Below are 57,671 nucleotides of genomic sequence, written 5' to 3' on the forward strand. Positions count from 1 at the left end.
GCCCCAGAGCGGCACCAGACTGCGTTATCACCTGTACCGCCAGCCCCAGAGCGGCACCAGACTGCGTTATCACCTGTACCGCCAGCCCCAGAGCGGCACCAGACTGCGTTATCACCTGTACCGCCAGCCCCAGAGCGGCACCAGACTGCGTTATCACCTGTACCGCCAGCCCCAGAGCGGCACCAGACTGCGTTATCACCTGTACCGCCAGCCCCAGAGCGGCACCAGACTGCGTTATCACCTGTACCGCCAGCCCCAGAGCGGCACCAGACTGCGTTATCACCTGTACCGCCAGCCCCAGAGCGGCACCAGACTGCGTTATCACCTGTACCGCCAGACCCTGAGCGGCACCAGGCTGAGTTATCATCAGATGCTTAACTAACAAGCATTGCGACTATATTTTTTTGCAGGTCATTCAACATTACGACGCAGTTCATTGCGCGTCAGTGAGCGATACAGCTGCTTTAGCTAAACACGATGAATCACGCAGCCAACCCTGTTAACGGAACATCACCTCGGCCCAACGCGCCAGACCGGCGGTTACTGAGCCGAAGTCATCACCACCTGCAATTGGGGTATCGGGCAGCGCCTGCTGCAACGCCGCGCGCAGCACAGGTGAGCGCGCACTACCACCGGTCAGGTAAATCACCTCAGGTTTGGTCTCGCACGTTGCAAGCGCCAGATGGACCTGTTCGAGAATACGTTCCAGCGGCTGGTTGATGGCTTCTTCCAACTGCGTGGCGCTGATGTCGGCTTGCAATGACTGGGCGATAAATGCCAGCGAAGCGTCGGTCTGGTTCAGCTCGGACAGCGCGATTTTGCTCTCTTCCGCTGCGCGAACCAGGCGGTAGCTGAGCTTCTGCTGCCACACTTTCAGCAAATGCGCGACTTTATCTCCTTCCTCGGCATCGCGAATCAAATCGCGCAGCAGTTTGCCGCTTGCCGCTGAGTAGAAGTCGCTTTGTGCAGGAACATCGTTGATGGCGACCGCATTCCACCATGGCAGTGCTGGCAGGGCGGTGCCTTTCTGCGTGTTGCCGCCAAGGCCGAGCAGTGGCATCAAGGTTTTGAACGCCAGAATAATATCCAGATCGTTGCCGCCTACGCGGCAGCCGCTGTGGCCTAGCAGGCTCTCACGGCGATCGGTTTTGTTGCGCCATTCCGGTCCCATCAGCAGCATCGAACAGTCGGTTGTACCACCGCCGATATCGACCACCAGCACGCGCGTCTCTTTATCCAGCGTGGCTTCGAAGTCCAGTCCTGCGGCTACGGGCTCGAACTGGAACTCAACGTCACGAAAACCCGCGCGCTTGGCTGCACGCAGCAGGATACCCTGCGCCTGCTGGTTAGCATCCTCACCACCCAATCCCTGGAAGTTAATCGGGCGTCCAATCACGGCTTGATCAATCGGGCGGTCAAGTTGGGTTTCACCCTGCTGACGGATATGCAGCATCATGGCGCACACCAGATCTTCAAAGAAAGCAATTTGCTGTGGCTTCAGGCCGTTGGCGCCAAGAAAGGATTTCGGTGATTTCACGAACCACACGTCTTCCGGATCAACCATGTATTGTTGCAGCGCGGTAAGACCGAATTGTACGCTGCCAGGCGTGACTTCAATGTCTTCTTCACGGTTATAGCGTAGGGCACGCTGCAGCAGCGCAGTACCTTCACTGTCCGGCGTTGGAACCTGATGATGACGATGCAGCCATTCGCTGATCGCTTCGCGCGTTGGCGCGCAGATCATGGAGGGAAGCAGGCGCTGACCTTTCTCCAGTGTCAGCAGGCGCGGTGTGCCGTTCTCACTCACTGCGATAGAACAGTTGGCCGTGCCATAATCAAACCCGATAAACATAATGATCCCCCATGCCAGAAAAAAGGGGGCGACTTTAGCGCAGCCAGCGCGGGCTGGCAATAAGCAGTCGGTGATTACATTTGGACTTCCTGGTAAACGTGATATTGACCACGCCCCGCGTGTTTCGCGCTGTAGCAGGCAACATCTGCCTGAGACATCACGACGTTACTGATGCAGTTGTGCCGATCAATCTGGGTGATACCGGCGCTGGCGCCGACGTGATAAGGCTGATCCTGCCAAACAAAGGTATAGTCATTAACTGCCATCACAATGCGTTGCACCACGTCGCGCACCTGATCGACATCGCTATTCGGTAGCAGGACGCCAAATTCATCTCCGCCGAGGCGTGCCAGCAAATCGCTGCTGCGCAGATGTTTTTGCATCAGATCCGCCAGTTCACGCAGTAACGCATCGCCTGCAGCGTGGCCTGCGGAGTCATTAACCGCTTTGAACTTGTCCAGATCGATAAACACCAACACGTGCTGGGTTCTATTGGCTGCGGCATCATTCACGAGCCGTTTTAGCTGCTGCTCGAAGCTGTGGCGATTGGGCAGACGCGTCAGCATATCGTGTGAGGCACTGTAGCTCAGGCGCTTGATCATTTTACGTGACTCACTGACATCCTGAATGACCATTACTGCACCAATACTGGCACCCATCAACGTTTTCAACGGCGTAATGCTGTAATGAATTTCAACTTGGGTGCCTTCCGGTGTGTGCAGCACCAGCTCGGCTTCCAGATCGGGAGAGGTTTTTTCATCAGGCAATGTACAGAGCAACAGATTCTCAACGCGCGGCCCCTTAGCACCACGGGTAATATTCAACAGCTCGGTGATCGGGACGCCTGCCGCTTTACTCTGTGTCCAGCCGCTCAGCGTTTCAGCCACCGGGTTCATAAAAGTCACGCGCATTTCATCATCGGTACTGATTACCGCTTCCCCGATGGAATCGAGGGTGATCGCCATACGCTCTTTTTCCTGGAACAAGGCTTCGTTCAGCGCACGTAGCGGGGTAATGTCCTGACAAATCCCGAGCATGCGCTCGATCTGCCCATCCTGGCTGAGAATGCGGTTGGCTTCCGTACGCACAAAGCGCGCACCCGTCGGCAGGTTAATACGGTATTCCAAATGGAAAGCGCTGCGACGTTCAATCGCTTGTTGGATGGTCAGTGCGGCAGGTTCACGTTCTGCGGGATCCAACAGATGCAGCCACACATCATAGGTGGGTTCCTGATGTGGGGCGAGGGCGAACAGCTCGTACATGCGTTTATCCCACAGCATCTCACCGGTCAGCAGGTTCCATTCCCACACGCCGATTCCGCCCGCCTCGTTCGCCAGCGTGATGCGCTCCATCAGACGGCGGTTAACCTGCTCGCTCTGCTTCAGTTCCGAAATGTCGACAATCTGGGCGATGAAATAGAGCGGCTGAAGTTGAGCATCACGCACCATGGAAACCGTCAGACGCGCCCACACAATTTCACCATCCTTGCGGAAATAACGTTTTTCCATGGTGTAAGTCATGATTTCACCCGCCACCAGTCGTTCCAGTTGCTGTAGATCGCTGTTGAGATCGTCAGGATGGGTGATCTGTTGGAATGTCATTTTTTTCAGTTCATCTGCCGGATAGCCAAGTGTATGGCAGAGCGACTGATTTACCTGCTGCCAGCCGCCATTCGGAGAGACCAAGGCCATACCAATAGCGGAGTACTCCATGGCGTTACGAAAGCGGGTTTCACTCTCGCTGATATGGTGTTTCTCGCGTTGAAACGCATCCATCACCAGCGCCATTATATGGCTGGGAATTAACACCAACAGAAAAGGCAACCAGGTGGTGACCTGACCCAGCAGTGAACTGGTTTGTGGCAGCTTAATCCAGTTAAAGGCCAGCAAAATGGAGATGAAACTGGCGTTCAGGAAGAACAGCAGGAAGGCTTCGAATTTTGGCAGCCATACCGCACACCAGAACAGGATGACCACGATAAAGGTAAAGGGCCAAGGCAGAAAACGGAGTGATAAATAGCTGGCGAGCAGCGTGGCGACCAGCGTCAGTAACGTTTCCAGTTGACGGCCGGGGGCAATCAGCTGGCGCAGCGGCTTGTTAGGCCACAGTAATAACACCGGGCCAAAGGCCAGCACGCCAATGACTTCAGAGATAACCCAAGTAGAGAAGAAGGGCAGGGACGCACGGTGACCAACATGCAACATCCACACGGCCACCACGCCACCCAGCAGCGGAGCTATCAAGCCTGCGCAGACGGCAAAACGTACCCAGTCGAGCAGTGAGTTCAGAGGAGCATGGCGACGCAGAAGGGCGCGCAACATCAAACCGCCAAGAATGGCTTGCACCATATTTAAGATGGCGAATTTGACATTACTCAATGCCGGGCCAATGACAATCAGATTGGCTAATGCGGTGCCCACAACACAGCTAATAAGCAGTAAAGGCACGTGTTTTGAGGGCGCGCGAAATACCACCACTGTCATCAGAGCAGTGGAATACCAGAGCGGGGAAATACGCCCGCTAACGACGATCAGTTCCAGGCAAAACAACGTCAACAAAAAGGCCAGAGCCCCCAGCAACAGGGCGTTCAGCCATTTTCTTTGTGATCTATCCTGTGAGGTCAATATCTCAAGGGTCATGCACGAATCCAGCAGCGCGCATCCGTTACACGACGAAAAATGCGCCAATCATTCTCTGCTTTGCATGCTAGCACATCTCAATAAGATGTCTGCGCAGAAATCTATTGTCGACTGGAGGCAAAAGTCCTAGGGGCGAAACAGGTCTGCGCGCGTATAAGGCTTTTCCAGCCCGGCGAGATTGGCCGAAAAACGTTCCAGGAATTGCTGCGTGGTGGCAACGCGGCCGTGTCCCAGCAAGACGACCGGGACTAACAGCGCGACACACACTTGTGCCAGGCTAAAGCCTTTCAACGCGGTGCGGCGTTGCGTCACCAGGAAAGCACTGCTGAGGGTGAAGCCCAGCATCAACCCCGCGATCACTTCGCTGACGGAGTGTGCGTGAATCACCAGACGTGACAGGCCGACCATCATCGGAATGAGATAGCCGATGCCAATGGTAAGGTTACGCCAGAAAGCGGGGAAGCGGCCTGACACCAGCCACATCATCACCGGCCAGAGGGTGGCCGACATCGCACTGTGGCCGCTGAAGCCGGTGAAGTTAAATCTGGCGCTGCCAATGCCAAAGCCGAGAAACAGAATTTTGGAGATGCTGACGAACAGGCCTGCCAGGCCAAAAGCCAGCAGCCAATACCAGACGGTGTGGCGATTGTCGCTTTTCCACGGCAATACCAACGCGATGATCACTGCGGTCGGGATCAGCAACATGCTGTCACCAAAATAGGTCAGGGTTATCCAACTCATATTTTTCCTTGGGTTTTATTGAGTCAGCCCGTGTTGCACACAACAAGGGCAGATCAACAGTGTATCGATTAAGCGTCTGGCTGCAAAAGGGGATAATCTGAAAAGCCGCTGGCCCATTTCACTGGAATCAAACCGGTGAAATACCTATAATTGCCGCCAACTAACCCTCTCAATCGGCCTATTGCAGTTTTCTGCTTCAATTGGCTCCAGTTATCAGGTCTTAAAAAAGTATGACTGACAAGTCTCATCAGTGCGTGATCGTTGGCATTGCAGGTGCATCCGCATCCGGAAAAAGTCTTATTGCCAGCACGCTCTATCGTGAAATCCGTGACCAGGTCGGTGACGAGCATATCGGTGTGATCCCCGAAGATGCCTACTATAAAGATCAGAGCCACCTCACCATGGAAGAGAGGGTGAAAACCAACTATGACCATCCCAGCGCGATGGACCACGATTTGCTGTTGCAGCACCTCCGTGCGCTGAAGGCGGGCCAGGATATCGAACTGCCTGTCTATAGTTATGTCGAACACACCCGCACCACTGACTGCATTCATCTGAAGCCTAAGAAAGTCATTATTCTGGAAGGCATCCTGTTATTGACGGATGCGCGTCTTCGTCAGGAGATGAATTTCTCCATTTTCGTTGATACCCCGCTGGATATCTGCCTGATGCGCCGCATGAAGCGTGATGTAAATGAGCGCGGCCGTTCAATGGATTCTGTGATGAGCCAGTATCAGAAAACGGTACGTCCGATGTTTCTGCAATTTATCGAGCCTTCAAAGCAGTACGCCGACATCATTGTGCCGCGCGGCGGAAAAAACCGTATTGCGATTGATATCCTCAAGGCCAAAATCAACCAATATCTTTGAACAGAACGCGTCCGGATGGACGTGACGCGCTGAGGTTGTCACAACAGTGGTGACCTTTCGCTACACTTAAATCATGGAGTACCAGCGATGAGATTATGCGATCGCGATATTGAAGCTTGGCTCGACAACGGTAAGTTGGCGATTGAACCCCGTCCGCCGGTCGAACGTATCAATGGCGCCACCGTGGATGTGCGCTTGGGTAATCAGTTCCGTACCTTTAGCGGCCACACCGCACCTTTTATTGATTTAAGTGGTCCAAAACACGAAGTCAGTGCGGCATTGGATCGCGTCATGAGCGACGAAATCGTGCTGCCAGAAGGAGAAGCCTTCTTCCTCCATCCTGGTGAACTCGCACTGGCCGTGACGCTGGAGTCCGTTACCATTCCGGATGATTTAGTGGGCTGGTTAGATGGCCGCTCTTCGCTGGCACGTTTGGGTTTGATGGTGCATGTGACCGCGCACCGTATCGATCCCGGCTGGCAAGGGCGCATTGTGTTGGAGTTCTACAATTCCGGTAAGCTGCCGTTAGCGTTACGTCCGGGCATGTTGATCGGTGCGTTAAGCTTTGAGCCACTGTCTGGCCCGGCAGCTCGGCCTTACAATCGCCGTGAGGATGCCAAATATCGTGGGCAGCAGGGCGCTGACGCGAGCCGCATCGATAAAGATTGATATTCGCTTTGTTAATTCGAGATGCAGCAAGGCGGCATGAGAGTGAATCTCTGGAGCTTACACAAGTCAGTGACTGGGGTGAATGAGCGCAGCCAACGCCGCTGTAGCTTGAAGTAACAAGGTGATGAGGGATTATGAGAAGAGTGATAACAACGCTGGCCATTCTATTGGTGGTGGTCGTAGCGGGTATGACGGCACTGGTGTTGCTGGTCAATCCCAACGACTTTCGTACCTATATGGTACAGCAGGTAGAACAGCGCAGCGGTTATCAGCTTGATGTGAGTGGCGACCTGCGCTGGCACGTCTGGCCGCAGCTCAGCATCCTCGCCGGCCGTATGAGCCTGACGGCACCGGGTGCCAGTCAACCCATGGTCACCGCGGAGAACATGCGTCTTGATGTCAATCTGTGGCCACTGCTGTCCCATCAGCTGAGTGTCAGTCAGGTGATGCTCAAAAACGCAGTGATCCGTGCCACGCCGGATAGCGCTGCACAAAAAATCAGTGGCTCACCGGTTGGACCCAGTGATGCCGAACCTGTCAGCAGTACAAGTAAAGGCTGGTCATTCGATATCGGCAAACTACGCCTCGCTGATAGCTTGCTGATTTGGCAACAAGCAGGCGGTGAAGAGTACAATTTCCGTAATTTAAATCTCTCCCTCGACCAGGATGCCAGCAAAAACGCCACTATTGAGCTCGCGACACGCCTTTCGCGCAATCAGCGCAATATTAGCGTCAATCTCAAGGGCCAGATGAATGTGGCGCAATACCCGCATCGGCTGGTGGGGCAAGTGGATGAAATGGATTACACGCTGGATGGCGCCAACCTGCCCCCGCAGGGTATCAAGGGCGCATTGAGCGGACAGGGAGAATGGAACGCAGATAAGCAGCAATTCTCTCTGCAAAAGGTGCAGTTGACGGCTAACGACAGCACGCTGGATGGCAGCGCGGAAGGGCGTTTAACGCTGCCACAGCAACTCAATCTGTCATTGCATGCCACCACGCTGAATCTCGATAATCTGATGGCCAGCGCGCCTGCCAGTGATAACAGCACCGCACAACATGCGAGTGTGACGCGCACGCCGGTTATCGCCGAGCCTCGGTCACGAGAGAATGCAGACTCTCCCCTTAATCTGATGGATCTGACGCTGAACCTGAACGCTGATAACAGCGTATGGCGCGGCCTGACGCTCAGCAATCTGCAAATTGATGCCAGCAATCAGGAAGGTCTGATGACGCTGAATAAATTGCAGGGCAGAATGGGCGATGGGCATTTCTCTATCCCAGGTTCGGTGGACATCCGCCAACCGGTTACGCAGGTAGCACTCCAGCCGGAGATTGAAAACATCGCCATTGCACCTCTGCTGAAAGCGCTCGAACTCCCCGAGAGTCTGCAAGGCACGGTTTCATTAAAAGGCGAACTCAGCGGAGCGGGTTTAAGTGTGGCTGAGGCCAAGCAAAACTGGCAGGGCGAGGCTGAACTGGAAGCCACCAACTTGCAGTTGGCACAATTGAATCTGCAACAGATGGTGCGGCGCGCCGTGGCGCGCGTCAGTAACCGCGTGACCAATGATGAACCGGACGACCAAGGCATTCAGCAACTGAGCGGTCGTATCAGTCTTAACCAAGGTAAAATCAGCCTTCCCGATTTGCAGGGTGGCAGCAGTCGGTTGGCGGTGCAGACCAAGGGCAGTGTGGATATGGTCAACCAACAGCTCGACGTCACCATCAACATGATGCTGCGTGGTTGGCAAGGGGATGACAAACTGGCTGGCGTGCTCAACAACCAAACGATTCCACTGCGCATGTACGGTGGCTGGAACAATCTTCAATATTCTCTGCCCGTTGACGACGTTGTCCGCCAGCAATTGCAGAGTGAGGCTAAATCACGGCTGAACGAGTGGCTTGATCGTCAGCAGCCAGCGAAAAAGCCATAAATAGCACGCCGCTACCCGTATTGTAGCGGCGCAATTTATTGTGCGATGTCTGACGTGGGTACAATCTCTACCTTCTGTACTCGATGATGCTCAACCTGAAGCGTGCGCAATAAATAATCGCCAACCTGCAGCTCTTCACCCACTTCCGGCACGTGTTGCAGGCTATCCATCAGCAGTCCTGCCAGCGTGTGATAATTGCGCTTTTCATCCAGCGGCAAGCGTACATAGGCGGCTAAATCTTCCAGTGGAATGTGACCATTTGCCAGCCACCCCCCATGTGGCAGGGGTTGAATGTCATAGCGTGCATCAATTTCTTCCCCTTCATTCGGCAGATTGCCGGCAATGGTCTCCATGAGATCGCTCAAGGTCACCACGCCTTCAACCGACCCGAACTCATCCACCACAAAGGCGAAATGCGTGCGAGCGTGACGAAACTGCTCCAAGGCTTGTAGGAGCGTGAGTCGCTCTGGGAAAATCAGCGGCTGGCGAATCAGCGAACGTAAATCCAGTGAATGGCTGTGCAGCGACTGATGCAGCAGATCGATCACATGCACCACGCCGAGCGGGTCTTGTCCATGTTCAGTCACCAAAATGCGCGTATGTTGATTGCTATCGAGTTTTGCCATGATTGTCGCGGGATCTTCACTGAGATCAATATGCTCAATATCGTGACGTGAGGTCATGATGCTGCTGATATGGCGCTGGCCTAATCCCAGTACGCGCGCAATCATACGGCGCTCCTGACGATTAAACAGGGCACCTTCATCGTTATCACTGAGTAGAGAGGCGGTGTCGGCATCCAGTTCTGCGCGTTGGGCTTCGCCACGCAGAATGCGCAGCACGGCTTCGGAGGTACGCTGACGCAGCGGGCGCCCTGCAGAAAGAAAGCGACGGCGGTTAAATAGCGCGAGTTGATTAAACATCTCTATTAGAATTGAGAAGCCGATTGCCGCGTAGAGATAGCCTTTAGGGATGATAAAGCCTAACCCTTCTGCCACCAGGCTGAAACCAATCATCAGCAGGAAGCTCAGGCACAGAATCACAATGGTGGGGTGACTGTTCACAAATCGCGTCAAGGGTTTACTGGCGAGCAGCATCAGCAGTATGGCAATCGTGACGGCGGCCATCATCACCGGCAGTTCATTCACCATCCCGACCGCGGTAATCACCGCATCCAGCGAGAAGATGGCATCCAGCACCACGATTTGCGCCACCACTGGCCAGAATTTAGCACCGTTCTTATTTTGACCACTCTCTTCATCACCGCCTTCAAGCCGGCTGTTCAGCTCGGTCGTGGCTTTATAAAGAAGGAACAGGCCACCGCAGAACAGCAGCAGGTCGCGCGCACTGAAGTTGTGTTGCCAGAGCGTAAACAGGGGTTGTGTGAGTGTCACCAGCCAAGAGAGTGATGCCAGCAACACCAGCCGCAGAACTAACGCTAGCAGTAACCCAATCACACGGGCACGGTCGCGCACCGTCGTGGGTAATTTTTCAACCAGAATGGCAATAAAAACCAGGTTATCAATACCCAACACCAGCTCGAGAACGATTAGCGTGACTAATCCTGCCCAGAGCGACGGATCAAGGATCCACTCCATCATGCTTTCATCACCTGAATGTCTGAAAATGCGTTTTGTCTGATGATAGTTAATCGACACTCAAGGTACAAATAGACGTCAGCCCCCATCCTGCCACAGGATTTCAAGCTTTAGGCTTATTCTGAGTGGTTAGCTTTCGTCTAGCAGAAGAATGTATGGATAAACTTCCCAGTAATACGATTATCACTATTTATTCTTATCTTCACGGGTAAGCGTACGTTTTTAATGCGAACGGCTCTGAAGGTGAGTATCGAATTAATCTGAATTTGAAGCAGGAATGGGCCGAAAGGGATGGTATCAATACTTTTGACTGGTAGTCTTTTTCCTAAAATAGTGCAGGGAACACGGGGCCTACTTGTAAACAAGCCAGTAATAACTAGTATAGCAACGTGTTAGTAAATATCTGCACCAACGATGTTATTAGCGCGCTGTTTAGCTTCTTAATGTTGTGAATTGTGATCGAGCACGAGATAGGTCCGTCATGGGCTAAGAATAATCTCACTGCTTGCGATGAAATTAGATGTGTATAGCGGTATTGGCAGCGACAGCCAAGGGCGGTAGCGTTCCTGAAGTGCGTTTCTTTGTTTAAACAGGTCTGGGATGGTGGCAAGGGAAGTCAGACTAATCTGTTGGTGTTTATGACAATTCTTTGGCTTTACTAAAGAGCGAATTGGCGTAGAACCTGAAAGATCGCCGCAGATTGCCTCACCAATTGCAGTGGATATATCGCTCGTTTATTACACAGGCTTGAGGCGTTAGGGATTAAGGAAATAAAATAAAAGAGTTAAATATGCGCGATAAAGAAATTACATATAAAAGTCTTCTCACAAAAATTCTACTGGCGTGCTCGGATTTAATTTGTTTCAACGCGGCATTGTTTATTGCTCTGGCGCTGATTAATTCGTTCACAGATTCTCCACTGGCAGATATTTCTGAAAAATACCTGAATTTAAAAATCGCCACTCATGTCTGCCTTTCGATTATTTGTACAGGCTGGTTCTGGGTTCGCCTGCGTCATTATACCTATCGCAAGCCTTTCTGGTTCGAGCTGAAAGAAATCTTTCGTACCATTCTTATTTTTTCTGTCATTGATTTGTCAATTTCAGCGTTATCGCAATGGCAGATGTCGCGTTTTGTTTGGGTGATGACGTGGATTCTGGCGTTGATTCTGATTCCCGTTGCACGTGCGATTTCTAAACGCGTACTGAATCATTTCGGTATGTGGAAAAAACAAACCATCATCATCGGCAGCAACCGAAATGCCCAGGAAGCCTGGCAGGCGCTGCAGAGTGAAGAGGTCATGGGATTTGATGTCATTGCCTTTTTTGATGTGGATGGGAGCTGCCCGCAGGCCAGCATCTCTGGCGTGCCGGTGCTGCACAACGAACAAGAGCTGTGGCAGCTGACCAACAGTGAAACCCAGTTCATCGTGGCGGTGGAGTTTGAGCAAAGTCAGCACCGTGACAATTGGCTGAAAATGTTAGCCATGCATAACTGTCGTTCGGTTTCAGTCATCCCCACCTTGCGTGGAGTGCCGCTCTACGGCACCGACATGGCCTACATCTTTAGCCATGAAGTGATGATTCTACGCGTGAACAACAATCTGGCGAAACGCACCTCACGCTTCCTGAAACGTGCTTTCGATATTGTTGGCGCACTCGGCATCATTATCGCGTTGTCTCCTGCGCTGTTGGTGCTCGGCTTTATGGTCGGACGCGATGGTGGCCCGCCAATCTATGGTCACGAACGCGTGGGTATGAATGGACGTAAGTTCAAATGCCTGAAATTCCGCTCGATGGTCATCAACTCGAAAGAGGTGCTGGAAGAGGTGCTGCGAACGGATCCGGTCGCGCGCGCCGAGTGGGATAAAGACTTCAAACTGAAGAATGACCCACGTATTACCAAAGTGGGTCACTTTATCCGTAAAACCAGCCTGGACGAACTGCCGCAGCTGTGGAACGTAGTCCGAGGTGACATGAGCCTGGTGGGTCCACGTCCGGTGATTGAAGATGAACTCTGCCGTTATGCCGGTGATGTTGATTATTACCTGATGGCGAAGCCAGGTATGACGGGATTGTGGCAGGTGAGCGGTCGTAACGACGTGGATTATGAAACGCGCGTCTATTTCGATTCGTGGTATGTCAAAAACTGGTCGCTTTGGAATGACATCGCGATCTTGTTTAAGACGGTGGGTGTCGTACTGAAACGCGACGGCGCTTATTGATAGAACCTAGGGCAGGGGACGAAGTCATTATCCCCGCCTGAAAATGCCGGTGCTGGGAGTGCCTTAACTGATAACTGCCATTATCGAGCATGAATAGAGTGGGGATGGGCCGAGAGGTTATTGACTCCCCTTTTTATTGATGTCGTCCAAGGGCACGGTGACAACATAAAACCAAGGGAGCAAATGATAATGACCCACAGTTTCAGTGTTTAACCCGTCACGTTTATTTTTTTATAAGACGCTACACAGCGGCGTTTTCGCCTCTATCAATCATTAACTGATAGCGAAGAATCAGATGATAATGAAAATTAAATTGATACCTTTACTGGTATCCGCGACTTTTCTCTCCGGGTGCACCATTGAACCAGGTTCGCACCTTTCCACTAGCGGAAAAGATGTCATTGAGCAACAGGATAGCAACTTTGACATCGACAAATACGTAAACGTCTTCCCGCTGACGCCACGTCTGGTTGAACAGATGCGTGCTAAGCCACTGGTTGCACAAGCTAATCCAGCGCTGCAAACCGAAATTCAGAGCTACGAATACCGGGTAGGTATCGGCGATGTCTTGAACGTCACCGTGTGGGATCACCCCGAGCTGACCACCCCTGCGGGCCAGTATCGTAGCGCCAGTGACACCGGTAACTGGGTACAGGCCGATGGCACTATTTTCTACCCGTATATCGGTAAAGTGCGTGTTGCAGGCCGCACCGTAACAGAAATCCGCGCTGAGATTGCGCGTCGCCTCGCGCAGTTCATTGAAAGCCCGCAGGTGGATGTCAACGTTGCGGCATTCCGCTCGCAGAAAACCTACGTAACCGGTTCGGTCACCACCTCCGGTCAGCAGGCTATTACCAACGTACCGCTGACCGTGCTGGATGCGGTTAACGCCGCGGGTGGTTTAGCGGCCGATGCCGACTGGCGTAACGTAGTGCTGACGCATCAAGGTAAAGAACAACGCATTTCACTCCAGGCGCTGATGCAAAACGGCGACCTGAGCCAGAACCATCTGCTGTATCCGGGCGATATTCTTTACGTTCCGCGTAATGATGATCTGAAAGTCTTTGTCATGGGCGAAGTGAAGCAGCAGGCCACGTTGAAAATGGACCGCAGCGGCATGACACTGGCTGAAGCGCTGGGCAATGCGCAGGGTATGGATCAAACCACCTCTGACGCGACCGGTGTGTTCGTTATCCGTCCGATTCGCGGCGCCAATCGTACCAAGATTGCCAACATCTATCAGTTGAACACCAAAGATGCGGCATCCATGGTGATGGGCACCGAATTCCAACTGGAGCCGTACGACATCGTTTACGTCACCGCGACCCCAATTACCCGTTGGAACCGTGTGATTTCTGGGCTGCTGCCAACCATCGTGGGTATCGACGATGCAAGCTCCGCAGCACTGCGTTTCCGCAACTGGTCTGACTAAGGTTTCAGCATGATCAAGTCCGTGTTAGTTGTCTGCGTCGGTAATATCTGTCGTTCCCCTACTGGGGAACGTCTGTTCCAGCGCGCGCTACCTAAAACCCGGGTGGCTTCTGCAGGGCTCGGTGCCCTGAAGGGGTTCCCGGCGGATCAGACTGCCAGCGATGTTGCCGCATTACACGGCGTATCGCTGGATGGACATCAGGCACAGCAGTTAACGGCCAGTATGTGCCGTGACTATGACCTGATTCTGGTGATGGAGAAGCGTCACGTTGAGCAGGTCAATCGCATCGACCCAGCCGCTCGCGGAAAAACCATGCTGCTTGGACACTGGCTCAACCAGCAGGAAATTGCGGATCCGTACAAAAAAAGTCGCGAGGCCTTCGAAGAGGTCTACGGGTTACTGGAAAACGCTACCCAGAAATGGGTCAACGTACTAAGCCGATAGTTGGGAATACCCATGAATATTAAAAACAAGGTTATGACCGCGCCAAAAGAAGATTCGAGTGGATGGGATCTGGCGCATCTTGTGGGACAGCTAATTGATCATCGCTGGATCATTGTTGCCGTTACTGCCTTCTTTATGCTGGTGGGAACGCTCTACACACTGTTTGCAACACCGATTTACAGTGCCGATGCCATGGTGCAGGTGGAGCAGAAGAATACCGCATCGGTTCTGAATGAATTACAAGATGTGCTGCCTACCACACCGGCTTCCGATACTGAAATTCAGATCGTTGAATCGCGTATGGTGATTGGCAAAACGGTAACTGACCTGGGTCTGGATACCGTGGTACAGCAGAACTACTTCCCGGTGATTGGTAAAGGTTTATCGCGCCTGATGGGGAACAAGCCGTCAGAAATCGCCATCTCGCGCTTAGAAATTCCAAAGTCTATTGATAAGCGTACTGTTCAGCTGGAAGTTACTGGGCCGCAAACTTACACCGTCACCAGTGATGGCGATGAGTTGTTTAAAGGTCGCGTAGGTCAGTTAGAGCAGCACGGCGAAGTGACCATGCTGGTAAGCGGCATCCAGGCTGATGAAGGTACCAGCTTCAACGTCACCAAGCTGAGCGACTTGCAGGCCATTAAAAACGTACTGGGTGCGCTAACGGTTGCGGACAAAGGTAAAACCACTGGTGTGCTGGGTATGGAATTCCAGGATGAAGATCCGGTACAAGCCAGCCGCGTCCTGAATCAGATTGTTAACAACTACCTGTTGCAGAACGTCGACCGCAAATCTGAGCAAGCTGAAAAGAGCCTTGAGTTCTTACGCACTCAGTTACCGCAAGTGCGAAGCGATCTGGATGCTGCTGAAGACAAACTGAATACCTATCGTCGCCAGAACGAGTCGGTTGATATGTCGCTGGAAGCGAAGTCAGCGCTTGACTCCTCCGTCAGTGTGCAGAGCCAGCTGAACGAATTGACGTTCAAAGAAGCGGAAGTATCACAGCTTTATACCAAAGACCATCCAACGTACCGCGCGCTGCTGGAAAAACGTAAAACGCTGGAAGATGAGCAGGCAAAACTGAACAAGAAAATTGCCGGTATGCCGCAAACCCAGCAAGAGATTCTGCGTCTGACACGTGATGTCCAGTCAGGCCAGGAAATCTACATGCAGTTGCTGAACCGCCAGCAAGAACTGGGTATCAGCAAAGCCAGTACCGTGGGTGATGTGCGTATCATCGACAATGCAGAAACGGCGGGTAGCCCAGTGGCACCGAAGAAGCTGCTGATCATCGTAGCCAGCTTTATTCTGGGCTTGATGTTGTCGATTGGCTTGGTGCTGTTGAAAGCGCTGTTCCACCACGGTATCGAGAATCCAGAGCAGCTCGAAGAGTTGGGCATGAATGTCTACGCCAGTGTGCCGTTGTCTGAATGGCAGCGTAAAAAAGACACCGAAGCCTTGGCGCGTCGTGCTCACAAAGAGAAAAGCGACCCACACAATACGCTGTTGGCGCTGGGTAATCCGACTGACCTCTCCATTGAAGCGATTCGTAGCCTGCGTACCAGCCTGCACTTCGCCATGATGGAAGCGAAGAACAACATCCTGATGATTACGGGCGCAAGTCCTGGCATTGGTAAAACCTTTATCTGTGCCAACCTTGCCACCCTGGTATCAAAAGCGGGTCAGCGTGTGCTGTTTATCGATGGCGATATGCGTCGTGGTTATACCCACGAACTGCTGGCCGCGGATAATAAAACCGGTCTCTCCAACGTGCTGTCCGGTAAGAGCGAGTTTTCGCCGAGCATGATTCAGAAGGGCGTATACGGATTTGATTTCCTGCCACGTGGGCAGGTGCCGCCGAACCCTTCTGAGCTGCTGATGCATCGTCGCATGAGTGAACTGCTGGATTGGGCGAGTAAAAACTACGATCTGGTGCTGATTGATACACCACCCATTCTGGCGGTCACCGATGCTTCTATTATCGGTAAGCTGGCGGGGACGTCGTTGATGGTGGCACGTTTCGAAACCAACACCACCAAAGAACTGGATGTCAGCTACAAGCGCTTCGCGCAGAACGGCATCGAGATCAAAGGCGTCATCCTTAACGCCGTGGTACGTAAAGCGTCAAATGCCTATGGTTATGGCTACGACTATTACAACTACGAGTACGGCAAAGAAACTAAAAGTTAATTAACACTTTGGGGCGGATTATCCGCCCCTTTTTCTTCCTCTTCATAATTTGAACATACACACAGCACAGTCTTAGGAAAGTCCGTGATGGATCGCAGCAGCTCAATAAGAAAGAGAAATAAAGGCATGATTTTTCAGAACAAAGCCGATTCCTTTCTGAGGGCTGTCCGCGCTACCGTTGAACCTGGAACAGCTGTTTAAGAGGTGCTGGCAATGCAGGACATTCGCTTCTCAATTGTTATTCCCGCCTATAACGCGTCGGAATCAATTGTCACAACGCTGGATTGCGTTAAAGCGCAAACCTATCGCAATTTTGAAGTCATCATTGTTGATGACAAATCCGCTGATGCAGCCAAGCTGGCGCAAGTGGTGCGCAGTGAGCGTTATCAGGATCTGGATATCAAGCTAGAGCTGTCTGAGATCAAACTCAACGGGGCTGGCGCACGTAATAAGGGTATTGAGCTGGCTACCGGCGATTTCATTAGCTTCCTGGATGCGGATGATGAATGGCAAGCCGACAAGCTGCAGATCGTACACGACACCATCGTGAAACTGGAGGCGCAGGGCAAATCGCATTATGTGATTTTCAGCCAGGTCAATATTCATCAGGATGGTCAGTACCTTAAAGTCATGCCGATGCAGCCGCCGGGAAAAAATGAAACGGTTGCCGAATATCTATTTGGTTGCTACGGCTTTATTCAGACCAGCACCATCGTGTTGAAACGCGAAGATGCTGAAAAAATCCTTTTCGATGCGCGCTACATTCGCCACCAGGATTACGACTTCTGCATCCGCGCTGACCGTATGGGCTATGAGTTCGTGATGATTGACAAGCCTTTGGCCACTTACCATCTGGTGACCAAATTTGGTTCCAAACACAAAGGCGAATCGGTCAAATACTCCTTCTTCTGGCTGGACACCATGAAGCCACACCTGACAACGCGCGATATCCACACTTACAAAGCGTTTAAATTGCCGCTGCGCTACAAGATGGATGGCAATTCGCTGTTGGCGAGTCTCAGTTTTGCACGCTATTTCTTCCTGACGAATCGCGACAATCGCGCTTATTTCATGAATCGACTGCTTGATAAGGTGAAATCCCGTTTCTCGGGTGGACGCGCGGTTTCCTGATTCATTTTTTTAGACTTTCACTTGCTCCCAATAGGGGGCAATTTTTTGGTTCCTGAAACTCCGGGTATTCAAATGACAAATCATGTTGGCACCGTCGGTATTGTGATGCCGATGTATAACGCACGTAAAACGGTATTGCGTGCGGTTGAGTCGATCGTCAGTCAGACCTATAAAGACTGGCATCTCTATCTGATCAACGATCAGTCCACCGATGATTCGCTGGCCTTTGTCCGTGAACACTGTACCGATGCTCGTATTACGATCCTGAGTAATGAAGTCAATCTGGGCGCTGCAGAAACACGTAACGTTGGCTTACGCGCGGCGAAAGAAGAGATTATTGCGTTTCTCGACAGCGATGATGAATGGCACGCGGAGAAACTCGCCGAGCAAACCGCAGCGATAGCCGCGGGAGATGATTTCGTTATTACGCACTATCACTACAAAACCAAAAGTGCCGACCACGACATTCTGTACAGTAAACCCTACCTGCAACAGGAAAACTTCGTGAAGAAGCAGTATCGCGTCTGCTTTTCTTCGGTGTGTTTCCGCCGTCCTCCGCAGGGGATCTTCTTCCAGCGTAAAGGCCACGAAGATTTCCTGTTCCTCTATGAGTTGTTCCTCCGCTATAAGCAAGCCCGGGTGATCCAGAAAACGCTGGTCAACTATTACGAGCTGGGTGATTCGCTGTCACGTAACAAGAATAAAGCCGCAAAATGGCACCTCGAATTATTAAGAATTATCTATAAAAACAATCCGTTAAAAATCTATTACTATTACACGTGGTACATGGTGAACGGCGTACTTTTCGCCCTTAAACACCGCTAAGACCCGACGTCCTTCACGCTGCCGCTGCGTTGGCTGCGCACGTTTATCCCGGTCACTTATCTGAGGATTGAACGCACTTGCTGCCTGGCCGCAACGCAAATGACTTGGGTCTGGAATTGGGAATATTGAGGTGAAAAGAATCAGATGAAAAAGATCGTCTTAGTGATTAAAGATGCCTACTCGTATGCGGGGACCGAGAACATCTGCAATTTCATGTCGGAGTGTCTCGGTGAGCAGCACGCCGTCACCATTTATTCGCTGGAAGGGCACGGCAAAACCTTTTACCCGTTCGAACGCGTCAAAGAGATTGTCAGTTTTGAAGGTCACAGCAACCCGATTAAAAGTGCGGTCGCGCGTATTCATCAGGAAGGTTTCGACAGCGTATTTCTGATCAGCATGGGCCGCCTGAGCGTGATGTTCGCATTCTGGAATTTGATGGCGCTGAAGAAAAAGCGCTTTAAGGCTTATGCCTGTGAGCACATCGCGATTAACTCGTTCAGTAAGCCTATCAAGCTGCTGAAGTGGATGTTGCTGCGTTATTACGACCAAGTGATTGTTCTGACAGATAAAGACCATCAGGTGTTCAGCCGCTGGAATATTGCCAGCAAGCAGATTCCTAACCCAGTGGTGTACAAAGCCTTCCAGCGCCAGACGCGCAGCCGCCAGGCACTGGCCGTGGGCCGTCTCGATAATCAAAAAGGTTTCGATCTGCTGTTGGATATCTGGGCTGACTTCAGCAAAACCCATCCTGAATGGAAGCTGGTGATTGCGGGTGACGGTGAACTGCGCCAGCAGCTACACGATCAGGCTGCGGCACTGGGCATCACTGACAGCGTTAATTTCGTCGGCAAAGTCAGCAACATCAATGATTACTATCGCGACAGCGATATGGCGCTGATGACCTCACGCTATGAAGGTCTGCCGCTGGTGTTGCTGGAAGCCAAATCATGGTCATTGCCGGTCGTGGCATACGACTGCCCAACCGGGCCACAGGAGATCATTAATCATGGCGAAGACGGTTTCCTGGTACCAATGAACGACAAAACCACCTTCCTGGCGCGCATGGATCAGTTGGCCAGCGACGATGGCCTGTTCTATGCCATGAGCGAAAAAACCAAAGAAACGGCACTGAAGTTTGACGGAAACCAGATCAAACAAAGCTGGCTCGCATTGGTTTAACCCCATCATTGATGCCGCAGGAAGGCGGCAAGTGCTGAAGTCCCCAGTGCGCTTACATCGGTGAGTCACCGGGGCGAAGGCAAGCAGGCAACGCCCCAGTGGCGTGAAGTATGACGGCGAGATGCCTCCGGGATCACACTTATGGCCTGTAAGGCCCAATATGACCACGGGATTTAAAGCATGAAAAGAAGAGAAGTCTTGCAGACTGCAGCCTCCTCCATTGTCGCCGCGCTCTCGGTGAGTGCGTTTTCCAGCTATGCCGCAAAAAGTGGTCAGCCTGCGTTGAAAGCTGTCGATCCGTCGAGCGTTCCGCAGGGTGATGTCCCGATTTTGACGCCAGAAAATGTCTACACCATGCCACCCCAGTTCTGGCAGAACTTTGAGGGCAAACTATGGATTGGTCAGGCGGGCCAGGATGCCAGTAAAGCGGGTCAACAAATCCCCGTTTTCCTGCGTGACGCCAGCGGCAAAGTGTCGCAAATCAGCCAGCCTATTGCGCTGAATAAAGGTAATTTTGCACAGTTCATCCACGATAATGCGGCATTAATTGCGAATCCTGCACACTCTATGGTGGTGGAGGACAATCAGGGAAACACGCTGTTTTCCATCGCGGATGTGTCACGTCCTAACCAAAGCAACTTTAGCCAGCGTCTGGCGCAGCCTAATGGCTATCAGTTGATTGGTGAAATTCCTTCGGTGGATGATCTGCGCAAAACGCGTCCTCTGTTTGCGGGGGCGAAGATCAAGCTGAAAAGCTGGCACGAAGGCTTGGAAGTGGGCGGCGGTGAGTTCGTTGGTGCTTTCGGTGAAGGCAAAGATGACGGTGGGGTGATCTTTTCGGGCAACGGTTTTTACTGGCGTCGCGTGGTGGAAGATTTCAACCGCCTGTCGCTGTTTGACTTTGGCGCGATTGCCGATGGGAAAACCGATGCTGCGCCGGCTATCAAAGCGATGTATCAATGGTCAAAAGACGCCGACCAGCCGATTTGCGTGCAGTTCCCAGCGGGCACCTTCTTTGTTTCGGGCTGCGATTTTGGCGATGAACAACAGCGCTTCTTCCGTATCTCAGGCGCGATGGTGAACTTCGGCTATTTCCCGGCGACCACGCTGGTATCCGATGGCCGTTCCGAATTCCTTTTTTCGGTGAATGCACGCTGGACCGAAATTTCCAATCTCAATTTCAACGGCAACAACGACAAGCGCCCGAACAAACAAGGTCTGTTTCACAACACCTGCCCGGGCGGCCAGTTCTTCCGTGGGGCCAGCCTGCGTTTTAATCGTGTAGGTGGTGTCTGCCTCAGCCTGATGGATACGCTGGATTGCAAAATTGACCAGTGGTATGCCCAATCCTGCACCGGCGATGTGATTAAAGCCACCTGGTCAGGACAGAAAATCGGCGTATGGGATCATAGTACGGCGATTGAGCTTTCCAACTTCAACGCACAGCACTGCTCGGGCGGCATGGTACTGAATCTGCCACGCTGCGGGCAGTCGCTGATTCACAACGGCTGGATTGAACATACCGAACATCCGGGTGATATCTCTGACGGTCAGTGGATTATCGATGCACTGAGCCTGGAAGATTGTAAGAACCCACTGATCGCACACAACTCGCGTCTCAATATGCGCCAAACCAACCTGCAGTCCGGCAGTTGGATCGACAACTCGCTGCAGGGTAAACCTTGGTTAAGCATGTGGGAGATGGGTTCGACGCGTGTTGAATCCTACGGTGTCGCGATTGATGGCAGCCTGAAATACAACTACATCACTTCACGTTTTCGCCTCAGCAATAACACCAATCAGGAAACCTGGTTTGAGTTAGCGAACTTCTACTCACCGACCGTGGGTGACAGTTGGGAGATTGAGGTGTTTGGTCAGTCGCAGTTCAACAACGGCACGATGAACCAGCCGTTGATGGATGTCATCGACGGTAAAACCACGGGCGGACGCGCGGTTATTCAACTGCAACGCAAAACCAATAATGCTGAGGCGAGCTGGTCAGCAGAGGGCAGTTCTCCGGTGCTTGAGGTGCGCTTTGAAACGCGCAGCAAAGCGGACACCCGAGTTTTCGTCAAACTGGCGGGCTGGACGCCGACTGCGGTAGTACTGATTAAAAGTACTGCGAAGGACCGATTCCTGACCGGACAGTGTGCGCGCGTTGACGCAAAAATGGATAAGGGTAATCCCCCGAGCGGCAGCCAGCAGGCACCGCAGCGCTTCAGCCTACATAATGGCAAAGCGGGGATTGGCGGGAATGAGCAGGGCGACTTGCTGCTTGCCTCTCGCGCATTGAAGCCAGAACAGGTGGATACACATGCACCAAAAGGTTTTGTATCGGTGGTGATCAACGGTGAGCAGGTTGCTCTGCCGTATTTCGCTTTGAAGTCCTGATAACAGCAGTAAGCCGTAGCGGCGCAATTGAGTTTTACGCGATAAATCGCGTCGCTACGGGGATAAGACAGGTAGTTATGGTGCGGCCTTTAGGCCACCCAAAATGTTTGAAGTCATTAATTTAGGGCATTGTTCCCATTAGCAGTTTTTTACACAGAGTTCACTTTGCCAGTTCAGGAAATGGCGCGGCTTGTAAAAATTAAAAAAATTTATCTGGAGTGTTTATGAAGATTTTATTGGTGGGAAACCATACCTGTGGAAATCGTGGGGATGGCGCGATTTTGCGTGGACTGATCGATTCATTGCAGTCTGCCCGTGAGGACATCGATATTGATGTTATTAGCCGTTATCCAACAAGCTCCGGATACTTACTGCAGCAGGATATCCAGCAAGACTCCCTGTTTCTGCACAATAGCAAATCAGCAAAAGGGCTGGTGGGCAGCGTAAAACGTAAAGTGGCGAACCGTTTGATGCCCGACATCATGATGGCGCACCTCGGTAAAGGCGGCCTGTACAAATCGTTTTCCGTCCCACCGCATCTGGCGGCCTTTACCCAAAGTCTCGCGCAGTATGATGCGATCATTCAGGTGGGCGGCTCGTTCTTCGTCGATCTTTATGGTGTTACCCAGTTTGACCACGCGCTCTGTGCACTGATGGCGAAAAAGCCGCTGCACATGATTGGTCACTCGGTAGGACCGTTCGAGAATCCTCGCGTTAACGCACTGGCTAACTTCGTGTTTGATCGCGTTGATAGCCTGGTGTTACGTGAAGAAGTCAGCTTCGACCGTCTAAAACAAGACGGCGTCACCACCAGCCGGGTGAAGAAGGGCGTGGATACCGCCTTCCTGGTGAAAGCGCGTGATGTGGAAAACCCGAGTCACAATCTGCTGCACTGGAAAAACATCATCAGCGCACGCAAAACCATTGCCATTACCGTGCGCGAATTGGCACCGTTCGATAAACGTCTCGGAGTCACGCAGAAAGAGTACGAAGCCGCCTTCGGTAAAGTGATCAACGCGATGATTGCGGAGGGCTATCAGGTGGTGGCCTTCTCGACCTGTACCGGCATCGACAGTTACGCCAAAGATGACCGCATGGTGGCACTGACGCTACGCGATCACGTCGACCATCCTGAGCATTATCACGTCATTATGGACGAGTTCAATGACCTCGAACTCGGCATCCTGCTGAGCCATTGTCATCTGACCATCGGCACCCGTCTGCACTCCGCCATTATCTCCATGAACTTTGGTACACCGGCTGTGGCCATCAATTACGAGCACAAATCCCTCGGCGTGATGAACCAGCTTGGCTTGCCGCAAATGGCCACTGACGTGCAGAGCCTGATGGACGGTTCACTGATCGACCGGGTACAAACCGTGCTGGCCGATTACGACAACGTGAAGCGCAAAGTGGACACCGCGGTGGAGCAGGAGCGTGAAATTGGTAACCGCATTACGGCAGAAATTCTCAACGTGCTGGGGTAAGTGATGAAGCTGACCTTTTTCACCATGCGTTTTCCTGTTGCCTCTGAGACGTTTGTTCTCAATCAGGTGACGCATTTCATCGACGCAGGCTATGACGTGGAGATTATCTCCGTGTTCCCAGGCGATATGATTAATCGCCACGCCGCGTTCGATGATTACAATCTGGCAGCGAAAACACACTATCTCCTGCCGGAAGAGAAAGTCTCGAATCTCGATAAACTGACGCAGCGTATTGGTTTAATGCTGCCGAAAATCGCGAAGCCTGCGTTGATCAAATCGCTCAACGTCGGGCGCTACGGCGCGCAGGCAAAAAAACTGCTGTTGCCCGCGATTGTCGCCAATGCCAAGCAGACTTTTACCGCGGATGTCTTCCTGGTGCATTTTGGCTACGCCGGTGCGTTGGCCAATAAATTGCGGGAACTCGGCGTGTTAAAGGGCAAGCAGGCGACGGTGTTCCACGGCGCCGATATTTCGCGCCATCACATCCTGGAAGAGCACAAACTCGACTACGTCAACCTGTTCAAACAGAGTGAATTGATGCTACCGATCAGTCACTTGTGGGAGAACAAGCTGATTGAGATGGGGTGCCCACGCGAGAAGGTGCATGTGACGCGCATGGGCATCGAACCGGAGAAGTTTAACTTCACGCCGCGTGAGGCCTTTCACCAACCGTTGCGCATCGTCTCGGTGGCGCGCCTCACGGAGAAGAAAGGGCTGGATGTGGCGGTTAAAGCCAGCGAAATCCTGCGGGATAACGGTGGGCAGTTCCAGTTCACCATCATCGGCAACGGTGAGCAAGATGGCATGATGCGCGAACATATTGCCCGTGCTGGCCTGGAAGAGTTTGTCACCATGCCAGGTTTCAAGCCGCAAGATGAGATTCGCCAGGCGCTCAATGATGCCGATATCTTCCTGCTGCCGTCTAAAACGGCGGCTGACGGCGACATGGAGGGAATTCCGGTGGCGCTGATGGAAGCGATGGCGGTGGGGCTACCGGTGGTCTCGACCTATCACAGCGGTATTCCAGAGCTGATTCAGAACAATGTCAGCGGTTGGTTGGTTTCTGAAAATGACGCCGAGGAGTTGGCACAAACGCTGCTGCGTTTATCGCGTGGCGATGTGGATGTCGCGCCCGTTGTCGCCGCTGCGCGTCAAAAAGTGGAAACCGAGTTCAATCAGCACATTGCCTATGGCGAGCTGGCTAAAATTCTGGAGCAAATGGTGTGAGCGGATTAAAAAAACAGGCCGTCTGGCTGTTTGGCAGTACCTGCTTTGCAGCGTTGTTGCAGGTGTTACAGCTCAGCGTACTGGCGCGTAAGCTGGAAACGCATGAGCTGGGCTTATTGGCCATCATCAATGCTATCCTCGCCGTGGCGACGGTATTGCAGGATATGGGGATGAGCAGCTACATCGTGCATCGTCAGGACATCAATCGCCGTCAGCAAAGTACCATTTATTGGGTGAACGTTTCGCTCAGCTTATGCACCGGCCTGATTATGTTGGCGATTGCCTTCCCGGTGGCGTGGTTCTATCACCTGCCAGAACTGACCGGGCTGATTATGCTCACCAGCCTCAACTTCCTGGTGCTGGGGCACTTGTCGCAGTATCAGGCGCACTATGTGAAGTCCAAACGCATGGTGACGCTGGCGAAGATTGAGATGGGAACCAAGCTGTTCGCGTTCATTTGCACCGTAGCGATGCTGTATTTAACGTCGCTCACGGTAGCGGCGGCCATTCTTGGGCTGTTTATCAATGCCTTTACGCGCATTCTGTGCATGATCTACTTCGGAGAGAAGTCGTGGCGTCCGACGTGGGAGTTTGAAGCAAAAACCTTCTTCAGCGCGGTGCGTTACGGCATTTACCAGCTTGGCTCCCAGACCATCAACCAGTTGCGCACCCAAGCGGATGCCCTGATTGTGGGTAAAGTGATGGGCGCGGAAATGCTGGGTATCTATTCACTAGCCAAAGAACTGGTTCTGCAGCCGTTGAAACTGGTCTCCCCGGTGATTAACCGTCTGGCTCTGCCTCGTTTCGCGGAGAAACAGCACGATCCGGAGCAGCTGAAAAAGCTGTTCCTGAAAGGCACCTTCGTCATCATGTTGTTCAGTAGTCTGATGTATCTGGCGATCGGCATTCTGTCTCCGGTGATTGTCCGCGTGCTGTATGGCGCATCACATGAGCAGGTTTACCATCTGATTCCGCTGATGCTGCTGTTTGGAATGCTTCGTCCTATGGGCGGCTTAACCGGGGCGATTTCGCAGGCGAATGGCAAAACCAATGTCGAATTTTACTGGAATATCGTGGCGAGCCTGGTGGTCGTGGTGGTGCTGGCAACCACTTACATCTGGCCTAACGTCCTGTATGTCGCGCTGACGCTGTCGATTTCTCAGGTACTGATCTCGGCCTTCGCGCATCCTTTCTTTATTAAGCCGGTTATTGGTATCCGCTTTATGCCGTATGCACGCCAGTGGGTCTCCGTATCTGTGGTGTTTGTTGGCCTGATGGTGGTGGTGAATCACTTCAATCTATTTGTGATGCCGGAGTGGTTTGAGGGCTGGCTTTAAGTATCCCCTCTATCTTCGTATCAATCCGTAGCGGTGCTGTAAATGGCACCGCTACGTTTTCCCGCTCGCCATCCTGTATGCGTAATCAAAACCTCACACCCTCGTCAAAATCCTCTGCATTCATTCTGCAAATCACTGGCCTTATCGTGTGTGCTTTTTCCATCCTCCTCTCACGGTTTTTCAGCAGTTTAGCCGGTTCATTTTCGGCGTGTTAGGCGAAGCGGTGGAGGGGTTTTTTTCCGATTTTTGATGTCGTGACAGAGAGTTAGTGCCGGTTTTTCAGATTAAGATTATACTTGCTGCACCGGCCGATCCTGCATAATCGACCCCACGTATTCACTTCATGAAATGGAATAAATATGACCAAGCTTAAAGCAGTAATCCCGGTTGCGGGTCTCGGTATGCATATGCTCCCTGCAACAAAAGCTATCCCGAAAGAGATGCTGCCAATCGTCGATAAACCAATGATTCAATACATTGTTGACGAGTGCGTCGCTGCGGGCATCAAGGAGATTGTGCTGGTCACCCATGCTTCCAAAAATGCAGTGGAAAACCACTTTGATACTACTTATGAGCTGGAAGCGCTGCTTGAAGCGCGCGTTAAGCGCCAGCTGCTGAGCGAAGTGCAATCAATTTGTCCGCCGGGCGTGACCATCATGAACGTGCGCCAGGCGAACCCGCTGGGTCTGGGGCACTCTGTACTCTGTGCTCGCCCAATGATCGGCGATAACCCGTTTGTTGTCGTGTTGCCAGACGTGCTGCTGGACGATTCAACCGCTGACCACCTGCGTTATAACCTTGCCGCGATGGTTGCGCGTTTCGAAGAGACCGGTCGTTCACAGGTTCTGGCGAAGCATATGCCGGGTGAAGATCTGACCGAATATGGTGTGTTAACCACCGAAACGGCGATTGATAACCCAGGCGATATCAGCACCATCACTAACATCATCGAAAAACCGGAAGCGGGCCAGTTAGATTCTGACCTGACTGCGGTGGGCCGCTATGTCCTCTCTGCCGATATCTGGGCTGAACTGGAAAAGACCGAGCCAGGCGCATGGGGCCGTATTCAGCTGACCGATGCGATTGCTTCTCTCAGCAAGAAAAAACCGGTTGATGCACAATTGCTGACAGGTACCAGCTTCGATTGTGGTAAAAAAATGGGCTACATGCAGGCCTTCGTTTCTTACGGCCTGCGTAACAACGCTCAGGGTCGTGATTTCCGCGAAGCTATCCAGAAAATCCTGGCGAAATAATCCATTCTCATGCCGCGCCGTTTGCGCGGTTTAAAGGAGTACACATGGCTATTTTGGTAACGGGCGGAGCGGGTTACATCGGCTCCCATACGGTGCTGGCGCTGTTAGAGCGCGGCGACGACGTTGTGGTCCTGGATAACCTTTGCAATGCTTCGCGCGAAGCCATCAATCGCGTGGAAAAGCTGTCCGGCAAGAAAGCGGTGTTCGTTGAAGGCGACATCCGCGATCGCGCTTGCCTGCGTGACTTGTTTGCGGCTAACGACATTTCGGCTGTGATTCACTTCGCGGCGTTGAAAGCAGTGGGTGAATCGACCCGCATGCCGCTGGAATATTACGAGAACAACGTTGCGGGCACCGTGGTGTTGCTCGAAGAGATGCGCGCTGCAGGCGTGTGGAACTTCATTTTCAGCTCGTCAGCGACCGTATACGGCGCCGATGCCCCGGTTCCTTACGTGGAAACCACACCAATCGGTGGCACCACCAGCCCGTACGGCACTTCTAAGCTGATGATCGAATTCGTGATGCGCGATTTCGCGAAAGCGGATCCCAATTTCAAAGCCATCGCACTGCGTTACTTCAACCCAGTGGGCGCGCATGAGTCTGGCGAGATTGGCGAAGACCCAACCGGTATTCCTAACAACCTGCTGCCGTACATTGCGCAGGTGGCGATTGGGCGTCTGGAGAAACTGGGCGTGTTTGGCGATGACTATGACACGCCAGATGGCACTGCGCAGCGCGACTACATCCACGTGGTGGATTTGGCCGAAGGCCACCTGAAGGCACTGGATCATCTGCCGAAAGTGACAGGCTACAAAGCGTATAACCTCGGCGGCGGGGTAGGGTTCTCAGTGCTGGAGATGATTAAAGCCTTTGAGAAGGCATCCGGCAAGGCGATCCCGTTTGAGTTTAAACCGCGTCGTGATGGCGATTTACCGGCGTTCTGGGCTGATGCGACTCTGGCGAATAATGAGCTGGACTGGCGTGTGACGCGTGGCATCGATGCGATGATGCGCGATACCTGGAACTGGCAGTCGAAGAACCCGGATGGGTTTAAATAATCTTCACACCATCAAGCGGACGTTATGTCCGCTTTTTTTTGCCCCTCATTTGACCCACTTCTTTTTTTCGTCACTTTCTGATTGCTTCCAAATGCGTGCAGGTAGACGATCCTTCAATTAAGCAATCGCACAAACGGTTAAATAGTGAACCATCGCTAAATGGCGGAGGCCATATGGGTCGAGTTCAGTTCGCGACAATGGTAAAGTTCAAGTTGCGAAACTATTAATTCTTTCTAAACATTGCTAAAGAATTAAAATTATTTCAAGTAGATAGTGCGAGAGATTGAAAATAGGCACTATGCTTAAAGGTGATTTTTACACATCAGCAGGTTGGGAGCTGTAACCCAAGGGCGGTAGCTTTGCCTGTTGCTTATGTAGCGAATACTTTTTCCCCTCTGGCCGGGAGCTCCCGGCCGCAATGTCAGGAATAGCCCAACGTTATGAAGATTTTAATTACTGGTGGTGCAGGTTTTATCGGATCAGCTGTGGTGCGTCATGTTATCAATGACACCAGTGATGAGGTCATTAATGTTGATAAGCTGACCTATGCGGGCAATCTTGAGTCACTGAAAACGGTGAGTGACAGTCCGCGTTATGCATTTTGCCAGGTTGATATCTGCGATGGCGTCGCACTGGCTAAAGTTTTCAATGAACATCAGCCTGATGCTGTGATGCATTTAGCGGCCGAAAGTCATGTCGACCGCTCTATCACTGGGCCTGCAGAGTTTGTGCAAACCAACGTTGTGGGTACTTATGCTCTGCTTGAAGCCAGTCGCCAATACTGGATGGCCTTGCCCGATGATCGTAAAAGCGCTTTCCGTTTTCATCACATTTCAACTGATGAAGTCTATGGTGACTTGCCACATCCCGATGAAATGGAAGGCGAACTTCCTATGTTCACTGAAGAAACGCCTTATGCGCCAAGCAGTCCATATTCATCAACCAAAGCCGCCAGTGACCACCTGGTGCGTGCCTGGGGTCGTACTTATGGCTTGCCTATTGTGGTGACCAACTGTTCGAATAACTATGGCCCATTCCATTTCCCGGAAAAACTCATCCCACTCATCATCAGCAATGCATTAGAAGGCAAGCCTTTGCCAATTTATGGCAAGGGAGATCAAATCCGTGATTGGCTCTATGTAGAAGATCACGCACGCGCCTTATATACCGTCGTTACCCAGGCGAAAACCGGCACGACTTACAACATTGGCGGCCACAATGAAAAGCAAAACCTTGAGGTCGTCCACAAGGTTTGTGAGTTGTTAGATGAGTTACGCCCTAAAGAAACGCCTTACGCTCAGCAAATTACTTACGTGGGTGACCGTCCTGGCCATGACCGTCGTTATGCGATTGATGCATCGAAGATTGAGCGCGAGCTGGGATGGAAACCGCAGGAAAGCTTTGAAACCGGTTTGCGTAAAACCGTGCAGTGGTATCTGGATAATCATGAATGGGTTGAGCATGTTAAAAGCGGTGCCTATCAGAACTGGATTGAACAAAACTATGAGAAGCGCAGCTAATGAAAATCTTGCTACTGGGTAAGAACGGCCAGGTTGGCTGGGAACTTCAACGATCGCTAGCACCATTGGGTGAGGTTATCGCACTGGATCGGCATTCAAGCGAACATTGTGGTGACCTGACCAACCCAGCAGGTATAACCAAGACCGTTCGTGATACTCAACCGGATGTCATTGTTAATGCTGCTGCTTATACCGCAGTGGATAAAGCCGAAAGCGATTTGAACAATGCCGAGCTAATTAATGCCATCAGTGTTGAAGCGTTAGCTTGCGCGGCGCGTGATGTAAATGCTTTGCTGGTCCATTACTCGACAGATTACGTTTTCGACGGAAGCGGTGATCGTCCGTGGAGAGAGGATGACATGACTTCTCCTCTTAATGCCTATGGCAAAACTAAGCGTCAAGGTGAAGAAGCCATCATCGCCAATGCGCCAAACTATCTGATTTTCCGCACCAGCTGGGTCTATGCAGCGAAAGGTAATAACTTCGCCAAAACCATGATCCGTCTGGCTCAGGAACGTGAAACGCTGGCGGTTATCAATGATCAATTCGGAGCGCCAACCGGTGCAGAACTGATCGCTGACTGTACCGCGCATGCTATTAAATCAACGTTGTCCCACCCGGAAAAATCAGGCGTATATAACCTGATTGCCTCTGGCGTTACCACCTGGCACGCTTATGCAGAATTAGTGATTGGCTATGTACGTGACAAGGGGCTGCCGCTTAAGGTCACGGCAATCAATACTGTAGATACGGCAGCGTTTCCCACTCCCGCAAAGCGCCCATCTAACTCCCGGCTTAATACTGAAAAACTGACAACAACATTCGACCTCACACTGCCAGAATGGCAACGTGGAGTTATTCGTATGTTGGATGAGCTTTATAGCTGAGTCATTTTTGGTCTTGCAAAAATTCAAGGATAATCGTTGTGAAAAGTAAAAAAGGAATCATTCTGGCGGGCGGTTCAGGCACGCGTTTGTATCCGGTCACGATGGCGGTGAGCAAGCAGTTATTACCCATCTATGACAAGCCAATGATCTATTACCCGTTAAGCACTCTGATGCTCGCCGGTATCCGCGACATTTTGATCATTAGCACCCCGCAAGATACGCCACGTTTTGAAAGTCTGCTGGGTGATGGCTCGCAGTGGGGCCTGAATCTGCAGTATGTCGTCCAGGAAAGCCCAGATGGTTTGGCTCAAGCATTCATTCTGGGTGAGGAATTTATTGGCGACGACAACTGTGCGCTGATTCTCGGTGACAACATCTTCTATGGTCACGACCTGCATAAACAGCTTGAAGATGCTTCGAGTAAAGAGCAGGGCGCAACCGTCTTTGCTTATCGTGTTCATGATCCAGAGCGTTATGGCGTGGTTGAATTCGACAAAACCGGAAAAGCAATTTCACTGGTTGAGAAACCCGCTGAGCCAAAAAGCAACTATGCAGTGACCGGTCTCTATTTCTATGACAACAGCGTTGTTGAACTGGCTAAGAATCTTAAACCTTCTCCACGGGGTGAGCTGGAAATTACTGATATCAACAACCTCTACCTTGAGAAGGGCGAACTCTCTGTCTCTATCATGGGACGTGGGCATGCGTGGCTTGATACCGGAACGCATCAGAGCTTAATGGAAGCGAACAACTTTATTCAGACGATTGAAACCCGCCAAGGGCTGAAAGTTGCCTGCCCAGAAGAGATTGCTTATCGCATGGGCTTTATTGATGCGGAAAAGCTCAAGGAGCTGGCGCAACCGTTGCTAAAGAACGAGTACGGTAAGTATCTAATGGCGCTCTATAACGGAAAAATTTAATGAATATTATTGATACCAAAATTGCTGATGTAAAAATCATTGAACCGAAGGTGTTTGGCGACGAAAGGGGCTTTTTCCTCGAGACATTTCAGAAAGAACGTTACCTCGAAGCGCTGAATATCAAAGGTGATTTCGTACAGGACAACCATTCGCGTTCTGCCAAGGGCGTACTGCGTGGCCTGCATTTCCAACGTGTTAATCCGCAGGGCAAGCTTGTTCGCGTAGTAAGAGGGGAAGTCTTCGATGTTGCGGTAGATATTCGCCCTGAATCTGCCACTTTCAAACAGTGGGTTGGCGTCATCTTGTCAGAAGAAAACAAAACGCAATTTTGGATCCCACCGGGCCTGGCGCACGGTTTCGTGGTGTTATCAGACTTTGCCGATTTTGAATATAAGTGCACCAACTACTACGACCCAGGAAGTGAAGGCTGTTTATTGTGGAACGATCCTGAGGTTGGCATTGAATGGCCTGTTGAATCACCCCTGTTATCCGTTAAAGATCAGCAGGGTAAGAAACTTTCTCAGCTCGTTTAGTTGTGACTTTAACAGCCTTAAATAAATTCGCTATTCATACGCGTAGATTTAGGGCGCAAGTAGCCGAATATTAATGGATTCATTATGGACCCGCACTCAGTAAAATCTACATCGATTATCGTTTTGTTAAGAAGTATCATTGCAAACCGACATTTAATTTATCAGATGACAAAGCGCGAGATTACAGGGCGATATCGTGGCTCATTTATGGGAGTACTGTGGTCTTTTATTAATCCTGTTCTGATGTTAACGGTTTACACATTTGTTTTTTCGGTAGTATTCAAAGCACGCTGGGGAACCGGTTCAGTAAGCGAGTCGAAGTCAGATTTCGCCATAATTTTATTTGTAGGGTTGATAGTTCATACGTTGTTTGCGGAAACGCTAATGCGCGCACCAACGCTGATATTGGGGAATGTGAACTATGTTAAAAAAGTTATATTTCCGCTAGAAACACTATCGGTAACAAGCATTGCTTCAGTTTTATTTCACTCTATAATCAGTTTGATTGTGTTATTAAGTGCCTTTTTTATTTTTAATGGCTTTATTCATTGGACGGTAATTTTTATACCGCTGGTGTTCTTCCCATTAATTATAGTCTCTGTCGGTCTGTCATGGTTTCTTTCTTCACTAGGCGTGTTCATACGGGATGTGGGGCAAACCATAGCGATTCTCACTATGATCTTAATGTTTCTTTCGCCAATATTTTATCCAGTCAGTGCGCTGCCTGAAAAATTTCAGCATGTTATTATTCTAAATCCACTAACATTCATTATTGAGCAGTCAAGAAATGTAATTATCTGGGGGAAAATGCCTGATTTTACAGGATTAGCACTCTACTCAATTGCTGCTCTATGTTTAATGTGGCTATGTTTCTTTTGGTTCCAGAAAACAAGAAAGGGCTTTGCCGATGTCCTTTAAAGATAATGCAATAGAAGTTAATGGCGTCAGTAAATGTTTTAAAGTATACGAAAATCCGACGCAAAGACTTAAACAATTTCTATTCCCGCGTATCGATAATGCCCTGGGCCGAGAAGCGCGTATTTACCATAATGATTTCTGGGCATTGCGCGATATCTCCTTCGAGCTACCTCGTGGCCAAACCATGGGGATAGTGGGACGAAATGGTTCAGGTAAATCTACACTACTACAAATAATCGCGGGAACGTTAAGCCCAAGCACTGGTCAGATCAATGTCAGTGGAAGAGTCGCGGCACTGCTCGAACTGGGCGCGGGTTTTAACAATGATTTTACGGGCAGAGAAAATGTTTACCTTAATGCGTCTTTGCTGGGGCTGACAAAAGAAGAAACTGACAACAAACTTGATGATATTCTCTCATTTGCAGATATTGGCCACTTCATTGACTCCCCAGTAAGGGCTTATTCAAGCGGAATGCTGGTTCGCTTAGCATTCTCCGTGCAGGCCCAAATCGATCCAGAAATCCTAATTGTTGATGAAGCGCTTGCTGTCGGTGATGCAAAATTCCAAGCCAAATGTTTTGCTCGGCTCAAAAAGTTGAAAGAGAATGGCGCCTCAATTTTATTTGTATCTCATGCGACAGAACAAATCGTTACGCATTGCGATAGCGCTATTTTACTTAATAGCGGAGTGGCACAGGCGATTGGAAAGCCAAAAGATATTGTAAACCAGTATCTAGATATTCTATTTGGTAAAAAAAGTGGAAGCAATGCAGAAAGAACAATCGTTGACACACAAATAGAAGAAGCGTCTAAAGGCGAGTTAGAACGTCTAGATCGAGAAATCCAAAGTAAAGCTGAGACGAGCAGATACAGTAAATTACTCGGCGGAAAATTCGAGGAAAGACCAAACTATAGTCCAAATGAATATCGTTGGGGCGATGAAGCCGCATTAATCAAAGATTTTTACATCGAGCAGGGAGAGAGAGCGTATCCCTCAACGTTTGAACCCAATCAAGAATTTGATATAGCGTTTAGAATTAAGTTTATTAGTAAAGTATTTCGCCCAATTTTTGGTTTTGCAATTAAAACAAAAGATGGCGTAACAATTTACAATACAAACTCAGAATGGCAATCAGTTGAGATCATCGATGAAGGGAAAGAAGGTTCCGAGTTAATTATATCATTCAAAGTAGATAATATATTATTCGAAGGTGACTACTTTATATCAGTGGGTGTTGCTAGCAGTAATACCCTTGGTGAAATTATCCCTCACGATCGTCGTTATGACTCAATTCATATTACAACAGGACCTGTTGCAAAATTCACAGGGCTGGTTGATCTAAATGCGAGAATAAAAGTTGAATACTAACATCAAAAATGTTTTAGAAAAATCGGGCTTTTATCTTAATAGTGATATAGGGATTTGGCATCCAGAGAAAATTGAAGAATTCGCCTATAATGATGGTGATGATGCCGAAAACTATCTTCTTAATGTTCTAAAAGAAGCTTCTGATTTAAGCGTTGATTCTGATGAGCTAACGACAAAAATGGTCGACTGGCCTTCTACTTATCATCTCAGTCCACGACGCTCAAATCTCTTACGTCCTTTTGAAAATATCTTCGAAAATAAACGAATCTTGGAGATTGGATGTGGCTGCGGTGCAATAACGCGTTTTCTAGGTGAAGCGGGGGCGCACGTTGTCTCAGTTGAAGGCAGTTTCCGTCGGGCACAAATTGCACGCACCCGTTGTCGCGATCTTAAAAACGTAGAGATTATCTGTAATCCAGCAGATAAGCTTCCTGATTTAGGAAAGTTCGACTTTGTGCTATTAATCGGCGTTCTTGAGTACGCTCGCGTTTTTGTCGGCCCTAAAGGTGAAGAGACGTTACTTGCTGAGTGCCATGAACGCTTGTATGAAGATGGGAAGTTATTTGTAGCGATAGAGAACAAACTTGGCATCAAATACTTTGCTGGAGCACATGAAGACCATGTAAACCAGCCTATGTTCGGAATAAATAATTCTTACACCGACACTAGTGTGGTGACTTTTGGGCGTAATGAACTAAAGACACTACTTAATTCTCATGGATTTAATCATCTTGATGAATATCTACCGCTGCCGGACTATAAGCTTCCTACATCGGTAGTTACGCCTTTAGGATGGCGTGAACATGCGTCTGATCTCTGTCAACTTGCAGTTGAAAGTATTCATAAAGATCCACAGCTTGGATTTGAACATATTTTCTCTGCTGAACAGGGCATGCGCAACGTTTGGAATAACAATCTCGCCGCTGATTTAGCAAATTCATTTCTAATGGTTGCTGCAAAAGCACCGTTTGATTATGGTTCAGAAGATATTGCAGCTATTCACTTTTCTGATGATAGATTATCAGGTTTCCGTAAGGTCACTCAGTTTCATCATTTCAATGACGATGATTTAAAAGTTAAAGTTACGAGTAAAGCGCTTGAAAACGGTGAAAATGAAAGCCACATGGCCCACTTTAGTGAGTTTTTTAGAGGGGATTCTCTGTGGTTCGAATTACTGCATGGCCTAAATAAACCTGATTGGCATATCTCTTATATTTCAGAATGGGCAAATAAGTGGCTTTCTAAATTACTCGTAAAAGCTGGGGAAGTGAATGCGTATACTAAAGATACCATTTTTCCCGATTCGTATCAGGATGCGCTTCCATTTAATATTGTGACTGCGGCAAAAGGTGAGTCCAAAATTTTTGATCTGGAATGGGAGACGGATAAGCCTACTCTAGGGTATGTTGTATTCCGTGGTATTTATCATTCATTGTTAAGAATGACTTCTGTAAGCCATAGTGTAAATTGCCCAACGTCGAATATTGCAGAACTGACTTTTATCATTTTGAATGAAATGCATTTGCAAGTTGATAGAACTCATCTTGATTTGTATTTAAAGAAAGAAGCCAAATTCCTTGCTAAAGTGCAATTGTCAGATGAGGTGAAACTATATAATGATCTAAAATCATTACCTTTGGTTATTCGTGCCAAAAAACTTATAAATGTCAATATTTTTGAAGTCGCACAAGCAGAGCATGAAGCAGAAAAAGAAACGCTCAACAATAATTTAGTAGCATTAAAGAATAAAATAAAGAATTTAGACGATGGACAGTCTGAAAATCGTGAGTTGATGAATCAGATTCATCAACTTAATGAGAGGTTAAAGGAGCTTGAAAGAGTTAATAAATTAATTCTTAGCGAAAATATTCAACAGCAGAATAAATTAAATAACTATCATTTTGATATGCAGAATATTTTAAGTTCTGTAAGTTGGAAAGTTACATCTCCACTACGCATTATCAGTCGCCACCTTCCTGAGCGAATTAGAGTAGCACTGAGAAGATTATTTACATTAGGTTTTAAATCCCTACAAGTTGTTAAAATAAAATCCTTCTCGGTTTTAAGAAAAGTAAAACGGCATGCGGATAATAATGGCTCAGTGAACACAGCTAAAAAAACATTGCGTCACATCGCAAAAAAAACCTATCAACGCATCCCAGCTAAATATCAGCTTAAAGCGCTTACCATTGCGATGAGAATTTATCCAAAAGGATTTAGAAATCACCCCCATTTTAATGCGATCTCGACACATGCTCCAGTTGTAGGAAATACATGTGATAATGTATTTATAAATTATGATGCTCAAAGGGGTTATGCTTTTTCTGCAGTACCTGACGAATATGTTTATATTCCTCCGAATAAACCTTTTTACTTCGATGAGACAGTTTCTAAACTAGCTGTAAAGCCGAAAATTTCAATTGTTGTGCCGATATATAACACCCCAACTGAGCTTTTTGAACTTATGCTCTCATCAGTGAGTAAACAGTGGTATACGAATTGGGAGTTGTTACTGATTAACGACGCTAGCCCCCAACCAGAAATTAAACCACTGCTTCATCGTGCAGCTCAGAATGATAAAAGAATAAAGGTTGTGCATCTTCATGAAAATAAAGGTATTGCCGGAGCAACCAATGTTGGGATTGATAATACTACTGGAGAATACATTGTCTTCTTGGATCACGATGATGAGTTAACGCCAGACTGCCTTTTCGAAATAGTGAAATGTATTAACCTTGAATCGCCTGACTTTATTTATAGCGATGAAGATAAGCTCACCCCAGAAGGTAATTTCACCCAACCTCATTTCAAACCCGATTGGTCCCCTGATACGATGATGAGTACGATGTATACGTGTCACGTATCTTGTGTCAAGACTCAACTCGCTCGAGAAATAGGTGGCCTACGCTCTGAATTTGACGGATGCCAGGATTGGGATTTTGTCCTACGTGTTTCTGAGAAAACAGCTAAAATTAGTCATATTTCAAAAGTATTATATCACTGGCGCATTATACCAGCTTCAATTGCATCAGATATTACGGCTAAATCTTACGTTCTTGCAGCGTCGAAAGCAGTGCGTGAGCAAGCCTTAGAACGTCGTGGATGTGCTGGAGTTGTTGAAGAGTTGCCTAACTACCACGGCTATTTTCGTGTTAATTATAAGCCTGTAAATGATCCTCTGGTCTCAATTATCATTCCCACCAGAGATAATCAAGCTGTATTGAACAGCTGTGTGAATTCAATATTGAATCACACCCTGTACCAGAATTATGAAATCATCATCGTTGATAATGGTTCAGTTAATGAAAAAACTGTTGCGCTTCTGCAGAGTCTGAATGCGCATGATAAAATCACCGTTATTAGGCATGATATACCTTTCAACTTCTCAGAGTTAAATAATCACGGTGTAAAAAATGCAACCGGCGATGTTCTCCTCTTCCTGAATGATGATACTGAAGTAGTGCATGATGATTGGCTCGAACGTATGGTCGGTTTTGCTCAGCTACCGCATGTAGGTGCAGTGGGCGCAAAACTGCTTTATGGCGATGGAAAAACCATTCAACATTCTGGCGTGCTGAATTTACGTAATGGACCTAGCCATGCATTCCTGCGTCAACATAAAGAATATCCAGGCTATTTCTTACGTAATCAGGTCGAGTACAATTGGCTTATCGTGACGGGTGCCTGTATGATGATAGAACGTAAAAAATTCGAAGCAGTTTCCGGCTTTGATGAGACATTCCCGGTCGCTTACAATGACGTTGATATCTGTATGTCGCTCAGCAAAGAGGGGTATCACAACATCATGTGTCAAGCCGTTACACTAATTCATCATGAATCTATTTCACGTGGTATAGACCATATTGATGAAACTAAAGCGCTGCGTCTTAAAGGTGAATTGAATAGGTTGAATATTAAGCATTCTTACTACTATCAATTTGACCCATATTTTAATCGAAACTTGGCACCTAATGGATATAACTTCGAGATCATGAAATAATGGACAATTCTAGCATGCACGCTTTGATCGAAACGCTTGGGAACGAACAGGAAATTTATAAACTTGAGTTTTTAGCTGAAAGCTCTCAGGTTATCTCTTTTGATTTCTTTGATACCTTATATACTCGCCCTTTAGATGATCCTGAAGATGCTTTTGATCTAATTGGGTATAAATTCGATTTTCCTAATTTCAGACAATTACGCCGTAAAGCTCAAACTGAAGCTTTTAAAGAAATGATCAAGAATGGGCGTAAAGAAATTACATTAGATAATATATATGATAATTTTGTTGAAGCTGGTGAGCTAAGAACCGTCTTGCAGCAAGCCGAAATCGATATTGAGCTAAGTTTAGTGGAGCCTAACCCACCTATGCTCGCGTTCTTCAATGAAATGATTAATCAGGGTAAACACGTTGTTATTACCTCTGATATGTATTTTGGTGAAAATTTCTTTAAAGATGCACTTGATAAATTTAATGTTAAACAGGTGCCGCTCTACATATCTGCGGATCAAAATTCTACAAAAAGAGATTTTGGTGAAATTTTTCTGAAAATCATCTCAGATTTCAAGGTTGAGCCTCAGAATATACTTCATATTGGTGACAATCAAACCGCAGATGTTATTCGTCCTTCTGAAAAAGGCCTTTCTACATGGCATTACAATCCAGTACATCTGCAGAATAAATCAAAAGACCATTCGCTTATACACTCCATCGCGAATGGATTATATCGCTCGCGATTTGATGATCGCATTGCTATAGGGACTTTCAGTGAGTTGGGTTATAAATATCAGGCACCCGCTACATGGGGTTTTTTAAAGTGGATACAGCAGCAATGTATTCATGATAGGGTAACTAAATTGCTTTTTATCTCGCGAGATGGTTTTTCACTTGAAAAGCTTGCGAGTAAGTATCTTAAAAAAGAACTGCCTGATTTTCATTATTTTCTTGGGTCGCGAATTGCTTTTAGTTTAGCAGTTATTACTGAAGAAAATTTCATGAACCATATTCCTTTCCTGTTATCAGGTTCTGATGGCTTATCACCTGGTGAACTGTTAGAGCGAATTGGCGTAGAACCGCCAAGCGAAGAGGTTATGAATGGACTAGGTATACCTTGCGATACAATAATTTCGCACAGCAATGTCGAGTTAGTGAGAAAGTTCATCGTGGGTTATCGCACTGAAATACTTAAAGTGTGCCAACAAACGCGTCGTGGCCTCTTTATGTACTTGACTGGCATGGGTATAAAACCCGGCGATGTGCTTGCGATGGTTGATGTGGGCTGGAGCGGCACCACTCAAGAAGCATTTGTAAATGCTGTCAGTACATTTATGGATGTTGAAGTCATTGGGTATTATTTCTGTTTAGCAAATACGCCAGAGAGACAACGTCGTGATGCTACGCTAAATATGAAAGCATTAATTAGTAATCAATCTGCTGGACAATATACCGTAGACAAGATTTATGAAAATCGCATTGTTGCTGAACTTTTCTTCTCCGCGCCGCACGCGACTATAATTGGCTATTTACCCAATAAAAGTCACGTCATTCCGATAGAGGACGAAGGACGTGCGAAGGCCGCTAACCATGATAATATTATCCGTAGCCTTAATGAAGGAATGAATGATTTCGTTAACGATTTCCTTGCTTTTAAAGAGCGCATTGGAATTAAATTTTTCCCGATGCAACTCGCCCAATCCTTAGTGGACTTAGTTGCGAAAGAGGAATGGCGTAATCAACCGCTCTTTCATGAAGTTGAAAACTTTGATTCATGGGCAAGCTCGCGTAACCAAACCATTAAATTCACCGACTACTCAAAGTCATAGTTAGCCTATGCGTAATCATGAAGAATCATCTATAGCCATTTTACTGTGCACGTATAATGGCGGCCAATTTATTGATCAGCAATTAGCATCTTATCTTGCACAGACACATAAAAACTGGTCTTTATGGGTATCTGATGATCATTCAGATGACGATACTCTGAAAAAACTTCATTTTTTCTCCGTAAATACTACCAATCCGGTTAATATTTTAAAAGGACCAATGAGTGGCGTGTGCAATAATTTTATGTCACTTATTAATAACAATAATATTCATGCAAAGTATTACGCTTTTTCAGACCAAGATGACGTTTGGCCAAAGCATAAATTACAAGCCGCTGTAGAATGGCTTGATAATGTGAGCGATTCTATTCCTGCATTATATTGTAGTCGAACTCAATTGATTGATGTTGCAGGAAAACCTATTGGATTTTCTCCAGAATATTCTAGACCTCCGTCGTTTCAGAATGCATTGCTTCAAAATATTGCCAGTGGAAATAGCATGGTTTTCAATAATAAAGCTCGTGACCTATTAACGCGTGTGGGTGGAGGGGCGATGGTGATTCATGACTGGGCATTATATCTTGCTGTCACGGGAGTTGGTGGGAAAGTTTATTATGATTCTTGCCCCACTGTTTTATATCGCCAGCATGATAATAATCTTATTGGTAATGGTATGTCTTTTATGACACGTCTAACTAATTACATTCATGCTCACCAGCGACGTAAAATGATTTGGAATGATACGAATATCGCTATGATGAAAGAAATCGAAACGTTAATGACTGATGAAAATCGCAAAACGCTTTACGAATTTTCTTCAATTAGAGATCGTTCGATAATTGAACGTCTTTATCTACTTATAAAGTCTGGTGTCTATCATCAACAATTAGTAGGTACGTTAACCACTTTATCTCATATAATATTTAATCGTATGTAATTATCTGGTGATGCAGTGAAAATTATTGCTTCTTTGGTTCTATATCGACATCTACTTTCCGATATTGACAAAACCCTTACTTCGCTCGTAAATGAAAACTGCATCGATAAAGTTTGCATTGTTGATAATGGAAACCATTGTGAGTGGTTGAAAGAACTTATTCACCCCAAAATTGAGATCATAAGATTAGCTATAAATCGTGGTTTTGGTAGTGGTCATAATGCAGTTTTTGAACAATATGGGCAACGTTGTGAATACGTTCTGATTTGTAACCCTGATATCTCGTTTTTAAGCGGACAAGTAGATGAGCTCTATAGCTATTGTCGCGAGCGTCAAAGCGGATTGACCATACCAAAAGTTATCTACCCGGATGGTAGCTTACAACATGGCTGCAAAATTTTGCCTACCCCTTGGCAATTGTTTATGCGCCGCTTTGGTGCTTCGCTTTCGCAAAACATGAATCGGGACTACGAACTGCATCACGCAGACTATAATCGTCCCTTCTTCGCGCCGTCGCTCTCGGGCTGCTTTATGCTCATCAGCAGTGATGCGCTTAACATCATTGGCGGTTTTGATGAACGCTATTTCCTTTATATGGAGGATGTGGATTTAAGCCGTCGCGTATGTAGCGCTAACTTGCCTGTTGAATATTGTCCCTCTTCAACGGTAGTGCATGAGTCCCAGCGACGTTCGTACCGTGATATTAAATTCCTTCTTTATCATTTAACGTCAGCAGTCAAATATTTTAATAAGTGGGGCTGGCTGATTGATAAAGAGCGAGAAACGCTAAATGCACGCTGTTTATCTGCGCTTCCGAAGAAGTAATATAATTAATGTTCCTAGCTGAAACATTAGCCTGTTTTCGCATCAACCGCAGACCACTAATGCTAAAAATGCGAGGTGATTTTTATTAATCACGCGGATTGATAATTTTGGATTTTAAGGGATGATTAGCATCATTGGTGATGTACAATAGCGAAGTCATTGGTAATGTTTACGGAATTGCCCTTTTATACGGCTAAAGCCATTCAAGTTTTTATACCCAGACAGGAGTAAAAAATGTCCAAGCAACAAATCGGCGTTGTAGGTATGGCAGTGATGGGCCGCAATTTGGCTCTTAACATTGAGAGCCGCGGTTACACTGTTTCTATCTTCAACCGTTCTCGCGAAAAGACCGATGAAGTCATCGCAGAGAATCCTGGCAAGAAATTGGCTCCTTTTTATACGGTTGAAGAGTTTGTTGAATCACTGGAAAAACCACGCCGTATTCTGCTGATGGTGCAGGCTGGCGAGGCGACTGATAAAACTATCGCTTCCCTGACTCCGCATCTCGACAAAGGCGACATTCTGATCGACGGCGGTAACACCTTCTATAAAGACACCATTCGCCGTAACAAAGAACTGTCTGATCAAGGCTTCAACTTCATTGGTACTGGCGTTTCTGGCGGTGAAGAGGGTGCGCTGAAAGGTCCTTCCATCATGCCTGGTGGTCAGAAAGAAGCGTATGAACTGGTAGCGCCGATTCTGGATAAAATTGCCGCGCGTGCAGAAGATGGCGAAGCTTGCGTTGCTTACATCGGACCAAATGGCGCTGGCCACTATGTCAAGATGGTGCACAACGGTATCGAATATGGTGACATGCAGCTGATTGCTGAAGCCTATGCGCTGCTGAAAGGTGCGCTGGGTCTGAACAACGAAGAGCTGGCTAAAACCTTCACTGACTGGAACAACGGTGAGCTGAGCAGCTACCTGATCGACATCACTAAAGATATCTTCACCAAGAAAGATGAAGATGGTAAGTACCTGGTCGATGTGATTTTGGACGAAGCAGCGAACAAAGGTACCGGTAAATGGACCAGCCAGAGCTCACTGGATCTCGGCGAGCCGCTGTCTCTGATTACCGAATCCGTGTTTGCTCGTTACCTCTCTTCACTGAAATCTCAGCGTGTTGCCGCTTCTAAAGTACTGAGCGGTCCGCAGGCTAGAGCCTTTACCGGTGATAAAACTGAGTTTGTTGAGAAAGTGCGTCGCGCACTGTATCTGGGCAAAATCGTTTCTTATGCTCAGGGCTTCTCTCAGTTGCGTGCAGCTTCAGAAGAGAACAACTGGGACCTGCACTACGGTGAAATCGCGAAGATCTTCCGTGCTGGCTGCATCATCCGTGCTCAGTTCTTGCAGAAGATCACCGATGCTTACGCAAGCAACGCGGACATCGCAAACTTGCTGCTGGATCCATACTTCAAAAACATTGCTGACGAATACCAGCAGGCGCTGCGTGATGTTGTTTCTTACGCGATTCAGAACGGTATCCCGACGCCGACCTTCTCGGCAGCCATCGCTTATTACGACAGCTATCGTTCAGAAGTTCTGCCAGCTAACCTGATTCAGGCTCAGCGTGACTACTTCGGTGCGCATACTTACAAGCGCATTGATAAAGACGGTGTATTCCACACCGAATGGCTGGACTAATAGCAGTGAGGCTTCCTTCGGGAAGCCTCAACTTTTTACACCACTAACAACTCTCCCTCTCTTCCCGCATTTTCCCCCGCCAGCCGCACTACCAGCATCCCCGCCGTAGCAAACTTCATCAAATTCCGTGCATACAGCACTCCACCAAACTCCGCCACCAGCGGCGTCACCTGATCGGTTATCGGGTCCACAATCTCCGCCACTACTTCACCCGGCTTGATCCACTCGCCCAACTCGCGGCGGTTCAACAGCAACCCAGAGTGCGGAGCATGAATATACTCACAGCCCGCCAAAGGTGTCGCCGGATTAATCAGGGCAGGGGATTCAGCCACCTCTCCGGCGATATAGCCGCCCTCAATCAACGCATTAATAATTGCATCCGCATCCTTCTCCGCCTGTTCAGGAGAAACATCTGCAACCCCACGTAACTCCAGTGTCACTGGCAGCAATCCACGTGGCATCGGGTACTCACTACCAAATCGCTCAGCTAGCGTCAGCCAAGGCTCGCAGCAGGCCTCATCAAACGGCTCGCCACCAGAGATTTGCGCCAGCAGCTGAACTTCACTGCCCAGCCAGCGAGCAAGCGGTTCAATCTCCTGCCAGGCGTGAGGGGTTGTGTAGAGGTGTGGTAGTGCATCCCAGTCACAGTGCAGGTCAATCATTAAGTCTGCCTGGCTCGCCATCCGCATCAGCGTGAAACGCTGTGCTTCCAGTTCGGTTTTAGCAATGCGGTCGCGGTAATGACGGTCTATAGCATCTCGGATCAGTCGCTTGTTTTCGTATTCGCTTTGCGTCAGTGAACCGGCCAGTTCGGCAGCCAGTGTTTCTCCCAGTGCGGGAAAGCGACGATTAAAATCCTGTCCTGATAGGGTATGAAAACGGCCCAAATGGCTGCCGTGCCAGTGCTGTCCCATAGCGAGAGGATTGGCGACTGGCACTAGTGTGATTTTTGATTTGAGTTGTCCAGCTGATTCGAGCGCCAGCAGTTTTTGTTTCAAAAACCACGCCACTGCCATACCCGGTAACTCATCGCCGTGAAGTGCCGCCTGAATGTAGACTCGCTGCTGTGAATCCGTACCGAAATGGAAGCTGACGATTTCACGCTGTGTGCCGAGGGAGGCACTTAACAGAGGATGATGTTGTTGTTGCATAATACTGTCGATGTCCTGTATCCACGGCACGATAAGCGTCGTACCTGATTAATTTATTGAATGGAATTATAGTTCTGCTGAGAAAATGAGCGGGGAAAGATGCCATAAATTCTATCAGCTGGCTGGTAGAACCTATTTATTGGGCGGCCTCTAGGCCGCCCCGACAAAAAGCTTTAATGCGGGATGGAAACATCCGTTGCAAAATACTTCTTCTGGATCTTATCGAAGGTGCCGTTCTTTTGGATTTCAGCAAATGCATTATCCAGTGCGGTTTTCAACTCGGCATCGCCTTTACGCAGACCAATCGCGGTACCTGGACCGATAATGGGATCTTCAACAATCGGGCCAGCCAGTTCGAAATCTTTGCCCTGCGGCTGCTTCAGGAAGCCATTTGCTGCCTGAGCCGCATCGGTGAACACCACATCTAAACGGCCAGAAATTAAATCACTCTCAACCTGAGCCTGGTCGCCGTATGGCACCACATTCACGCCGTGTGGCTGCCATTTTGCCAGCGCATAGCGTTCCTGCACGGTTCCCTGCTCAACACCCACTGTTTTCCCTTTCAAAGATTCAGCGGTAGGCAGCAGGCCAGAGCCTTTACGCGCAATTAACTGAGTTTTGGTGTCGTACAATGGCACGGTGAAGTCAATCTGCTTCAGGCGTTCTTCAGTGATACCCATATCTGAAAGAATGGCGTCGAACTTACGCGCCTTCAATGCAGGGATCATGCCGTCAAACTGGCTCTCAACCCAGACGCATTTGGCTTGCATCTGCTCGCACAGGGCATTACCCAAGTCGATATCAAAACCAACCAGCTTGCCTTGTGGTGTTTTGGATTCGAAAGGAGGATAGGTGGGGTCAACAGCGAAGCGTACCTGATCAATCTTTGCCTGCGCGCCAAATGCGCAACCTGCCAGTACAGCCAGCGCCAGCGTCTGGCGCAGGCGGGCAGTAAAACGAGAACTTGCCATAATATCGGTCTTCTTTATTCGTGATGTGGAATGACGCAGAGTACCGATCACTGTTGGTTATGGCAATTAACAGATTATTTTCACAACGTTACCACTATGAAGTGCACGATAATCGTCCACCTTCAGCACCACCGACTTCTCAAGCAGGCCCGCGTTAAAGGCAATCTCTTCGTAACGTTCAAACAGCAAAGGGTCCACCACCAACTTCAGATCGGGGTGAAAACTGAAAGGCGGAATCGCACCGAACACACAGCCGGTTAACGCGTCCACTTCTGCTGGAGAAGCCAAAGAAGCGCGACGTCCACCCACCGCTTCTGCCACTTTGCTCAGGTCTGCTTGTTGGTCAGCGGGCAATATCGCCAGCACGTGCTGCTTGATACCGTTACCTTTCACATGGCACACCAGCGCCTTAGCACCTTGTCCCACTTCCGTACCACGGATCGCGGCGACGGCTTCACACTTACCCGTTGCTTCATGCTCCATCAGACGATAGCGGGCGTGGTGCTGGTCGAGGAGAGCGATCAGTTTTTCATGAGTGGTCATGGAGAATCCGTCCTTAAAAAGCGCAATAAATGGCTCCGCTACGAGTTGGGTGCAGTATGTGTTTCTGAGCCTCTAAGCTCGCACAAATTTGAAGCGATGAGATTCATGGCGTTATTTTGAGAAACATACTGCTCAAAATCAGCCTTTGAAGCCAATTTTGAGCAGCTAATTGCACAACCCATTATTTATGACGCGCGCGCAGATTGTTAATGATAGTGCTCAAATCCAGGTCTTGATCCTGCAGCAATACCATCAGGTGGTACAGCAAGTCAGACGCTTCATTGGTCAGCTCATGACGGTCATTGACCGTGGCAGCCAACGCGGTTTCCACGCCTTCTTCACCCACTTTCTGTGCGATGCGCTTGGTGCCGCTGGCATACAGTTTCGCGGTGTATGAACTCTCAGGATCGGCGCTCTTACGCGAAGCCAGTAGCTGTTCCAACTGATACAGGAATGCCCAATCTGGTGCCGCCGGTGAGAAGCAGCTAGACGTACCTAAGTGGCAGGTTGGCCCAATCGGGTTAGCCAGCACCAGCAGGGTGTCGTTGTCACAATCCGGCGTGATGCTTGTCACTTGCAGGAAGTGGCCGGAAGTTTCGCCCTTGGTCCACAAGCGGTTTTTGGTGCGAGAGAAGAAGGTGACGTTGCCTTCCGCCAGCGTCTTTTGCAGCGCTTCCTCGTTCATATAACCGTGCATCAACACTTCGCCAGAGACGTTGTGCTGGACGATAACAGGCATCATGCCCGCGGTCTTGGCCCAATCCAGTTTGGCCAGTTGTTCTGCAGTTAACACGCGCGAATCTCCACACCGTTGTCGATCAGGAAGTTTTTCAACTCGCCGATATTGATAATTTGTTTGTGAAACACTGAAGCGGCCAAGGCGCCATCCACGTTAGCCTGCTCGAAGGCTTCAAGGAAGTGTGGCATGGTTCCGGCACCGCCCGAAGCAATTAGAGGCACTTTACAGACATCACGCACTTTCTTCAGCTGTACCAGATCATAGCCGTTACGCACGCCGTCTTGGTTCATCATGTTCAGTACGATTTCGCCCGCACCTAGCTCCTGCACTTCCTGCACCCAATCGAGGGTTTCCCAGGTGGTGACGCGCGTACGTGACTCGTCGCCGGTGTACTGGTTAACGTGATACTTGCCAGTCGCTTCATCGAACCAGGTATCAATGCCGACCACGATGCACTGCACGCCAAAGCGATCGGCCAGGCGGGTAATCAGCGTTGGGTCAGCCAGCGCCGGAGAGTTGATGGAGATCTTGTCTGCGCCGAACTGCAAAATGCGCGCCGCATCCTCCTCACTCTTGATACCGCCCGCCACGCAGAACGGAATGTCGATCACTTCCGCTACGCGAGATACCCAGCTTTTATCTACCACGCGGCCATCGGAAGAGGCGGTGATATCGTAGAACACCAGCTCGTCAGCCCCTTCTTGCGCATAGCGCTGCGCTAAAGGCACGATATCGCCGATGATTTCGTGATTACGGAATTGGACGCCTTTCACCACTTGCCCGTCACGTACGTCGAGACAAGGAATTATCCGTTTTGCCAGCATGCAATCGCCTCCGCTACGGTGAATTTATCTTCCAATAAGGCACGACCGACAATCACACCCAGTGCGCCACTGCCGCGTAAGGCAGCGATGTCATCCAGCGAGCCGATGCCGCCAGAAGACTGGAAAGTGATATCCGGGAAGGCGGTGGAGACTTCTTTATACAGCTCAACGTTGGAGCCGCTCAGGGTGCCATCACGTGAGATATCAGTGCACAACACGTGCTTCAGGCCAACCGGTTGATACCAGCCGATCACCTCTTCCAGTGTCACACCTGCCGCTTCCTGCCAGCCGCTGATCGCCACTTCTTTGCGATTGTTGGCATCAATACGGACATCCAGTGCCAGTACAATGGCATCCGCGCCGAACTCATCAAACCAACTTTTCACTTCTTCCGGCTGCTTTACTGCTGTGGAGCCGACCACCACACGGGTCGCGCCAGCAGCCAGTAATGCTGCGACGTCATCACGATTGCGGATGCCGCCACCGACTTGTACCGGCACATTCACACCGCGCAGCAGGGTAGTCAGCAGAGGAATCTGGCGCTTGGCCGGATCTTTAGCACCGGTTAAATCCACCAGATGCAGCACTTCTGCACCCTGGCGTTCGTAATCCTGCAGACGCGGCAGCGGATCGCTACCATAGTCGCGCTGTTGGCCGTAGTCGCCCTGATGCAGTCGCACCACTTTGCCGTCGATTAAATCTAATGCGGGAATAATCATCACATCTCCAGGAAGTTTTTCAGCAACTGTGCGCCTGCTTTGCCAGAACGCTCCGGGTGGAACTGCACGCCGAAGAAGTTATCTTTCTGCAACGCAGCGGTGAACGGGTGGCCGTAATCGCACTGGGCGATGGTATTGGCATTCACCGGCATGGCGTAGCTGTGCACAAAATAGAAATAGCTGCCGTCTGGGATATTGCGGAACAGATGATTGCCGGCTTGCGATGTGATCTGGTTCCAGCCCATATGCGGTAAGGGCAAACCTTGGGTATCCATCAGGGAAACCGGCTCATCGAGAATACCAAGGGTGCTGACGCCACCGTTCTCATCGCTCCCGCGACCCAGCAACTGCATGCCAAGACAAATACCCAGCACCGGTTGGGTACAGGCTTTGATCAGATCGATCAGGTCGCGCTCCTGCAGTTGATTCATGGCGGCTTGTGCGGTGCCCACCCCCGGCAGTAACAGCTTATCGGCACGCAGCACCACATCCGGATCGCGGCTCACCTCTGGCGTGTAGCCGAGGCGCTCAATCGCCCACTTCACCGAGGAAAGGTTGGCGCACCCGGTATCGAGAATCACCACATTCATCACAGCACTCCTTTCGAACTCGGCAGGGTGTTGCCTTCCACGCGAATCGCCTGGCGCAGCGTGCGGCCAAAGGCTTTAAACAGGCTTTCCACGCGATGATGGTCGTTCTTACCTTTGGTTTTCAGGTGCAGGGTGCTCATCATGGCGTAGGAGAGAGAGCTGAAGAAGTGCTCAACCATCTCGGTGCTGAGATCGCCAACGCGCTGGTAGCTGAACTCGGCTTTGAATTCGATGTGCGGTCGGCCAGAGATATCCAGCGCGCAGCGCGCCAGGCACTCGTCCATCGGCAGCACGAAGCCGAAACGACCGATGCCACGTTTGTCGCCCAGTGCTTTCAGCAGGGCTTCACCGAGCGCCAGACCGGTATCTTCCACGGTGTGGTGATCGTCGATATAGAGATCGCCTTTCACATCAATGTTCATGCGGAAGCCGCCGTGTACGGCGATCTGATCCAGCATGTGATCAAAGAAGCCGACGCCAGTGTTGATCTTGCTGCCGCCTTCACGGTCCAGCCACACTTCCACTTTGATCTGTGTCTCTTTGGTATCACGTTGTACCAGCGCATGGCGGTCACGTTTGGTCAGTTGCGTTTGAATCGCATCCCAATCGATCCCTTCCTTACCATAGCGCAGACCCTGAATACCCATATTCTCGGCCAGCTGAATATCGGTGAGGCGGTCGCCGATCACATAGCTGTTTGCGGTGTCCAGTGCGCCTTGGGCCAGCCAGGCTTCTACCATTTTGGTTTTCGGCTTGCGGCAATCGCAGTGGTCATCGGGCATATGTGGGCAGATCAAGATGTCACTGAAGTTGATGCCCTGCGAAGTCAGGATCTGCATCATCAGGTTGTGTGGGCCATCAAAATCAGCCTGCGGGAAGCTGTCGGTGCCTAAGCCATCCTGATTGGTGATCATCACCAGCTGATAACCGGCATTTTGCAGGGCCAGCAGCGCAGGAATGGCATTCTTTTCAAACGCCAGCTTTTCCATGCGATCCACCTGAAAATCGGTTGGTGGCTCAGAGATGATGGTACCGTCGCGGTCAATAAATAGGGTCTTCTGGCTCATGCTTACTCCACTGATAAGGCTTGCAGTGCGGCGAGCAGGCGCTCGCACTCTTTACGGGTGCCGATGGAGATGCGCAGGCATCCCGCAAGGCCGGGGTTTTTATTTTGGTCGCGCAGAATAATGCCTTGATCCCACAGCGTTTTAAATACTTTTGGCGAATCCGTGAAGCGCGCCAGAATGTAGTTGGTTTCGCTTGGGAATACTTGCTGCACCACGCTCAGCTGTGGCAGTTGTTCAAACAGCCAGGCGCGATTGGCGTTGAGCTCAGCGACGTGCTGACGCATCAGGGCAATGCCTTCTTCGCTCAGCGCCTGTCCTGCCACATCCGCAACCGGTGTGGCCAGCGGGTAAGGGGCAATCACTTTCATCAGCAGGTCAATGACGGGCTTGTTTGCTAGCGTGAAACCACAGCGTAAGCCTGCGAGGGCAAAGGCTTTCGACAAGGTACGCAGAATCACCAGGTGCGGGTAATCTTTCAGCCAGCCGGCCAGGGTCGCTTCTGGGCAGAACTCGATATAGGCTTCATCGGCGACCAGCAGCGCTTTACCGGCGGTCATCTCCAGCAGTTTGCGGATATCGTCTTGATTGATCAAGTTGCCGGTTGGATTGTTCGGGCTGCACATGTAGACCACTTTTACGCCGTCCAACTGCTCAGCGATAGCGGGCAAATTCAGCTGCCAGTCATTCAATGCCGCCACGGTACGGTACTCAATACCGATAGTCTCCGCGCTCACGCTGTACATGCCGTAGGTTGGTGGGCAAAACAGAATCGCATCTTTGCCTGGCTCGCAAAAGGCACGCATCAGCAGTTCGATACCTTCATCGGCACCACGACTGACAATCACTTGCTCCGGCGATAAACCGGCATAAGCCGCATAACGCTCAATAACAAGTTTAGGCTGGCATTCCGGGTAGCGGTTTAGCGTTTGCTGTGACAGCTCAAACGGCACCGGCAGTGGAAATTCGTTGGCGTTCAGCCATACATCACCATTACCCCCTAAACGACGCGCAGATTGATACGGCGTCAACGCGCGCACATTGGCGCGGGCTAAATCTTCAATGCTCATGCTTGCTCCTTCAGCGCGGCAACACGCAGGGTAACGGCGTTTTTGTGGGCTTCTAACTGCTCAGCAGCAGCCAGGGTTTCGATGGTGGCAGCCAGATTGAGGAAGCCTTGCGGCGTCAACTCTTGCACCGTCATGCGCTTCTGAAAATCGGCCAGGCCAAGGCTGGAACAGGTTGCGGTATAGCCATACGTCGGCAACACATGGTTGGTACCAGAAGCATAATCTCCCGCCGATTCCGGTGACCAATCGCCGAGGAACACAGAACCGGCACTGGTGATCTTATCGACCAGATCACGCGGCTGGCGCGTCTGGATGATCAGGTGCTCCGGGCCATACAGGTTAGAAATTTCCACACACTGCGCCAGATCGCGCAGCACAATCAGACGGCTACTTTCCAGTGCCTGGCGTGCCGTAGCCGCACGTGGCAACTGCGCCAGCTGCTCCTCGACTGCCAATGCCACGCCTTCTGCCAGTTTCAGCGAAGGAGTTAATAGAATCACCTGTGAATCCGGGCCGTGCTCCGCTTGCGACAACAGGTCTGAAGCGACAAACGCTGGCGTGGCACCTTCATCAGCAATCACCAACACTTCAGATGGACCAGCAGGCATATCAATCGCGGCACCATCTAAACGCTGGCTCACCTGACGTTTCGCCTCGGTCACGTAGGCATTGCCTGGGCCAAAGATTTTGTCCACTTTGGGCACCGTTTCCGTCCCGAAGGCCAGCGAAGCAATCGCTTGCGCACCGCCTACCTGAAACACTTCTTTTACGCCGCATAGCTGTGCCGCATACAGAATCTCATCGGCAATCGGTGGAGGTGAACAGAGCACCACGCGACCACAACCGGCGATACGTGCTGGCGTTGCCAGCATCAAGACTGTGGAGAAGAGTGGGGCAGAGCCACCTGGAATGTAGAGGCCAACAGACTTCACCGGACGGGTGATCTGCTGGCAGCGCACGCCAGGCTGGGTCTCGATATCCACGGCAGGCAAAATCTGCGCGTTGTGGAAGGTCTCGATATTCCCCACCGCCACCGCCATCGCCTGCTTGAGTGAGTCACTCAGACGGTCGCTGGCCGCTTGCATCTCTTCTGGCGTCACGCGCAGGTTTTTCACCTGCGCTTTATCGAAGCGTGCACTGAACTCGCGCAATGCCTCATCACCTTGTTCTTTCACTTTGGTCAGCACATCGCGCACGATTTCGCTGATGCTCGCCGAAGCGGAAATCGCCGGGCGCATCAGCAGCGCTTGCTGCTGCTGTTCATCACACTGTTGCCAGTCAATCGGGGTCATGATTGTGCTCATGCTGTTACTCCAACATTTTTTCGATTGGCAGTACGAGGATTGAGCTGGCACCCAGCGCTTTGAGTTTTTCCATGGTTTCCCAGAACAGCGTTTCACTGCTCACCATGTGCATTGCTACGCGGCTGACATCACCTGCCAACGGCAGCACGGTTGGGCGCTCCGCGCCTGGCAGCAGGGCAATCACTTCTTCCAGACGCTCGCTTGGTGCGTGCAGCATGATGTACTTGGATTCACGCGCTTTAATCACGCCTTGAATACGCATCATCATTTTATCGACCAGCTCTTGCTTGGCCGCCGGCAGTTCGCCGTCACGCTGAATCAGTACCGCTTTCGAGCGATAGATCACCTCAACTTCGCGCAAGCCGTTGGCTTCCAGGGTGGCACCGGTTGAAACCAAGTCACAAATCGCATCGGCCAGGCCCGCACGTGGCGCGACTTCAACAGAGCCGTTTAACAGACAGGATTTGAAAGCAACACCTTGTTTATCAAGATACTTCTTCAGCAGGTGTGGGTAAGAGGTGGCGATACGTGAGTTCTGCAGGCATTGCGGTCCGGTGTACTCTTCATCAACCGGCATCGCCAGTGACAGGCGGCAACCGCCGAAATCGAGGCGACGCAGCGTGAAGTAGCGCGGGTCTTCGCCTTGTGCGCGACGGTCCAGCAGCTCTTCTTCCAGCACGTTCTCACCGACGATGCCCAGGTCAACCACGCCATCCATTACCAGGCCTGGAATATCGTCATCACGCACACGCAGGATATCGATAGGCATGTTCTCCGCAAACGCAATCAGACGCTGCTGCTGAAGGTTAATTTTAATACCGCAGCGTGCCAGCAATTCGCGTGATTCATCGCTTAAACGGCCAGATTTCTGCATAGCTATGCGTAAACGGGTGTTATCTAACATGGTTCCTGTCCTCTTATTCAATCCTGTCTGAACTCAGTTGGGTTGCGTTCGCCCATAAAAAAACCCCCGGAAGATGATCTTCCGGGGGCTCTCTTTGCGTTCGCACCACTGGAAGATCCTAATCGTCTCCCAGCACACATCGCCTGAAAGACTAGTCAGGATGATGGTGATGATGGTGGTTGAACTGAACGCGTGTCATAGTAAATTCCGTTGCTGAATGAGTATTCATTTGCGTGCTGATTAACCTAACGAAGATGGCGGCACTTGGCAACCCTTTTTTAACGTCAGTTCTCGGAACCTTCCGCAACAGTTTGCGCTGGTTTGCCAAACCCTGTGAGTCTAAGATGAAGTGTCTTAGCGCCGTAAAGCAGGAGTCCGTATGAAAAAAGTCGCGATAGTAGGTCTGGGATGGCTAGGTATGCCGCTGGCGATGGCGTTAACGGCACGTGGCTGGCAGGTGACTGGCAGCAAGACTTCCCCCGATGGAGTGGATGCCGCACGCCGCTGCGGTATTGAGGCATTCCAACTGGTGCTAACACCTGAGATTGAATGTGAAGCTGATGAGTTAGCTACGCTGATGGCGGTGGACGCGCTGGTGGTGACGTTACCTGCCAGCCGCACGGTTCAAGGCGGTGAAGATTACATGCAGGCGGTGCAGAACGTGGTGGATACGGCATTAGCGCATAAAGTGCCGCGCATCATTTTTACCAGCTCGTCGTCGGTGTACGGCACCGGTTCGGGCGTAATGAAAGAGAGCAGTGCGCTGCAACCCGAGAGTGTGGCCGGTAAGACGCTGGTGGAGCTGGAAAACTGGTTGCACGACCTGCCCGGTACCAGCGTGGATATCGTGCGTCTGGCGGGATTAGTCGGCCCGAATCGGCATCCGGGTCGTTTCCTGGCAGGCAAAACGGGGTTGGACAATGGCGGACATGCCGTCAATCTGGTGCATCTCGATGATGTGGTCGAGGCCATTGTGTTGCTGCTGCAATCCCCTAGAGGTGGGCGAGTCTATAACTTGTGTGCGTCGAAACATCCGTCGCGCGATGATTTTTATCCTTTTGTGTCGAAGCAGCTGGGGCTGGTGGCACCGACGTTTGTTGCTGAGCCGGAGCGGTCTGCTGGGAAAGTGGTCGATGGTTCGAAGATCTGTAATGAGCTGGGGTTTGAGTACAGCTACGATGACCCGATGAAGATGCCATTGGAGTAAGAATTTACTTCTTGTGCGCATAAACGCTCAGCTCCGAAAGCTCGCGTTTCTCAACTGTAAGGTCGCCATTACTGGCGTAATGCTTTTGAATTAGCTGCGTTTCGGTCGCCATGAATGGCGACCCTACATTGTTTGGTGTGTTTATCGTAGGGTGCGCATTCATGCGCACCGTGTTAAATACACACTCATTAGCTTAAGTGAGCCACATTGCGCCATTTATGGCAACTTGAGAGCATCAAACCCCCAACCGATCCCGCAATGCGTACCACACCGCACCCATCGCCGTCAGTGGCACTTTAAACCTTCTGCCACCCGGAAACGGCAAGTGCGGCAGCTTGGCAAAGGCATCAAAGCGCTCTGCCTGCCCGCGCAACACCTCAGCGATCAACTTCCCAGACAGGTGCGTGCAGGTCACACCGTGCCCGCTATCTCCCTGCATAAAGAAGGCATTTTTCTCGATCTGACCAAATTGCGGCATACGAGACAGCGTAAGCAGGAAGTTACCGCTCCAGCGATGGCTGATCTTCACATCCTTCAACTGAGGGAAAGTGCGCAACAGCTTGGGACGGATCAACGCTTCGATATCATCCGGTTCACGCGCGCCATACACTACGCCACCGCCGTACAGCAGGCGGTTATCGGCGGTCAGACGGAAATAATCCAGCAGGTAATTACAATCTTCAACACAGTGATTGTTCGGAAGTAGCCCTAACGCCTGGTCACGACTCAAGGGTTCTGTGGTGATAATTTGTGAACCGCACGGCATGCTTTTGCGGCTGAGGCGCGGCTCAAGTTGCGCGGGTAAGTAAGCATTACCGGCAAAAATCACAAAGGTGGCACTGACTTCGCCTTTGGCGGTTTTCACGCGATGGGGTGTACCGTACTTTACATCTAGCGCGGCTGACTGCTCATAAATACGTCCGCCGTGACGACGAATGGCTTCGGCCTCGCCTAAGGCTAAATTCAACGGATGCAGATGCCCACCACGTTTATCCAGTAGACCACCGACATAACGGTCCGTGGCTATTTCACGTCGGATACCGCGTTCGTCCAATAGCTCTAAATCGTGATTGCCATAGCGCGCCCAGTTGGTTTTCTGGCTGCGCAGATGGCCCATTTGACGCTGGTTAAGCGCAGCAAAAATCCCTCCAGGACGATAATCGCAGGCGATGGCGTAACGATCGATACGATCGCGAATAATCTCGGCACCTTCGAACATCATGCTGCCGAGCATTTTGGCCACGTCTTTGCCGTAGCGTTGCTCAATCACATCCACATCGCGGCTGTAAGAATTGACCACCTGGCCGCCGTTACGTCCGCTGGCACCAAAGCCGATCTTTGCCGCTTCCAGCACCACCACGTCATAACCGGCCTCTGTCAAAAACAATGCGGAGGAGAGTCCGGTGAACCCCCCACCGATAATACAAACGTCGCATTGAATGGATTCCTGCAGTTCCGGCCAGGGTTCATGCGCATTCGCTGATGCCGCGTAATAACTTCCCACATGTTGCATTAGACCCTCCTTTAATCGCGTGACTTCAGAAATTCGCCGGCGTATGCGCACTGATAATGCGACACGGCTGATCGGACGTATTGGTAAAACTGTGGGGCAAACCGGTATCGATCACGTAGCTTTCACCGCAATAAAGGTGATAGCTCTGACCGTTCACCACCAAGGTGATTTCCCCTTCCAGAACGGTGCCAGTCTCCTCACCGGGATGGCGCAACTTCTCACCGGTGCTGGCACCGGGCTCATAGCGCTCCAGCAACATAGCTAAGGTGCGTTTTTCGGCGCCATTATCGACCAGTTGCAGCGAGACGCCGAGGCTGCCAATCTCGACACACTCTTCCGGCCGCACGATCACTCGTGGCGACCGGTTCACTTTCGGTTCCGAGAAGAATTCGGATAGCGACAAGCCATACACTTTCAGTAGTTTCTGCAGGGTACTGAGCGCCGGGCTGACTTTGTCCTGCTCAATGGTACTGATGGCGCTGTGCGTTAATCCTGACAACTCAGCGACGCGACGCTGAGACAATCCCATCTCCTGCCGGATTTGCGATAACCGCCGTCCGGGCGCCAGAGTGGCATCATTCATGGCTGTTTTTCCTTGTGATAACAGACAGCAGCGTTAATAAAGGCCCCGAACAGGCGTTGCGAGACCGGATCGCGATCGGAATGCCATTCCGGGTGCCACTGCACTGCCAGGGCAAACGGGTGTTGGCGCAAACTGACCGCTTCAATCAGACCATCTGGCGCACGTGCTTCTACACGCAGCTGTGGACCGGGCTCACGAATCCCTTGTCCATGCAACGAGTTCACCGCAAAGGCGTCAGCGCTGCCCAGAACCTGGCTCAGCAATCCCTCAGGTTCAGGTTGGACGTCATGCACCGCGGCATATTGCCTTTCCAGCGAGAGCGAATCATCCTCACGGTGTTCCTGAAACAGATGTGTCATGTGCAACTGGCGATATAAGGCACCACCATTTGCCACCACTAACTCTTGTAGCCCGCGACAGATGCCAAAGATTGGCATCTTTTTGCCAATCGCGTGGGTGATTAAACCAAAAGCAAGGCGATCGCGTGCCGGATCGGCATGTTCTTCTTTACCCTCTTCGCCGTAATGCCAGGGTTCGATATTGCTGGGGCTACCGGTCAGTAAAATGCCGTCCAGCAGCGTCATACTGTTTTCTAATAGATGAGGGGCAAGCATCAGTTGATGCGGCAAAGGC

General features: G+C 50.2%; 48 protein-coding genes and 1 other annotated feature (1 of these 49 running past the window's edge). Of the genes, 28 read left to right on the forward strand and 20 right to left on the reverse strand.

Annotated elements, in window-relative coordinates; translation table 11 throughout:
- The 4 genes from F3J38_RS26520 to F3J38_RS26535 all read right to left on the reverse strand — a co-directional run.
- Positions 1-367 (reverse strand): hypothetical protein (locus F3J38_RS26520; RefSeq protein WP_370661744.1); only part of this gene is annotated, 367 nt, incomplete at its 3' end.
- 132 nt (positions 368-499) lie between these two features.
- Positions 500-1,852, reverse strand: a complete 1,353-nt coding sequence (yegD, locus tag F3J38_RS26525) for a molecular chaperone (RefSeq protein ID WP_167144183.1) — start codon at positions 1,850-1,852, stop codon at positions 500-502.
- Positions 1,853-1,926: 74 nt separating this feature from the next.
- The gene (locus tag F3J38_RS26530) at positions 1,927-4,491 is read right to left on the reverse strand and encodes a diguanylate cyclase (RefSeq protein WP_167144184.1); all 2,565 of its coding nucleotides are present in this window, start codon (positions 4,489-4,491) and stop codon (positions 1,927-1,929) included.
- A gap of 126 nt (positions 4,492-4,617) precedes the next feature.
- Positions 4,618-5,232 carry a phosphatase PAP2 family protein gene (locus F3J38_RS26535; protein ID WP_167144186.1) on the reverse strand — a complete coding sequence of 205 codons (615 nt, stop codon included), beginning with the start codon at positions 5,230-5,232 and terminating at the stop codon, positions 4,618-4,620.
- Between the two features lie 230 nt (positions 5,233-5,462).
- Between F3J38_RS26535 and udk the strand changes: the two genes are divergently transcribed.
- The 3 genes from udk to asmA all read left to right on the forward strand — a co-directional run bounded on the left by udk (position 5,463) and on the right by asmA (position 8,704).
- Positions 5,463-6,101, forward strand: a complete 639-nt coding sequence (gene udk, locus F3J38_RS26540; RefSeq protein WP_100701000.1) for a uridine kinase — start codon at positions 5,463-5,465, stop codon at positions 6,099-6,101.
- A gap of 87 nt (positions 6,102-6,188) precedes the next feature.
- A complete protein-coding gene (gene dcd, locus F3J38_RS26545; RefSeq protein WP_084935026.1) occupies positions 6,189-6,770 on the forward strand; it encodes a dCTP deaminase in 582 nt (193 codons plus the stop codon).
- A 134-nt stretch (positions 6,771-6,904) separates the two neighbouring features.
- Complete coding sequence (asmA, locus tag F3J38_RS26550; protein ID WP_167144188.1) at positions 6,905-8,704, forward strand: outer membrane assembly protein AsmA; 1,800 nt, start codon at positions 6,905-6,907, stop codon at positions 8,702-8,704.
- Positions 8,705-8,739: 35 nt separating this feature from the next.
- Here the strand turns inward: asmA and F3J38_RS26555 are convergent, their stop codons facing one another.
- Entirely contained in the window at positions 8,740-10,305 is a 1,566-nt protein-coding gene (locus tag F3J38_RS26555) for a TerC family protein (protein WP_167144190.1), read from the reverse strand.
- A 787-nt stretch (positions 10,306-11,092) separates the two neighbouring features.
- On the opposite strand from F3J38_RS26555, the gene wbaP reads away from it, so the two are divergent.
- The 24 genes from wbaP to gnd all read left to right on the forward strand — a co-directional run bounded on the left by wbaP (position 11,093) and on the right by gnd (position 43,856).
- Entirely contained in the window at positions 11,093-12,526 is a 1,434-nt protein-coding gene (gene wbaP / locus F3J38_RS26560; protein ID WP_167144192.1) for an undecaprenyl-phosphate galactose phosphotransferase WbaP, read from the forward strand.
- 301 nt (positions 12,527-12,827) lie between these two features.
- Positions 12,828-13,958: a polysaccharide export protein gene (locus F3J38_RS26565; RefSeq protein ID WP_167144194.1), complete on the forward strand. Its 1,131-nt coding sequence runs from the start codon at positions 12,828-12,830 to the stop codon at positions 13,956-13,958.
- A 9-nt stretch (positions 13,959-13,967) separates the two neighbouring features.
- Positions 13,968-14,402 (forward strand): arsenate reductase/protein-tyrosine-phosphatase family protein, encoded by a 435-nt coding sequence (locus tag F3J38_RS26570; RefSeq protein WP_167144196.1) that lies wholly within the window; start codon positions 13,968-13,970, stop codon positions 14,400-14,402.
- Positions 14,403-14,414: 12 nt separating this feature from the next.
- The gene (gene wzc / locus F3J38_RS26575; protein WP_167144198.1) at positions 14,415-16,592 is read left to right on the forward strand and encodes a tyrosine-protein kinase Wzc; all 2,178 of its coding nucleotides are present in this window, start codon (positions 14,415-14,417) and stop codon (positions 16,590-16,592) included.
- A gap of 213 nt (positions 16,593-16,805) precedes the next feature.
- Positions 16,806-17,723: a glycosyltransferase family 2 protein gene (locus tag F3J38_RS26580; protein ID WP_167144200.1), complete on the forward strand. Its 918-nt coding sequence runs from the start codon at positions 16,806-16,808 to the stop codon at positions 17,721-17,723.
- Between the two features lie 72 nt (positions 17,724-17,795).
- Positions 17,796-18,548, forward strand: a complete 753-nt coding sequence (locus tag F3J38_RS26585; RefSeq protein ID WP_167144202.1) for a glycosyltransferase family 2 protein — start codon at positions 17,796-17,798, stop codon at positions 18,546-18,548.
- Positions 18,549-18,692: 144 nt separating this feature from the next.
- Positions 18,693-19,727, forward strand: a complete 1,035-nt coding sequence (locus tag F3J38_RS26590; protein WP_167144204.1) for a glycosyltransferase — start codon at positions 18,693-18,695, stop codon at positions 19,725-19,727.
- A 180-nt stretch (positions 19,728-19,907) separates the two neighbouring features.
- Positions 19,908-22,118, forward strand: coding sequence for a phage tailspike protein (locus tag F3J38_RS26595; protein WP_167144206.1), 2,211 nt, complete (start codon positions 19,908-19,910; stop codon positions 22,116-22,118).
- A 224-nt stretch (positions 22,119-22,342) separates the two neighbouring features.
- Positions 22,343-23,605, forward strand: a complete 1,263-nt coding sequence (gene wcaK / locus F3J38_RS26600) for a colanic acid biosynthesis pyruvyl transferase WcaK (protein WP_167144209.1) — start codon at positions 22,343-22,345, stop codon at positions 23,603-23,605.
- Between the two features lie 3 nt (positions 23,606-23,608).
- Positions 23,609-24,832, forward strand: coding sequence for a glycosyltransferase (locus tag F3J38_RS26605; RefSeq protein ID WP_167144210.1), 1,224 nt, complete (start codon positions 23,609-23,611; stop codon positions 24,830-24,832).
- On the forward strand, positions 24,829-26,169 hold the full coding sequence (locus F3J38_RS26610) for a lipopolysaccharide biosynthesis protein (protein WP_167144212.1): 1,341 nt from the start codon (positions 24,829-24,831) through the stop codon (positions 26,167-26,169). The genes F3J38_RS26605 and F3J38_RS26610 overlap by 4 nt, the downstream gene beginning before the upstream one ends.
- A 359-nt stretch (positions 26,170-26,528) precedes the next feature.
- Complete coding sequence (galF, locus tag F3J38_RS26615) at positions 26,529-27,422, forward strand: UTP--glucose-1-phosphate uridylyltransferase GalF (protein WP_167144214.1); 894 nt, start codon at positions 26,529-26,531, stop codon at positions 27,420-27,422.
- A gap of 44 nt (positions 27,423-27,466) precedes the next feature.
- Positions 27,467-28,480, forward strand: a complete 1,014-nt coding sequence (gene galE, locus F3J38_RS26620; protein WP_167144216.1) for a UDP-glucose 4-epimerase GalE — start codon at positions 27,467-27,469, stop codon at positions 28,478-28,480.
- 440 nt (positions 28,481-28,920) lie between these two features.
- Complete coding sequence (rfbB, locus tag F3J38_RS26625; protein WP_167144218.1) at positions 28,921-30,000, forward strand: dTDP-glucose 4,6-dehydratase; 1,080 nt, start codon at positions 28,921-28,923, stop codon at positions 29,998-30,000.
- Positions 30,000-30,887: a dTDP-4-dehydrorhamnose reductase gene (gene rfbD, locus F3J38_RS26630; RefSeq protein ID WP_167144220.1), complete on the forward strand. Its 888-nt coding sequence runs from the start codon at positions 30,000-30,002 to the stop codon at positions 30,885-30,887. Before rfbB ends, rfbD begins: the two co-directional genes overlap by 1 nt.
- A 38-nt stretch (positions 30,888-30,925) precedes the next feature.
- Positions 30,926-31,807 carry a glucose-1-phosphate thymidylyltransferase RfbA gene (gene rfbA / locus F3J38_RS26635; RefSeq protein ID WP_167144222.1) on the forward strand — a complete coding sequence of 294 codons (882 nt, stop codon included), beginning with the start codon at positions 30,926-30,928 and terminating at the stop codon, positions 31,805-31,807.
- Complete coding sequence (rfbC, locus tag F3J38_RS26640) at positions 31,807-32,340, forward strand: dTDP-4-dehydrorhamnose 3,5-epimerase (RefSeq protein WP_167144224.1); 534 nt, start codon at positions 31,807-31,809, stop codon at positions 32,338-32,340. The genes rfbA and rfbC overlap by 1 nt, the downstream gene beginning before the upstream one ends.
- A gap of 81 nt (positions 32,341-32,421) precedes the next feature.
- Complete coding sequence (locus F3J38_RS26645) at positions 32,422-33,258, forward strand: ABC transporter permease (RefSeq protein WP_370661745.1); 837 nt, start codon at positions 32,422-32,424, stop codon at positions 33,256-33,258.
- On the forward strand, positions 33,248-34,627 hold the full coding sequence (locus tag F3J38_RS26650) for an ABC transporter ATP-binding protein (RefSeq protein WP_167144228.1): 1,380 nt from the start codon (positions 33,248-33,250) through the stop codon (positions 34,625-34,627). The genes F3J38_RS26645 and F3J38_RS26650 overlap by 11 nt, the downstream gene beginning before the upstream one ends.
- Complete coding sequence (locus tag F3J38_RS26655; RefSeq protein ID WP_205298422.1) at positions 34,617-38,627, forward strand: glycosyltransferase; 4,011 nt, start codon at positions 34,617-34,619, stop codon at positions 38,625-38,627. Before F3J38_RS26650 ends, F3J38_RS26655 begins: the two co-directional genes overlap by 11 nt.
- A gap of 14 nt (positions 38,628-38,641) precedes the next feature.
- Positions 38,642-40,450, forward strand: a complete 1,809-nt coding sequence (locus F3J38_RS26660; protein WP_167144230.1) for an HAD family hydrolase — start codon at positions 38,642-38,644, stop codon at positions 40,448-40,450.
- A gap of 7 nt (positions 40,451-40,457) precedes the next feature.
- Complete coding sequence (locus F3J38_RS26665) at positions 40,458-41,387, forward strand: glycosyltransferase (protein WP_167144232.1); 930 nt, start codon at positions 40,458-40,460, stop codon at positions 41,385-41,387.
- Between the two features lie 15 nt (positions 41,388-41,402).
- Positions 41,403-42,212, forward strand: a complete 810-nt coding sequence (locus tag F3J38_RS26670; protein ID WP_167144234.1) for a glycosyltransferase — start codon at positions 41,403-41,405, stop codon at positions 42,210-42,212.
- A gap of 234 nt (positions 42,213-42,446) precedes the next feature.
- Positions 42,447-43,856 carry an NADP-dependent phosphogluconate dehydrogenase gene (gene gnd / locus F3J38_RS26675; protein ID WP_167144236.1) on the forward strand — a complete coding sequence of 470 codons (1,410 nt, stop codon included), beginning with the start codon at positions 42,447-42,449 and terminating at the stop codon, positions 43,854-43,856.
- A 35-nt stretch (positions 43,857-43,891) separates the two neighbouring features.
- Here the strand turns inward: gnd and F3J38_RS26680 are convergent, their stop codons facing one another.
- The 12 genes from F3J38_RS26680 to hisL all read right to left on the reverse strand — a co-directional run bounded on the left by F3J38_RS26680 (position 43,892) and on the right by hisL (position 53,934).
- A complete protein-coding gene (locus F3J38_RS26680; protein WP_167144238.1) occupies positions 43,892-45,007 on the reverse strand; it encodes a succinylglutamate desuccinylase/aspartoacylase family protein in 1,116 nt (371 codons plus the stop codon).
- 173 nt (positions 45,008-45,180) lie between these two features.
- Positions 45,181-45,978: an ABC transporter substrate-binding protein gene (locus tag F3J38_RS26685; RefSeq protein WP_167144239.1), complete on the reverse strand. Its 798-nt coding sequence runs from the start codon at positions 45,976-45,978 to the stop codon at positions 45,181-45,183.
- Between the two features lie 66 nt (positions 45,979-46,044).
- Positions 46,045-46,521 (reverse strand): YbaK/prolyl-tRNA synthetase associated domain-containing protein, encoded by a 477-nt coding sequence (locus tag F3J38_RS26690; RefSeq protein WP_167144241.1) that lies wholly within the window; start codon positions 46,519-46,521, stop codon positions 46,045-46,047.
- Between the two features lie 181 nt (positions 46,522-46,702).
- Positions 46,703-47,314, reverse strand: coding sequence for a bifunctional phosphoribosyl-AMP cyclohydrolase/phosphoribosyl-ATP diphosphatase HisIE (gene hisIE, locus F3J38_RS26695; RefSeq protein ID WP_167144243.1), 612 nt, complete (start codon positions 47,312-47,314; stop codon positions 46,703-46,705).
- The gene (hisF, locus tag F3J38_RS26700) at positions 47,308-48,084 is read right to left on the reverse strand and encodes an imidazole glycerol phosphate synthase subunit HisF (protein ID WP_167144245.1); all 777 of its coding nucleotides are present in this window, start codon (positions 48,082-48,084) and stop codon (positions 47,308-47,310) included. Before hisF ends, hisIE begins: the two co-directional genes overlap by 7 nt.
- Positions 48,066-48,803 carry a 1-(5-phosphoribosyl)-5-[(5-phosphoribosylamino)methylideneamino]imidazole-4-carboxamide isomerase gene (hisA, locus tag F3J38_RS26705; protein ID WP_167144247.1) on the reverse strand — a complete coding sequence of 246 codons (738 nt, stop codon included), beginning with the start codon at positions 48,801-48,803 and terminating at the stop codon, positions 48,066-48,068. The genes hisF and hisA overlap by 19 nt, the downstream gene beginning before the upstream one ends.
- Positions 48,803-49,393: an imidazole glycerol phosphate synthase subunit HisH gene (gene hisH, locus F3J38_RS26710; protein ID WP_167144249.1), complete on the reverse strand. Its 591-nt coding sequence runs from the start codon at positions 49,391-49,393 to the stop codon at positions 48,803-48,805. Before hisH ends, hisA begins: the two co-directional genes overlap by 1 nt.
- Positions 49,393-50,460, reverse strand: a complete 1,068-nt coding sequence (gene hisB / locus F3J38_RS26715; protein WP_167144251.1) for a bifunctional histidinol-phosphatase/imidazoleglycerol-phosphate dehydratase HisB — start codon at positions 50,458-50,460, stop codon at positions 49,393-49,395. Before hisB ends, hisH begins: the two co-directional genes overlap by 1 nt.
- 2 nt (positions 50,461-50,462) lie before the next feature.
- Positions 50,463-51,527, reverse strand: a complete 1,065-nt coding sequence (gene hisC / locus F3J38_RS26720; protein ID WP_167144253.1) for a histidinol-phosphate transaminase — start codon at positions 51,525-51,527, stop codon at positions 50,463-50,465.
- Positions 51,524-52,831: a histidinol dehydrogenase gene (gene hisD / locus F3J38_RS26725; protein ID WP_167144255.1), complete on the reverse strand. Its 1,308-nt coding sequence runs from the start codon at positions 52,829-52,831 to the stop codon at positions 51,524-51,526. The genes hisC and hisD overlap by 4 nt, the downstream gene beginning before the upstream one ends.
- A 4-nt stretch (positions 52,832-52,835) precedes the next feature.
- A complete protein-coding gene (gene hisG / locus F3J38_RS26730) occupies positions 52,836-53,735 on the reverse strand; it encodes an ATP phosphoribosyltransferase (protein WP_167144257.1) in 900 nt (299 codons plus the stop codon).
- A gap of 54 nt (positions 53,736-53,789) precedes the next feature.
- Positions 53,790-53,911 (reverse strand) — a sequence feature (His leader region).
- Positions 53,887-53,934 carry a his operon leader peptide gene (gene hisL / locus F3J38_RS26735; RefSeq protein ID WP_100396937.1) on the reverse strand — a complete coding sequence of 16 codons (48 nt, stop codon included), beginning with the start codon at positions 53,932-53,934 and terminating at the stop codon, positions 53,887-53,889. It overlaps the preceding feature by 25 nt.
- A 180-nt stretch (positions 53,935-54,114) precedes the next feature.
- On the opposite strand from hisL, the gene F3J38_RS26740 reads away from it, so the two are divergent.
- The gene (locus F3J38_RS26740; protein WP_167144259.1) at positions 54,115-54,942 is read left to right on the forward strand and encodes an SDR family oxidoreductase; all 828 of its coding nucleotides are present in this window, start codon (positions 54,115-54,117) and stop codon (positions 54,940-54,942) included.
- Positions 54,943-55,177: 235 nt separating this feature from the next.
- Here the strand turns inward: F3J38_RS26740 and F3J38_RS26745 are convergent, their stop codons facing one another.
- The 3 genes in view from F3J38_RS26745 to puuD are tightly spaced (at most 25 nt apart) and all read right to left on the reverse strand, a layout consistent with a single transcriptional unit that may run on beyond the window.
- Positions 55,178-56,455 carry an NAD(P)/FAD-dependent oxidoreductase gene (locus tag F3J38_RS26745; protein WP_167144261.1) on the reverse strand — a complete coding sequence of 426 codons (1,278 nt, stop codon included), beginning with the start codon at positions 56,453-56,455 and terminating at the stop codon, positions 55,178-55,180.
- A 25-nt stretch (positions 56,456-56,480) separates the two neighbouring features.
- Complete coding sequence (puuR, locus tag F3J38_RS26750) at positions 56,481-57,038, reverse strand: HTH-type transcriptional regulator PuuR (protein WP_167144263.1); 558 nt, start codon at positions 57,036-57,038, stop codon at positions 56,481-56,483.
- Positions 57,035-57,671, reverse strand: partial view of a gamma-glutamyl-gamma-aminobutyrate hydrolase gene (gene puuD / locus F3J38_RS26755; protein WP_167144265.1) — the 3' portion only. It continues 128 nt past the right edge of the window; the window shows 637 of its 765 coding nt (coding positions 129-765); its start codon lies off the right edge, out of view; the stop codon is at positions 57,035-57,037. Before puuD ends, puuR begins: the two co-directional genes overlap by 4 nt.

Origin of the sequence: Candidatus Pantoea formicae (assembly GCF_011752625.1) — a bacterium.
Taxonomy (GTDB): domain Bacteria; phylum Pseudomonadota; class Gammaproteobacteria; order Enterobacterales; family Enterobacteriaceae; genus Pantoea; species Pantoea formicae.

Excerpts from the sequence above, each read along its gene's own strand:
- yegD (WP_167144183.1), bottom strand. The coding sequence starts at position 1,852 with ATGTTTATCGGGTTTGATTATGGCACGGCCAACTGTTCTATCGCAGTG.
- F3J38_RS26530 (WP_167144184.1), bottom strand. The coding sequence starts at position 4,491 with ATGACCCTTGAGATATTGACCTCACAGGATAGATCACAAAGAAAATGG.
- F3J38_RS26535 (WP_167144186.1), bottom strand. The coding sequence starts at position 5,232 with ATGAGTTGGATAACCCTGACCTATTTTGGTGACAGCATGTTGCTGATC.
- udk (WP_100701000.1), top strand. The coding sequence starts at position 5,463 with ATGACTGACAAGTCTCATCAGTGCGTGATCGTTGGCATTGCAGGTGCA.
- dcd (WP_084935026.1), top strand. The coding sequence starts at position 6,189 with ATGAGATTATGCGATCGCGATATTGAAGCTTGGCTCGACAACGGTAAG.
- asmA (WP_167144188.1), top strand. The coding sequence starts at position 6,905 with ATGAGAAGAGTGATAACAACGCTGGCCATTCTATTGGTGGTGGTCGTA.
- F3J38_RS26555 (WP_167144190.1), bottom strand. The coding sequence starts at position 10,305 with ATGATGGAGTGGATCCTTGATCCGTCGCTCTGGGCAGGATTAGTCACG.
- wbaP (WP_167144192.1), top strand. The coding sequence starts at position 11,093 with ATGCGCGATAAAGAAATTACATATAAAAGTCTTCTCACAAAAATTCTA.
- F3J38_RS26565 (WP_167144194.1), top strand. The coding sequence starts at position 12,828 with ATGAAAATTAAATTGATACCTTTACTGGTATCCGCGACTTTTCTCTCC.
- F3J38_RS26570 (WP_167144196.1), top strand. The coding sequence starts at position 13,968 with ATGATCAAGTCCGTGTTAGTTGTCTGCGTCGGTAATATCTGTCGTTCC.
- wzc (WP_167144198.1), top strand. The coding sequence starts at position 14,415 with ATGAATATTAAAAACAAGGTTATGACCGCGCCAAAAGAAGATTCGAGT.
- F3J38_RS26580 (WP_167144200.1), top strand. The coding sequence starts at position 16,806 with ATGCAGGACATTCGCTTCTCAATTGTTATTCCCGCCTATAACGCGTCG.
- F3J38_RS26585 (WP_167144202.1), top strand. The coding sequence starts at position 17,796 with ATGACAAATCATGTTGGCACCGTCGGTATTGTGATGCCGATGTATAAC.
- F3J38_RS26590 (WP_167144204.1), top strand. The coding sequence starts at position 18,693 with ATGAAAAAGATCGTCTTAGTGATTAAAGATGCCTACTCGTATGCGGGG.
- F3J38_RS26595 (WP_167144206.1), top strand. The coding sequence starts at position 19,908 with ATGAAAAGAAGAGAAGTCTTGCAGACTGCAGCCTCCTCCATTGTCGCC.
- wcaK (WP_167144209.1), top strand. The coding sequence starts at position 22,343 with ATGAAGATTTTATTGGTGGGAAACCATACCTGTGGAAATCGTGGGGAT.
- F3J38_RS26605 (WP_167144210.1), top strand. The coding sequence starts at position 23,609 with ATGAAGCTGACCTTTTTCACCATGCGTTTTCCTGTTGCCTCTGAGACG.
- galF (WP_167144214.1), top strand. The coding sequence starts at position 26,529 with ATGACCAAGCTTAAAGCAGTAATCCCGGTTGCGGGTCTCGGTATGCAT.
- galE (WP_167144216.1), top strand. The coding sequence starts at position 27,467 with ATGGCTATTTTGGTAACGGGCGGAGCGGGTTACATCGGCTCCCATACG.
- rfbB (WP_167144218.1), top strand. The coding sequence starts at position 28,921 with ATGAAGATTTTAATTACTGGTGGTGCAGGTTTTATCGGATCAGCTGTG.
- rfbD (WP_167144220.1), top strand. The coding sequence starts at position 30,000 with ATGAAAATCTTGCTACTGGGTAAGAACGGCCAGGTTGGCTGGGAACTT.
- rfbC (WP_167144224.1), top strand. The coding sequence starts at position 31,807 with ATGAATATTATTGATACCAAAATTGCTGATGTAAAAATCATTGAACCG.
- F3J38_RS26650 (WP_167144228.1), top strand. The coding sequence starts at position 33,248 with ATGTCCTTTAAAGATAATGCAATAGAAGTTAATGGCGTCAGTAAATGT.
- F3J38_RS26660 (WP_167144230.1), top strand. The coding sequence starts at position 38,642 with ATGCACGCTTTGATCGAAACGCTTGGGAACGAACAGGAAATTTATAAA.
- F3J38_RS26665 (WP_167144232.1), top strand. The coding sequence starts at position 40,458 with ATGCGTAATCATGAAGAATCATCTATAGCCATTTTACTGTGCACGTAT.
- gnd (WP_167144236.1), top strand. The coding sequence starts at position 42,447 with ATGTCCAAGCAACAAATCGGCGTTGTAGGTATGGCAGTGATGGGCCGC.
- F3J38_RS26680 (WP_167144238.1), bottom strand. The coding sequence starts at position 45,007 with ATGCAACAACAACATCATCCTCTGTTAAGTGCCTCCCTCGGCACACAG.
- F3J38_RS26685 (WP_167144239.1), bottom strand. The coding sequence starts at position 45,978 with ATGGCAAGTTCTCGTTTTACTGCCCGCCTGCGCCAGACGCTGGCGCTG.
- F3J38_RS26690 (WP_167144241.1), bottom strand. The coding sequence starts at position 46,521 with ATGACCACTCATGAAAAACTGATCGCTCTCCTCGACCAGCACCACGCC.
- hisF (WP_167144245.1), bottom strand. The coding sequence starts at position 48,084 with ATGCTGGCAAAACGGATAATTCCTTGTCTCGACGTACGTGACGGGCAA.
- hisA (WP_167144247.1), bottom strand. The coding sequence starts at position 48,803 with ATGATTATTCCCGCATTAGATTTAATCGACGGCAAAGTGGTGCGACTG.
- hisH (WP_167144249.1), bottom strand. The coding sequence starts at position 49,393 with ATGAATGTGGTGATTCTCGATACCGGGTGCGCCAACCTTTCCTCGGTG.
- hisB (WP_167144251.1), bottom strand. The coding sequence starts at position 50,460 with ATGAGCCAGAAGACCCTATTTATTGACCGCGACGGTACCATCATCTCT.
- hisC (WP_167144253.1), bottom strand. The coding sequence starts at position 51,527 with ATGAGCATTGAAGATTTAGCCCGCGCCAATGTGCGCGCGTTGACGCCG.
- hisD (WP_167144255.1), bottom strand. The coding sequence starts at position 52,831 with ATGAGCACAATCATGACCCCGATTGACTGGCAACAGTGTGATGAACAG.
- hisG (WP_167144257.1), bottom strand. The coding sequence starts at position 53,735 with ATGTTAGATAACACCCGTTTACGCATAGCTATGCAGAAATCTGGCCGT.
- F3J38_RS26740 (WP_167144259.1), top strand. The coding sequence starts at position 54,115 with ATGAAAAAAGTCGCGATAGTAGGTCTGGGATGGCTAGGTATGCCGCTG.
- F3J38_RS26745 (WP_167144261.1), bottom strand. The coding sequence starts at position 56,455 with ATGCAACATGTGGGAAGTTATTACGCGGCATCAGCGAATGCGCATGAA.
- puuR (WP_167144263.1), bottom strand. The coding sequence starts at position 57,038 with ATGAATGATGCCACTCTGGCGCCCGGACGGCGGTTATCGCAAATCCGG.